The sequence below is a fragment of the Collinsella sp. CLA-AA-H302 genome, assembly GCF_040093305.1.
In the GTDB taxonomy this organism is placed as follows: Bacteria; Actinomycetota; Coriobacteriia; order Coriobacteriales; family Coriobacteriaceae; genus Collinsella.
Genome location: NZ_JBBNJW010000002.1, coordinates 172157 through 229827, shown reverse-complemented (window position 1 = coordinate 229827; position 57671 = coordinate 172157). Strand labels below are relative to the sequence as shown.

Annotated in this window: 51 protein-coding genes and 1 riboswitch (1 of these 52 cut by a window edge); of the genes, 23 read left to right on the top strand and 28 right to left on the bottom strand. The window is 59.4% G+C overall.

What is annotated here, in order from left to right:
• Positions 1 to 23: 23 nt before the first annotated feature.
• The 6 genes from AAAV21_RS02285 to AAAV21_RS02260 form a co-directional block, all read right to left on the bottom strand.
• The gene (locus AAAV21_RS02285; protein WP_349107175.1) at positions 24 to 1466 is read right to left on the bottom strand and encodes a PTS transporter subunit EIIC; all 1443 of its coding nucleotides are present in this window, start codon (positions 1464 to 1466) and stop codon (positions 24 to 26) included.
• A gap of 193 nt (positions 1467 to 1659) precedes the next feature.
• Positions 1660 to 2778 (bottom strand): neutral/alkaline non-lysosomal ceramidase N-terminal domain-containing protein, encoded by a 1119-nt coding sequence (locus tag AAAV21_RS02280; RefSeq protein ID WP_349107173.1) that lies wholly within the window; start codon positions 2776 to 2778, stop codon positions 1660 to 1662.
• Positions 2775 to 4043: a hypothetical protein gene (locus AAAV21_RS02275; RefSeq protein ID WP_349107171.1), complete on the bottom strand. Its 1269-nt coding sequence runs from the start codon at positions 4041 to 4043 to the stop codon at positions 2775 to 2777. Before AAAV21_RS02275 ends, AAAV21_RS02280 begins: the two co-directional genes overlap by 4 nt.
• A gap of 26 nt (positions 4044 to 4069) precedes the next feature.
• Positions 4070 to 5104 carry an amidohydrolase family protein gene (locus AAAV21_RS02270; RefSeq protein WP_117776051.1) on the bottom strand — a complete coding sequence of 345 codons (1035 nt, stop codon included), beginning with the start codon at positions 5102 to 5104 and terminating at the stop codon, positions 4070 to 4072.
• Between the two features lie 227 nt (positions 5105 to 5331).
• Positions 5332 to 6813, bottom strand: coding sequence for an aminotransferase class I/II-fold pyridoxal phosphate-dependent enzyme (locus tag AAAV21_RS02265; RefSeq protein WP_349107256.1), 1482 nt, complete (start codon positions 6811 to 6813; stop codon positions 5332 to 5334).
• A 201-nt stretch (positions 6814 to 7014) separates the two neighbouring features.
• On the bottom strand, positions 7015 to 7869 hold the full coding sequence (locus tag AAAV21_RS02260; RefSeq protein WP_349107169.1) for a LysR family transcriptional regulator: 855 nt from the start codon (positions 7867 to 7869) through the stop codon (positions 7015 to 7017).
• Between the two features lie 118 nt (positions 7870 to 7987).
• On the opposite strand from AAAV21_RS02260, the gene AAAV21_RS02255 reads away from it, so the two are divergent.
• A complete protein-coding gene (locus tag AAAV21_RS02255) occupies positions 7988 to 8899 on the top strand; it encodes a DMT family transporter (RefSeq protein WP_349107167.1) in 912 nt (303 codons plus the stop codon).
• A gap of 102 nt (positions 8900 to 9001) precedes the next feature.
• Here the strand turns inward: AAAV21_RS02255 and bsh are convergent, their stop codons facing one another.
• Both bsh and AAAV21_RS02245 read right to left on the bottom strand, forming a co-directional pair.
• Positions 9002 to 9967, bottom strand: a complete 966-nt coding sequence (bsh, locus tag AAAV21_RS02250) for a choloylglycine hydrolase (RefSeq protein WP_349107166.1) — start codon at positions 9965 to 9967, stop codon at positions 9002 to 9004.
• A gap of 131 nt (positions 9968 to 10098) precedes the next feature.
• Positions 10099 to 10518 carry a peptide deformylase gene (locus AAAV21_RS02245; protein WP_161194794.1) on the bottom strand — a complete coding sequence of 140 codons (420 nt, stop codon included), beginning with the start codon at positions 10516 to 10518 and terminating at the stop codon, positions 10099 to 10101.
• Positions 10519 to 10711: 193 nt separating this feature from the next.
• Here AAAV21_RS02245 and AAAV21_RS02240 point away from each other — a divergent pair, with 193 nt between their 5' ends.
• The 4 genes from AAAV21_RS02240 (at position 10712) to AAAV21_RS02225 (ending at position 16908) form a co-directional block, all read left to right on the top strand.
• The gene (locus tag AAAV21_RS02240) at positions 10712 to 12022 is read left to right on the top strand and encodes an NCS2 family permease (RefSeq protein WP_117655213.1); all 1311 of its coding nucleotides are present in this window, start codon (positions 10712 to 10714) and stop codon (positions 12020 to 12022) included.
• A gap of 207 nt (positions 12023 to 12229) precedes the next feature.
• Entirely contained in the window at positions 12230 to 13996 is a 1767-nt protein-coding gene (locus tag AAAV21_RS02235) for a carbohydrate-binding domain-containing protein (protein WP_349107164.1), read from the top strand.
• Between the two features lie 271 nt (positions 13997 to 14267).
• Positions 14268 to 16037 (top strand): hypothetical protein, encoded by a 1770-nt coding sequence (locus AAAV21_RS02230; RefSeq protein WP_349107163.1) that lies wholly within the window; start codon positions 14268 to 14270, stop codon positions 16035 to 16037.
• A gap of 205 nt (positions 16038 to 16242) precedes the next feature.
• Positions 16243 to 16908 (top strand): alpha/beta hydrolase-fold protein, encoded by a 666-nt coding sequence (locus tag AAAV21_RS02225; RefSeq protein ID WP_349107162.1) that lies wholly within the window; start codon positions 16243 to 16245, stop codon positions 16906 to 16908.
• Between the two features lie 60 nt (positions 16909 to 16968).
• On the opposite strand, the gene AAAV21_RS02220 is transcribed toward AAAV21_RS02225, so the two are convergent.
• The 4 genes from AAAV21_RS02220 to AAAV21_RS02205 all read right to left on the bottom strand — a co-directional run bounded on the left by AAAV21_RS02220 (position 16969) and on the right by AAAV21_RS02205 (position 21525).
• Positions 16969 to 18303, bottom strand: a complete 1335-nt coding sequence (locus tag AAAV21_RS02220; RefSeq protein ID WP_349107160.1) for a uracil-xanthine permease family protein — start codon at positions 18301 to 18303, stop codon at positions 16969 to 16971.
• A 121-nt stretch (positions 18304 to 18424) separates the two neighbouring features.
• Positions 18425 to 19558: a 5-methyltetrahydropteroyltriglutamate--homocysteine S-methyltransferase gene (locus tag AAAV21_RS02215; RefSeq protein WP_349107159.1), complete on the bottom strand. Its 1134-nt coding sequence runs from the start codon at positions 19556 to 19558 to the stop codon at positions 18425 to 18427.
• A 151-nt stretch (positions 19559 to 19709) separates the two neighbouring features.
• On the bottom strand, positions 19710 to 20606 hold the full coding sequence (locus AAAV21_RS02210) for a LysR family transcriptional regulator (protein WP_349107157.1): 897 nt from the start codon (positions 20604 to 20606) through the stop codon (positions 19710 to 19712).
• 10 nt (positions 20607 to 20616) lie between these two features.
• Positions 20617 to 21525, bottom strand: coding sequence for an HAD family hydrolase (locus AAAV21_RS02205; RefSeq protein WP_349107155.1), 909 nt, complete (start codon positions 21523 to 21525; stop codon positions 20617 to 20619).
• 61 nt (positions 21526 to 21586) lie between these two features.
• Positions 21587 to 21697, top strand: a riboswitch (TPP riboswitch).
• Between the two features lie 51 nt (positions 21698 to 21748).
• Here AAAV21_RS02205 and thiM point away from each other — a divergent pair.
• From thiM to AAAV21_RS02190, 3 genes are read left to right on the top strand one after another with little or no spacing between them, the layout of a single operon-like run.
• Positions 21749 to 22588, top strand: a complete 840-nt coding sequence (gene thiM / locus AAAV21_RS02200) for a hydroxyethylthiazole kinase (protein ID WP_349107153.1) — start codon at positions 21749 to 21751, stop codon at positions 22586 to 22588.
• 3 nt (positions 22589 to 22591) lie between these two features.
• Complete coding sequence (locus AAAV21_RS02195) at positions 22592 to 22933, top strand: thiamine-binding protein (protein WP_225093307.1); 342 nt, start codon at positions 22592 to 22594, stop codon at positions 22931 to 22933.
• Positions 22930 to 23625: a thiamine phosphate synthase gene (locus AAAV21_RS02190; protein WP_349107151.1), complete on the top strand. Its 696-nt coding sequence runs from the start codon at positions 22930 to 22932 to the stop codon at positions 23623 to 23625. Before AAAV21_RS02195 ends, AAAV21_RS02190 begins: the two co-directional genes overlap by 4 nt.
• Positions 23626 to 23726: 101 nt before the next feature.
• On the opposite strand, the gene AAAV21_RS02185 is transcribed toward AAAV21_RS02190, so the two are convergent.
• Positions 23727 to 24596: a patatin family protein gene (locus tag AAAV21_RS02185; protein WP_349107149.1), complete on the bottom strand. Its 870-nt coding sequence runs from the start codon at positions 24594 to 24596 to the stop codon at positions 23727 to 23729.
• Positions 24597 to 24920: 324 nt separating this feature from the next.
• On the opposite strand from AAAV21_RS02185, the gene AAAV21_RS02180 reads away from it, so the two are divergent.
• Both AAAV21_RS02180 and AAAV21_RS02175 read left to right on the top strand, forming a co-directional pair.
• On the top strand, positions 24921 to 27638 hold the full coding sequence (locus AAAV21_RS02180) for an EAL domain-containing protein (protein WP_349107147.1): 2718 nt from the start codon (positions 24921 to 24923) through the stop codon (positions 27636 to 27638).
• Between the two features lie 125 nt (positions 27639 to 27763).
• Positions 27764 to 29296: a diguanylate cyclase gene (locus tag AAAV21_RS02175; protein WP_349107144.1), complete on the top strand. Its 1533-nt coding sequence runs from the start codon at positions 27764 to 27766 to the stop codon at positions 29294 to 29296.
• 284 nt (positions 29297 to 29580) lie between these two features.
• On the opposite strand, the gene AAAV21_RS02170 is transcribed toward AAAV21_RS02175, so the two are convergent.
• Complete coding sequence (locus AAAV21_RS02170; RefSeq protein WP_117563547.1) at positions 29581 to 29901, bottom strand: hypothetical protein; 321 nt, start codon at positions 29899 to 29901, stop codon at positions 29581 to 29583.
• A gap of 334 nt (positions 29902 to 30235) precedes the next feature.
• Between AAAV21_RS02170 and AAAV21_RS02165 the strand changes: the two genes are divergently transcribed.
• The 4 genes from AAAV21_RS02165 to AAAV21_RS02150 all read left to right on the top strand — a co-directional run bounded on the left by AAAV21_RS02165 (position 30236) and on the right by AAAV21_RS02150 (position 33299).
• On the top strand, positions 30236 to 30859 hold the full coding sequence (locus tag AAAV21_RS02165) for a flavodoxin family protein (protein WP_349107142.1): 624 nt from the start codon (positions 30236 to 30238) through the stop codon (positions 30857 to 30859).
• Positions 30860 to 31045: 186 nt separating this feature from the next.
• Complete coding sequence (locus tag AAAV21_RS02160) at positions 31046 to 31387, top strand: ArsC/Spx/MgsR family protein (protein WP_022093957.1); 342 nt, start codon at positions 31046 to 31048, stop codon at positions 31385 to 31387.
• An 86-nt stretch (positions 31388 to 31473) separates the two neighbouring features.
• Positions 31474 to 32604, top strand: coding sequence for a GTP-binding protein (locus AAAV21_RS02155; RefSeq protein ID WP_349107140.1), 1131 nt, complete (start codon positions 31474 to 31476; stop codon positions 32602 to 32604).
• A 95-nt stretch (positions 32605 to 32699) separates the two neighbouring features.
• Positions 32700 to 33299 (top strand): tRNA (cytidine(34)-2'-O)-methyltransferase, encoded by a 600-nt coding sequence (locus AAAV21_RS02150; RefSeq protein ID WP_349107138.1) that lies wholly within the window; start codon positions 32700 to 32702, stop codon positions 33297 to 33299.
• A gap of 143 nt (positions 33300 to 33442) precedes the next feature.
• Here AAAV21_RS02150 and AAAV21_RS02145 read toward each other — a convergent pair whose 3' ends face one another.
• From AAAV21_RS02145 to AAAV21_RS02135, 3 genes are all read right to left on the bottom strand, one after another.
• Complete coding sequence (locus AAAV21_RS02145) at positions 33443 to 34090, bottom strand: DUF4230 domain-containing protein (RefSeq protein WP_118267933.1); 648 nt, start codon at positions 34088 to 34090, stop codon at positions 33443 to 33445.
• A gap of 248 nt (positions 34091 to 34338) precedes the next feature.
• Positions 34339 to 35223 (bottom strand): DUF6591 domain-containing protein, encoded by an 885-nt coding sequence (locus AAAV21_RS02140; RefSeq protein WP_349107136.1) that lies wholly within the window; start codon positions 35221 to 35223, stop codon positions 34339 to 34341.
• A 155-nt stretch (positions 35224 to 35378) separates the two neighbouring features.
• Positions 35379 to 36014 carry a recombinase family protein gene (locus AAAV21_RS02135; RefSeq protein ID WP_349107134.1) on the bottom strand — a complete coding sequence of 212 codons (636 nt, stop codon included), beginning with the start codon at positions 36012 to 36014 and terminating at the stop codon, positions 35379 to 35381.
• 237 nt (positions 36015 to 36251) lie between these two features.
• Between AAAV21_RS02135 and AAAV21_RS02130 the strand changes: the two genes are divergently transcribed.
• A complete protein-coding gene (locus tag AAAV21_RS02130; RefSeq protein ID WP_349107132.1) occupies positions 36252 to 37352 on the top strand; it encodes an AAA family ATPase in 1101 nt (366 codons plus the stop codon).
• A 39-nt stretch (positions 37353 to 37391) separates the two neighbouring features.
• Here AAAV21_RS02130 and AAAV21_RS02125 read toward each other — a convergent pair whose 3' ends face one another.
• From AAAV21_RS02125 to AAAV21_RS02110, 4 genes are all read right to left on the bottom strand, one after another.
• A complete protein-coding gene (locus AAAV21_RS02125; RefSeq protein ID WP_349107130.1) occupies positions 37392 to 39887 on the bottom strand; it encodes an excinuclease ABC subunit UvrA in 2496 nt (831 codons plus the stop codon).
• A 10-nt stretch (positions 39888 to 39897) separates the two neighbouring features.
• Positions 39898 to 41016 carry an ATP-binding protein gene (locus AAAV21_RS02120; RefSeq protein ID WP_349107128.1) on the bottom strand — a complete coding sequence of 373 codons (1119 nt, stop codon included), beginning with the start codon at positions 41014 to 41016 and terminating at the stop codon, positions 39898 to 39900.
• A 93-nt stretch (positions 41017 to 41109) separates the two neighbouring features.
• Entirely contained in the window at positions 41110 to 43113 is a 2004-nt protein-coding gene (locus AAAV21_RS02115; RefSeq protein ID WP_349107126.1) for a translation factor GTPase family protein, read from the bottom strand.
• 256 nt (positions 43114 to 43369) lie between these two features.
• Positions 43370 to 43858, bottom strand: coding sequence for an N-acetyltransferase (locus AAAV21_RS02110; protein ID WP_349107124.1), 489 nt, complete (start codon positions 43856 to 43858; stop codon positions 43370 to 43372).
• A 77-nt stretch (positions 43859 to 43935) separates the two neighbouring features.
• Between AAAV21_RS02110 and AAAV21_RS02105 the strand changes: the two genes are divergently transcribed.
• Complete coding sequence (locus AAAV21_RS02105; RefSeq protein WP_055310006.1) at positions 43936 to 44232, top strand: hypothetical protein; 297 nt, start codon at positions 43936 to 43938, stop codon at positions 44230 to 44232.
• Between the two features lie 48 nt (positions 44233 to 44280).
• Here AAAV21_RS02105 and AAAV21_RS02100 read toward each other — a convergent pair whose 3' ends face one another.
• On the bottom strand, positions 44281 to 44985 hold the full coding sequence (locus AAAV21_RS02100) for a class I SAM-dependent methyltransferase (protein ID WP_346971845.1): 705 nt from the start codon (positions 44983 to 44985) through the stop codon (positions 44281 to 44283).
• Positions 44986 to 45419: 434 nt separating this feature from the next.
• On the opposite strand from AAAV21_RS02100, the gene AAAV21_RS02095 reads away from it, so the two are divergent.
• Entirely contained in the window at positions 45420 to 45821 is a 402-nt protein-coding gene (locus tag AAAV21_RS02095) for a hypothetical protein (RefSeq protein ID WP_349107122.1), read from the top strand.
• Positions 45822 to 45945: 124 nt separating this feature from the next.
• Here the strand turns inward: AAAV21_RS02095 and AAAV21_RS02090 are convergent, their stop codons facing one another.
• On the bottom strand, positions 45946 to 46758 hold the full coding sequence (locus AAAV21_RS02090) for a putative RNA methyltransferase (RefSeq protein ID WP_349107120.1): 813 nt from the start codon (positions 46756 to 46758) through the stop codon (positions 45946 to 45948).
• 151 nt (positions 46759 to 46909) lie between these two features.
• Between AAAV21_RS02090 and AAAV21_RS02085 the strand changes: the two genes are divergently transcribed.
• Positions 46910 to 48292, top strand: coding sequence for an MATE family efflux transporter (locus AAAV21_RS02085; protein WP_349107117.1), 1383 nt, complete (start codon positions 46910 to 46912; stop codon positions 48290 to 48292).
• A 29-nt stretch (positions 48293 to 48321) separates the two neighbouring features.
• Here AAAV21_RS02085 and AAAV21_RS02080 read toward each other — a convergent pair whose 3' ends face one another.
• A complete protein-coding gene (locus AAAV21_RS02080; RefSeq protein WP_349107115.1) occupies positions 48322 to 49188 on the bottom strand; it encodes a LysR family transcriptional regulator in 867 nt (288 codons plus the stop codon).
• Between the two features lie 158 nt (positions 49189 to 49346).
• On the opposite strand from AAAV21_RS02080, the gene AAAV21_RS02075 reads away from it, so the two are divergent.
• Positions 49347 to 50249 (top strand): DMT family transporter, encoded by a 903-nt coding sequence (locus AAAV21_RS02075; RefSeq protein ID WP_349107114.1) that lies wholly within the window; start codon positions 49347 to 49349, stop codon positions 50247 to 50249.
• A gap of 88 nt (positions 50250 to 50337) precedes the next feature.
• A complete protein-coding gene (locus AAAV21_RS02070; protein WP_349107111.1) occupies positions 50338 to 51063 on the top strand; it encodes a uracil-DNA glycosylase in 726 nt (241 codons plus the stop codon).
• Positions 51064 to 51110: 47 nt separating this feature from the next.
• On the opposite strand, the gene AAAV21_RS02065 is transcribed toward AAAV21_RS02070, so the two are convergent.
• From AAAV21_RS02065 to AAAV21_RS02055, 3 genes are all read right to left on the bottom strand, one after another.
• Positions 51111 to 51791, bottom strand: a complete 681-nt coding sequence (locus tag AAAV21_RS02065) for an SDR family oxidoreductase (RefSeq protein WP_349107110.1) — start codon at positions 51789 to 51791, stop codon at positions 51111 to 51113.
• 9 nt (positions 51792 to 51800) lie between these two features.
• Entirely contained in the window at positions 51801 to 52523 is a 723-nt protein-coding gene (locus AAAV21_RS02060; protein ID WP_349107108.1) for a VUT family protein, read from the bottom strand.
• 156 nt (positions 52524 to 52679) lie between these two features.
• Positions 52680 to 54293: a peptide chain release factor 3 gene (locus AAAV21_RS02055; protein ID WP_349107107.1), complete on the bottom strand. Its 1614-nt coding sequence runs from the start codon at positions 54291 to 54293 to the stop codon at positions 52680 to 52682.
• A gap of 215 nt (positions 54294 to 54508) precedes the next feature.
• Here AAAV21_RS02055 and AAAV21_RS02050 point away from each other — a divergent pair, with 215 nt between their 5' ends.
• Genes AAAV21_RS02050 through AAAV21_RS02040 form a run of 3 tightly spaced genes read left to right on the top strand, consistent with a single transcriptional unit; the run spans position 54509 to position 56489 of the window.
• Positions 54509 to 54889, top strand: coding sequence for a GntR family transcriptional regulator (locus AAAV21_RS02050; protein ID WP_117640582.1), 381 nt, complete (start codon positions 54509 to 54511; stop codon positions 54887 to 54889).
• 23 nt (positions 54890 to 54912) lie between these two features.
• A complete protein-coding gene (locus AAAV21_RS02045; protein ID WP_118333974.1) occupies positions 54913 to 55794 on the top strand; it encodes an ABC transporter ATP-binding protein in 882 nt (293 codons plus the stop codon).
• A complete protein-coding gene (locus AAAV21_RS02040) occupies positions 55791 to 56489 on the top strand; it encodes an ABC-2 transporter permease (RefSeq protein ID WP_117805923.1) in 699 nt (232 codons plus the stop codon). The genes AAAV21_RS02045 and AAAV21_RS02040 overlap by 4 nt, the downstream gene beginning before the upstream one ends.
• Before the next feature lie 95 nt (positions 56490 to 56584).
• On the opposite strand, the gene AAAV21_RS02035 is transcribed toward AAAV21_RS02040, so the two are convergent.
• Positions 56585 to 57671, bottom strand: partial view of a chloride channel protein gene (locus AAAV21_RS02035; protein WP_349107106.1) — the 3' portion only. 203 nt of this gene lie beyond the right edge of the window; only the last 1087 of its 1290 coding nucleotides appear in the window; its start codon lies beyond the right edge, outside the window; it ends in the stop codon at positions 56585 to 56587.

Genomic DNA, 57671 nt, shown 5'->3' with positions numbered 1-57671 from the left:
TTTAGTTAAAGTGCGCAGACAGACTAGTCCACCGAGATGTTGAGCGCCTTACCGCCCTCGTCCTTCCTGGTACCGATCACCATAGCGGCGACAAGAGCCAGAACGAAAGCGACCACACCGGAGATGACAAGGCCGATAAAGCCCGTGTCGATGCCGGCAGGGTTAATAAAGCTCGGGAAACCGAGCGGGCCGGAGGCACCGAAGGCATAGAGTTTGGCACCCATGAGGCCGGCGATGGCGCCGCCTACACCAGCGGAAATAAAGGTTGCCCACATAAGGCGCTTACGCGGCAGCAAGATGGCGTAAAGCGCAGGCTCGTTGACACCGAAAATCGAAGAGACAAGGGCGGGAATGTTGACGGCAGCATTTTCCTCGGAATCCTTGGTTCGGATGACCATGCCAAGCACAGCACCGGCGATGGCACAACCGCCTGCATACACGAGCGGGTTAATGAGGTCATAGCCGTAGGTTGCGACATCGAGAAACCACAGCGGGATGATACCCCAGTGCAGGCCGAACATGACGAGCAGGCTCCAGAACGTGCCGATGACGAAGCCGGCGATGGCGGGCTGGAAGTTGATGAGCATCAAGATGATCTGGGCAACGATATTGGAGAGGACCGTCATGACCGGACCGACCACAAGCAGGCCAAGGATGCCGCAAATGAGGAGCGTCAGGATGTTGGAGAAGAACGAACTCACAAGCGCGGGCAGCGCGTTAGAAAGGGCCTTGTGCACCTTGGAGGCAATCCAGACGATAAAGATCGCAGGCAGAATCGTCGATGAGTAATTCTGCATGATCAGCGGGATGCCAAAAATATCACCATAGACATTGGACTCGAAGACCGTGCCGGCGCCGAGCGTGTAGAGCGGATCTCCGCCCATAAGGGCAACGAGCGTCGGGTAGACGAGGATACCACCGAGCGCCATTCCCATAACGGGCTTAAGTCCGAACTTCTTGGCCGACGTCCAGCCAATGATTAGCGGAAAGTAATAGAAGACCGAATCTCCGATTGCCGAGAGCGTCACATACGTATTGCTGTCCTTGGCAAGCCAACCGGCAACCGTGCAGAGCGCGAGCATCGACTTGATAAAGCCACCGGCCATAAGCACGCCAAGAACCGGCTGCAGAATCTCGGAAATGATGGCGAGCAGACGCGAGAATGGATCGCCCTTTTTGACGTCGTCGCCCTCATCGATATCGAGTGCGGGTTTGGAGTCGAACCCGCCAATCTGAACAAGGTCGTTGTAGACGGCCTCGACAGTGGCACCTATCACGACCTGATACTGTCCGCCGGCCTGGATGACGTCAACGACGCCCTTCGTCACCTTAAGTTCATTGGTCTGGGCGAGCGATTCATCCTTGAGGTGGAAGCGGAGACGCGTAATGCAGTGGCTCACGTCTAACACATTGTCTCGACCACCGACCTTTGTGATGATTTCATCGCAAAGCTTCTGGTATTTCATGGAATTCTCCTTTTTCTGAGCGGGGCATAGCGTAGATTTCAGGCCTCCGTAGTCGACGTGGGAGGGCAAGGAACCCGCTTCCCCCTTTTAAATCCGCGGACGCACGTACGCCCGGGATAGGAAACGGCAGAGAAGATGGAAGATGCCGATCACATGGCAGCGAGCCTCATTAGCCCATGTCACGCAATCAGGTCTACAGACGCGAATCTGCTGCGCCGAGAAGTCTCGTCGTCTGGCAGAACTTGTCACACAGACGTTCCGGTTCGCCCTGGGGAATCTGAGTACGCTCGGTCTCAAAGGAGAGGCCGTACTCGCGTGCCGGAAGGAAATACTCGAAATAGCCGTTGGTGTAACCGCAAACTATTCCCTCGACCGGGCATTCGCGCTTCATGCGAATACCCAGGTCGCTGCCGAGCTCACTCGGGAACACAAAGAGATGCAGGCCGCCCAAACTGATGACGGCACACTTAAGCGTGAGCGAAAAGTCGTCATGGGCAACGGTGTGATAGAACGTCTGAGGCTCGATGCGGTCAAGAACGACCTCGCGATCGAGCTTGATCTGGGAAATCGCCTCGGCAAGACCGGTCGAAACACGCTCAACCTCGGGAATGCCGCGTCCCTGGCGAAAATTGCGGTCGCTACAGTCGCCAGCAGCACCGACAACCATGGCCGGATAGTAACCAAGACTCTGAGCGAGCTTTTTGCCGGTAAGACCGGCGAGTTCGCTCGTGAGCTCCGTGCAGTCGGGTCCGACACAGGCAGAATGCACCGCCCAGTTCACAAAGCCCGCAAACGATTTGCCTTCGTCATCGAAGAACGACACCACGATAACCTCATTGTCGGCAAGCTCTCCGGGAATGATGCGGTTGTCGTAGAAACCGGTGATGACTTTTTTGCCCATGCGGCAGGTCGCAGGTCGCACGTTGGCGCGGCACTCTTCGAAGCATTGACAGATGGTATCGAGGAACCAGCGATAGTAGTCCTCGTTGAATTTTCCCGTCCACCAGCTGCGATGGTAGGCGACGATCGAAGTGTGGTCGTGCGTCGCGGAGAGCAGAACGCAATCACGGTCGATTCCGTAGCGCTCGGCGAGCATCGTCTTAACCTCCTCGGCCATGCTCTCCTCAAACTCGAGAACATCGGCGTTGAAGAGAAAAACTTCGCGGTCGTCCTGTTGGAAAAGAATCGCGTTGGCGAAGACGTCGTCATGGACGCCTGTCGCAGGCTCCAGACGGTTGGGGAGGTTACGGTATCCGATTAGATAGATGTCGCCTTGCGGGGTAATCTTGCGGCGTGCATGTCCGATATTCATGCAAGTTCTCCTTTTTGTCGCGCCGCGTTTAAAGCGGCAAGGATGGTTTGGAGGAGGCGCTCATGGGAACCGGCGGCAAAGCCGGAGTTCATGGCCTCATAGGTGATTTTCTCGTACGCATCGGGGGCCGGCAGATACTTCTGCCCTCCGTTGACAAGCGTGGCGAAGAGCACGGGGCAGAATCGGGCGGCGCGCACGGCGGCGCCAAACGAGCTCGAAACCTCGGGCTGGATACCAACGAACTCGGCATTTCCCAGCCGAAGTAAATAGACCCTCGTACGCTGTTCGCCCGCCGCATGAAACTCATAAGTTCGATGCGGGGCCAATGAGCAGAAGTCGGCGCGCGTCTGGGCGGGCAAAAGGACGTCGACCGTGCGAGCATCGACGCCGATGGCATCGTCCTCACGCGCCGCACGGACGGCCTCAATCAACGCATCGCTCAGAACGCGACCCTGTCGATGCAGCATGCGATATCCACTCTCGTGAGCATCTAACGTTTGCTTCGCCCCGGTCGAATCAAACGCAACGGTCACGGCGCGCTCCGCCGGACTCTGATCCCCCGCGGCACCGGGCAGCAGCAACACAACTCCGCCCAATTCGCGCTCGAGAGCCATGGCGGCAAAGCCAAAGAGGTCCCCGCTCACCACGCGCTTCCCTTGAGAATCGTGCGATCCGTCGAGCACGGAAGACTGGACATCAGCCGTCGCAAGCATGGCAACGAGCCCGCCCTCAGCATCCCTCGCGACAAGTACGGGCATCGCGTGGTCGGCAAACCCCTTGGGGTCTACTCCCAGCCACCAGCCGGCCGGCGTCTCAATGTCGCGGTTAACGTTCACAGGACAGTGGCCCTCCGACGAGGCGAGCGTGACAGAGCGAATGCCCGCAACCGCCTGCTCAACAGCCGCGCGTGTCGCGGCGATGAGCGCGGCACGATAGCGCTCATTTCGATCGCGGGCATCGGTGTCGGCCAGATGCCCAGGGGTGCGCACGTGAGGCGCAGAAAACGTGTGGGTCGGGACCACCCAAGAAAAGGCGCCGTCGCAATTGGAGACATCCTTGACAACCTCACGCAGATCGGCGAGTAGGGCCGGAGCGATCGAGGTAACCTCAAGTGAAAGGATGCAAGCGCGCCGCCCCATCCCTTCGACCACGAAGGCACGGACAAAGATTTCATGACGGAGTGCGTCGAAACCGTCGAACGGCAATACGTCCTCTAAGTTAATGGCCACCCGGGCGGCTCCGGCCTTCATCTCTCCCTTATCCATGGCGAACGCCCTCCTTTATCTGTCGCTCACTCGATGCCGTACAGGCGCCGTGCCGTGCCGCCAAGCATAAGGTCCTTGTCCGTATCACTTAAATCTGTAGCGCGGACGCAGGCGACACCCTCTGTTAGCCACTCGCGTTTAACGGGATAACTCGTACCAAAGACAATATGGTCTGCACCAAGGACTTCAACCGCACAGGCAAGAAGCGTCTCGCCCCAGGGCTGAGCATGGGACATGTCGAAATAAACGTTGTTCTCAAGACGCTTGGAGACCGTCTCGGTATCGGTCTGGAAGCGACCCGAGGCATCTGGACGCTTGGGACCGTGCGGCAGCAGCATCTCCTTAAACGCAAAATAAGCGCCACCGAGCATGGAGTGGACCATCTTGACGTTGGGATAACGCTCGAAGAAGTCGCTGAAGATTTCACGACCGATCACCGTGGTCTGGTCGACGCAACGGCCGTAGGAGCGACGCAGGTTGTCGTATGCGAGCAGCGACGTATGCTCGACCGGTACGGGCACATGGTGCACGTAAACGGTGACGCTGCGTTCGTTCAGTCGCTCAAAAAAGCCCGAAAAGATCGGATCGTCAAGATAGCGCTTGCCGTAGTGGGCGCAGAGTTGCACGCCCGCGAAACCCTCGTCGAGCCTGCGATCGAGTTCCTCAAGGTTCGCCTCGGTGCCAAAGGGAGGCACGGCGACAAGCGGTATCAAGCGACCGTTCGACGCTTTTGCGTCAGCGGCCATACCGTCGTTGAAGCGCCGGCACATCTCGAGTGACATCCACTCATGGCAGCCGGGGAGTTTGAGAATCGCTTTATCGACCCCCGCCTCGTCCATGTCTGCCAGACGCTTCTCAAGGGTGTAGTCTCCCTCGATATAGTTAAGGCCCGGGAAGCCAGCGGGCTTTTCGATCACAATCTGTCGCTTGCCCGTGGGGCTTACGGTCAGATAGCCCTCGGTGTCGTAAGCGCGGGGCACCTCGGCCAAAAACTGTTCACAGAGTGTCTCGTCATGGAAGATGCGCTCGTCAAACCAGTAGGAATTTGCATCGATAATCATTGGTGGGGACCGCCTTTCATCTTGTCGAGAACATTCTAAAAAAGCGGACACACGGACATCAATTCCAGTTGAAGCACACTGTATTCCATTTTGGAATACAGTTTTCCGTTCACACGCGAACCCCACTCACCCAAACGATCGAGACGCCGACAACGCGAGCTTTAACAGAAAACGGGCGACCCGAATCTGTTACGGGCCGCCCGTTAAATGACAGACTATCTCTGTCGTTATGATTGACGGTAGTGATCGAAGAAGTCGGCGAGGTCTTCGAGGGACTCCTTGAGCACTTCCATGCGCGGCAGGTACACGATGCGGAAGTGGTCGGGCTCACCCCAGTTAAAGCCGCCGCCGCGCGTGATGAGAATCTTCTTCTCGTGCAGCAGGTCAAGGGCAAACTGCTCGTCGTCGGTGATGTTGAACTTCTTCACATCCATCTTGGGGAAGATATAGAACGCCGCACGCGGCTTGACCACCGAGATACCATCGATCTTGCTGAGCGCCTCATACACAAAATTGCGCTGCTCGTAGACACGACCGCCCGGGCGGATATAGTTGTTAACAGACTGATGGCCGCCGAGCGCCGTCTGGACGATCGACTGAGCCGGCACGTTGGAGCACAGGCGCATGTTCGAGAGCATGTTGATGCCCATAATAAAGTCGCTCATGCAGCGCTGGTTACCCGAAAGCACCATCCAGCCAATACGATAGCCCGCGATCATGTGCGACTTGGAAAGGCCGCTAAAGGTGACGCAGGGCAGGTCGGGGGCGAGTGATGCAATGGAGACGTGCTCGTAGCCGTCCATGCACAGGCGGTCGTAGATCTCGTCGGCAAAAATCATGAGCTGGTGCCTGCGCGCGATCTCAACGATGCCCTCGAGCACCTCGCGCGGATAGACAGAGCCCGTGGGGTTGTTGGGGTTGATGATGACGAGGGCCTTGGTCGCGCTCGTGATCTTGGACTCCATATCCTCCAGGTCGGGATACCAATCCGCTTGCTCATCACACAGATAGTGAACGGGATGACCGCCGGCAAGGGTTGCGCACGCCGTCCAAAGCGGATAGTCGGGGCTGGGGATCAGAATCTCGTCGCCATTGTCGAGCAGCGCGTTCATCGAAAGCTGAATGAGTTCGGATACGCCGTTGCCCGTGTAGATGTGCTCCATCTGAACATTGGGCAGGCCCTTGATCTGCGAATACTGCATGATCGCCTTGCGTGCAGAGAACAGGCCGCGCGAGTTGGAATAGCCTTCGCAGTCGGGCAGCTGCTGGCGCATATCCTTAATGACCTCATCGGGCGTGCGGAAACCAAAGGGCGCGGGGTTGCCGATGTTGAGCTTGAGGATGCGCTCGCCCTCGTCCTCCATACGGGCGGCCTCGTCGACGACGGGACCGCGCACGTCATACAGGACGTTATCGAGCTTGGTGGATTTAGAAAAAGTACGCATGGTGGTGCTCCTTGGAATTTGAGCTGAGGGTTGGGGTTCGGGCTTGGGCACGTTGCGAGGCGATGACGTCTCGCCTTGATCGGCGTCACCGGCGATCAGCCAGGTAACATCGACCTCCAAAATACGGGCGAGCAGCTCTGCCACATCGCGCCGCGGGATCGTCTTGCCGCTCACATATTGGCTCATCTGACTCTTGCCGAGTTTTTTGCCGAGCATCTCCGATGCGCGGATTACGTCCGACTGGCGAACGTCGCGATCGGACATAGTCTGTCGCAGGCGATCGCTAAACGTCTCTTGGGCCACAGGAACCTCCTTGCTGGCAAAGTTCAATTTATAGAACACGAATTGAACCAAGGTTCAATTTAGCAAGCAGTATAGCGCCGCACCTCATTCGATAGTTCAATTTCATAAGAAAACGTACCGAACTCCGAGATTTGCCCAAAGCGGACAATGACGTGTACACGTTTAGAGGTATTCGAGGAAACGAGCGGCGGCAAGCGAAACATCGGCCGTTCGATATATCGCATTGATCTGCCGATGGGGATGCCCTTCGAGCGGACGCACGGCAACATCGAACTGACAGCGGCGCAAGATGAGCGCAGGAAGAACGCTCACGCCCAGGCCATCCTCCACCATGGCCATAATCGCATAGTCATCCCAGGTCGACAGCTTGGAGCGCACCGTGAGCCCCGCACGACGGAACAGCGGCGTAATCTCATCGTCGCTACCGCGTTCCAGCAGAATAAACTGCTCGTTGGCCAGATCGGCAAGGGAAACGACCTCCGCGGTGGCGAGCGAGGAGTCCGCTGGCACCACGGCCATCAGCTCGTCTTGCGCCAACGGCTGCGACGCCATGCCGCCGCGTGGCTCGCGCGGAATAAAGCCCAGGTCGCAGCGGCCTTCCGCCACCCATTGCTCAATCTCGGAGTAATCACCCATCAGCAGCTCGTAATCGACATCCGGGTGATCAGCGCGAAACCGCGCGATCACCGGCGGCAGTACATGGGTCGCCACACTCGAGAACGTACCGATACAGATCTTGCCACGCATGAGCCCCCGCATCTCGTCCACGCGTCGCTGCAGGCGGCCAAACTCTTCGCATAACGCCTCGACTGCCGGCATGATCTGCCGCCCGTCAGCAGAAAGCACCACGCCCTCGCGGCTGCGATCAAGCACCTTAAAACCCCAGTCTGCCTCAAGGTCGCCCACCATGCGGCTCACGCCCGACTGCGAATAGCTCAGCCGCTCTGCAGCACGCGTAAAGCTGCCGGCACGCACCGTCTCGAGCAGCACTTGCATCTTTTGGATATTGGTCTCCACGGCACGTCCCCACATTTGCATGAGTTTTTGTCATGTCATCCATGCATTATATTCGCTTTTCTTCTAAAGCCACCTCACCCATAGTGAAGATGCTCGGATATAGAGGGGATGTCAGCGCATGAACAACGGACTGTTTACGTACTTAGCAGCATTGCTATTGTTTGGCTCCAACGGCATCATTGCCGCTGCCATCGTGCTGCCGAGCTCCGACATCGTGCTACTACGTACTTTTTTGGGTGCGCTCTCACTCGTTGTCATCCTCGTCACTACGCAACGCCATAAGTTACAGGCGTCATCTCGCCCCCGCGAAGCCGCAGCCCTCCTCCTCTCGGGAGCCGCACTGGGCGCCAGCTGGATTTTTCTGTTCCGCGCCTACCAGACCATTGGCGTTGGCATCTCCTCGCTGCTGTACTACTGCGGCCCCATCATTGTCATGGCGCTCTCCCCGCTCATTTTTGGCGAAAAGCTGACCGGTGGCAAAATCGCCGGCTTTATCGCCGTTGCTTGCGGTGCTTTTCTCATTGCAGCGCAAGGTCTAGGCGGCAATATGCCCATTGCGGGTATTGCCTGCGACATCGCCTCGGCATTTTGCTATGCGCTGATGGTCATCGCTAGCAAGGGTGCGCCACACATCGAAGGCCTCGAGAACTCCACGCTCCAGGTGAGCGCGGCCTTTGTGACCGCGCTGGTCCTCACGCTCATCACGCAGGGCGCTCCCTCATTCCTGTCCGCCGCCGTCGCCGCCAGTATTGATTGGCGCGCCGTCGTCATGCTCGGCGTCGTCAACACCGGCATCGGTTGCCTGCTTTACTTTAGTGCCGTCGCCAAGCTGCCCGTCCAGACTGTCGCGGTCGTAGGCTACCTCGAGCCGCTTTCGGCCGTCGTGTTCTCCGCCGTCCTTTTAGGCGAAGCCATAACACCGGTCCGCCTGATGGGCGCCGCGCTTATCATCGGCGGCGCGATTTTTTGCGAACTCGCCGGCAAGCGCGCAAGCACCAAGGCCGGTGTCGCCCAGGCGGCACGCGCTTAAGGGACATTTTCTCGGGGCGCATGCGGGATAAAGCCCAGGTCGCAGCGGCCCTGCACCTCACAGGAGATGCAGGGCCGCTTTGCATTGCAGTGAAGCTATCGGCTACGAGCGACGCGGCTCGGGAACCACGAGCCTATCGGGGCTCGCACCCTCGGCATCCATCAAGCTCACGTAGCGAATCGACGGGTCGTCGTAGGTCGCATAGTAATAATTGCCCGTGCGAGCGCTAAAGCATCCCGTGTAGATGGTCTTCTCGAAGCTGCCATCGCCCATCTTGGACGCTCCCTCGATCATCGCTACGCCTTCGAGCGAGCGGAACATGCGGACGACATTTTCGGCCTCGCTCTCCTTTTGCGGGTAATTGGCATTGAGGTAGGCCGCCTTTACAAAACGGCTCGGCGAATAGCAGTCACCCGGAATACCGCGCATGCCGGCACCCGCACCATAAGGCTTAAGCTCGGCGGTGCGCCATGTCGCCGTCTGCGGAAAATCGCTGGTGGCGGTGATATAGGTGCGCAGGTTTTCCATATGCCACGGGAAGGTCGGCTGATTGGCAAGGGTATCGACCGGATCGTCGTACACATGCAGGCCGTCGGCCATCATCTCGACCACGATGCTGCGCTCGCCGTCGCCGATAATCCAATGGAGCAGCGACACGCCCAGCCCCTCACCGGCAGACTTGGCAACAATCACCGTGTCGCGCAGCGCGGCCTCGACCTCGTCGACCGTCGAGAACGTCGCCGCCACCCACAGGGGAAACTCGTAGGCCGCGATATTGGCTTTGCCATCGACCGGGCCCTCGGCATACTCGGCATAACCGGGAAAGTTGAGCCCCGCCACAGCCAGGCCCGCATCGTTACCACAGTCGAAAAACATGGGATAGTTCTTGTAATCGATGCACATGCCGATCACCGCGTGCGCTGCCGTCGCATCGTCGATATACGAATACGGGATATGGAACCCGCGGGGCACCACGCGAACCTGCTCGCCGTATCCAAAGCTCCAGTCGAGATTGCGGCCCAGATACATATGGCCGGAATTATCGGTAAATCGAATGCTCGTGCACATAGCGCCTCCTAGCTCAATGTTTTTGCTAGGCTTATTGTCACCAAACAAAGGAGCGCTAAACAAAAAAGTCCGGACATGACAACAATGTCATACCCGGACTAAAAACGACGAGGTGCGGTGCTTTGGTCCCCTTAGACCAACTTTCCAAGACAGTGATCAATCATGTGCTGGATCATTTGCGCCTCAAAGCCTGCGTAATCGCGGCGGCACTCCTTCATCTTGCCGTCGACGATCTGGTCAAAGGCAACCTTGCACTTGATATAGCGCGTGGACTTGGTGACCTCCTCGTGCGTCAGGCAGCTCTCCTCCATCTTGCTGGCGCCCAGGCCAAACACCAGACGGGGGTTGTAGAGCACGTGGGGCTCGCCGGCGTCGTCCAGGTAGACGCAGATCTTCTTGGTAACGCCAATCTGGTTAGCGGCAAGGCAGCCGGCATCGTCGAGCGACTTGATGGTATCGATCAGGTCCTGAGCAACCGACTCGTCCTCGACGGTCGCAACCTCGCAACGCTGGGACAGGATAGCCTCGTCGTGGCAAAGCTCTTTAATCATACGTTCCTCCATAGGGGTCGTTGTAACCGCTTAAGTATACGGTACCCACACATTTTCATGCGAAAAATACCGTCCGTCTGCTACAAAGCGCCGAACATCAACATGCGAGGAGCATCAACCTTACAAAGGCGATATAGTAAGGAAGTTCGTGTCAATCGGCCTAAACTCGGGGCCGAACAAGGAAAGGGTATGCATGGACGAACTTTTTCACGTCAGTGAGCGCAAGTCCACAATCGGGACCGAACTTCGCGCTGGACTGACAACATTCCTGGCAATGGCCTACATCATCGCCGTCAACCCCGCGGTGCTCTCGGGCGCCGGCATCGATGCGGGAGCGCTCGCCTGCGCCACCTGCCTGGGCGCCGGCATCATGACCATCTGCATGGGCATCTTCGCTAACCGCCCGCTCGCCTGTGCGTCGGGCCTCGGCGTCAACGCGATGATCGCCGGCATCACCACCACCGTCTGCGGCGGCGACTGGCACGTGGCCATGAGCGTCATCTTCCTCGAGGGCGTCGTCATCCTGCTGCTCGTCCTTTGTGGCCTGCGCGAGGCCATCATGGACGCCATCCCCGTGGTCCTGCGCCACGCCATCTCGGTGGGCCTGGGCCTGTTCATCGCCATGATCGGCCTTGCCGACGCCGGCATCATCACCGCCGGTAACGGCACGCTTGTCGGCCTGGGCGACATCACCTCGCCCACCTTCATCGTCGGCATCATCTCCATCCTGGTGACGGTCGCCCTCGCCTGCCGCAACGTCCCCGGCTCGCTGCTCATCGGCATCGTCGTAGCCGTCATCGCCGGTATCCCCCTAGGCGTAACCCAGGCTCCGACCGGTATCATCGCCCCGCTCGACTTCTCGAGCATCGGTGGCCCCATCGCCGACGCCGGCGGCGTGCCCGCCATCGTCAAGGTCCTTACCGACCCCACGCTCCTTGTCATCTCGTTCTCGCTGCTCATGAGCGACTTCTTTGACACCATGGGTACCGCGATGGCCGTGGCCAAGCAAGGCGAGTTCCTCACCGACGACGGCAACGTCGAGAACATCAAGGAGATCCTGGTCGTCGACTCCGCCGCCGCTGCCGTGGGCGGCTTCATGGGCGTCTCCTCCATCACCACCTTCGTCGAGTCCACCTCTGGCGCCGCCGACGGTGGCCGCACGGGCCTCACCTCCGTCACCACCGGCGTGCTGTTTATCCTCGCCGCGTTCTTCTCCCCCGTCGTCTCCATCGTTTCCAGCGCCGCCACCTGCGGTGCCCTGGTCTACGTCGGCTACCTCATGATGAGCGAGGCCACCGAGATCGACTGGTTCGATGTCTCCGAGGGTTTCCCGGCGTTTATGATCGCCGCGGGCGTGCCCTTCACCTACTCCATCTCTGCCGGCATTGGCCTGGGCTTTATCGCCTACGTGGTCGTCGCGCTCTTTAAGGGCGAGGCTTCCAAGATCAAGCCGCTCATGTGGGTCGCATCCCTTGCCTTCCTCGTCTACTTCTTCGTAGCGTAAGCACAAAGCTGCCAAAGCAAAACACCAAAGCGCGGAGTCGCATCGAGCGGCTCCGCGCTTTTCTTTTAAAGCCAGGCACCGCGCGGGCGCGCGATGCATTACTTCCCAAGTTTTGGACATTTTGCCCTCCAAACGGCACTACCGCCGGCTACATCCTGCAGATATGCTGGGCGTAATCGCATAGGCCCTATGAGGATGGGAGTAACCATGGTCGCCTTGTTCACGACCCCCAAGCGCAATGACAAAGCCTCTGGAGCCCATTTTATCGAGCCCGACGTGCGCCGTCGCACGTTGCTCGCACACGGCAGCTGGCGCCGCGTGACGCGCCGCATCGTCGCGGGCGCCGTGTGCGCGCTCACGGTGAGCTCGCTGCTCATGCCGAGCGTCTCGCTCGCGGCGGAGTGGGTCAACGTCGGCGGCACTCAGTACAACACTGCAGCAGGCGACGAGGCCGGCACCTGGGCCTGGAACGGCGCCGACGACATGAAGCTCAACGGCTATAACGGCGGCGCGATCGAGGCAGCGGGCAAGCTCAACGTGAGCTACGAGGGCAACAACACCGTCACTAACGACAACGGCCGCGGCATCAAGGCTAAGGATGGCGCGAACGAGAACGCCGAGCTTAATATTCAGGGCGACGCGTCCAGCACGCTCAACGTGACATCTTCTCGTGACGCCATCACTTCCGTCGGCAACATCAACATCGACGGCGCTGGCACTGTCAACGCCACGAGCACCGAGCACGATGCCATCGATGCCGGGGGCGATGTCACCATCAAGGGCTCGGGAAACGTTAATGCCACGGGCGATTCGGATGGCGTCAGGGCCGACGGCAACATCACGATCGACAACAGTGGAACCGTCACCGCCAAGGCCACCGACGATCAGGGTATCGATGCTAACGAGAACCTCATCATAAAGGGCGGCGGCAAGGTAGAGGCAAGCTCTATCAAAGACAATGCGATTTGGGCCGACGGCAACATCGAGATCTCGGGTGGCAGCCAGGTCAAGGCAAGCTCCGAGGAAGACGCCGCCATCGACGGTAAAAACAGCCTCACGGTCACGAACGCTTCCCTCAACGCAAGTGGCGTTGGGTATGGCATCTATGTCTACAAGGGCATCACGCTCGATGGCGCGACCGTGACGGTCCGCGCAAGCTCAGATGGCGGGGAAGCCAGCGCACTCTTCACCGATGAGGACGACATCGTCATCAAGAACGGCTCAACTGTGGATGCGCTCGCAGAAGGCAGGTTCTCGGTTGCAATCTCCACCAGTAATTTCTACTCCGACGAAGCGGGTGGCCATATCTACATCAGCGACTCCGTTGTCAAGGCCATAGCCCGCTATGCCGAGACCGGCGGCGACGGCCCCGACCACTACAGTGGAGACCAAAACGACGAAATCATCCCTGAGTCCGAGGGCCTGAACATCGGCATCTTCGCGCAGACCGAGAAGGGCATCACGCCCGCGACCATCTCGATTGTCCGCAGTAAGGTCACAGCTGAGGGAGACACGGCGGCAATCTTCGCCCTTGCCACGAGCGCGGACGGCGAGACAATCGGCACCATCGAGATCGAAGGCGCTCCCATCCAGACGCCCACAGGCGGCAAGATCATTGGCTATCGCAACAAGGAAGAACGCGACGACGGCATCTTCTACGAGGTGGGTCAAACCATCGGCACGGGCGACGACGTGATCGACTCCCCCTATAACGAAGCTGTCGCCAAGAGCACGGTCATCGCGCCTCCCGAGGAGATCAAACCCGAGGAGAAGCCAGGCGAGACCAAGCCCGAGGGTTCCAAGTCCGAGGGCACGAAGACGACCAAGACCGTTGCAGTTGCAGCCACGGGAGCCAAAACCACCGGCATCCTCGCGGCAACCGGCGACGCCTCGAGCGCAGCCATCGTGGCAGCCGCCCTTGCGGGAACAGCCGCCATCGCCGCGGGCGCCGTGGTGAGCCGCAAGCGCTCGTAAACACTTTTTCGCACAGGACGGGTGGATCGCGGCCCTTGCCTTCCTCGTCTACTTCTTCGTAGCGTAAGGGCAAGGCTGCAAAAACTGAACAATAAAGCGCGGAGTCGCCATGCGGCCCCGCGCTTTTCTTTTAGCGCCGGTCCCTGCGCCGGCGTGCGGCCTATTTCTCCCCCATTTTGGCCATTTTGCCCTCCAAACGGCACTACCGCCGGCAACATCCAGCAGATACGCTGAATCTAGTCGTATAGGCCCTATGAGAACGGGAGCAACCATGGCAGCCTTGTTCACGACCCCCAAACGCAACGACACTACCGCCGGAACCCATGTTGCCGAACCCGACGTTCGCCGTCGCATAGGACTCGCGCACGGCAGCTGGCGCCGCGTGACGCGCCGCATCGTCGCGGGCGCCGTGTGCGCGCTCACGGTGAGCTCGCTGCTCATGCCGAGCGTCTCGCTCGCAGCGGAATGGGTCAAGGTCGGCGGCAACAAGTACAACACCGCGGCGAGCGGCGAGGCCGGTACCTGGTCGTGGGACGGCGCCGACGACCTGAAGCTCAACAACTATAACGGCGGCGAGATCCAGGCCGCAGGCAAGCTCAACGTGAATTACTCGGGAACCAACATCGTCACTGCCGAATGGATCGAAAGCATCAACGTTTCTCATGGCACTAGCGAGAATGCCGAGCTCAATATCCAAGGCGACGAGGGCGGCACGCTCAGCGTGACATCTACTGAGGACGCTATCCTCTCCACGGGTAATATCAACATCGACGGAGCCGGATCCGTCAACGCCACGAGCACTGGGTTTGATGCCATCAATGCCGGGGGTGATCTCGCTATCAAAGGTTCGGGCAACGTCAACGCCACGGGTGCATCGGATGGCATCAGGGCAAACGGCAATATCACGATTGACGACAGCGGAGCCGTCACCGCCAGGGCTACCAAGGACAAGGGTATTGGAACCGACAAGAACCTCACCATCAAGGGTGACGGGACGGTCGAGGCAAGCTCAGCCGATGGTGAGGCCCTTTGGAGCGGCGGCAATATCAACATCTCGGACGGCAGCCAGGTCAAGGCAAGCTCCGAGAAAGACGCTGCCGTCGAGGCCAAGGGCAGCCTCGCAGCCACAAACGCCTCCCTCAACGTAAACGGTGTTGAATATGGCGTCTATGCCCACAAGGGCATCACCCTCGATCATGCAAACGTGACGGTCCGTGCAGGTAAAGGCAGATACGGTGGCGCCATCGCCCTCTTCACCTACCAGGACGACATCGTCGTCAAGAACGGCTCCACCGTGGACGCGTTTGCGGAAGGCGAGGTTTCGGCTGCATTCTCCACCAGAAACGATCGACCCAACGAGAAGGGCGGCCACATCTACATCAGCGACTCCGTTGTCAAGGCCATAGCCCGCTATGTCGAGAACGGCGACGGCCCCACCCCCTACAGCGAAAACCAAGATGGCGAGACGAGCCCCGAGCCCCAAGGCGAGAACATCGGCATCATCGCCCAGACCAGCGAGGGCATTATGCCCGCGACCATCTCCATTGTCCGCAGCAAGGTCACGGCCGAAGGAGACACGGCGGCGATCTTCGCCCTTGCCATGAGCGCGGACGGCAAGGCAATCGGCACCATCGAAATCGAAGGCTCCACCATCCTGACGCCTGAAGGCGCCAAGGTCATTGACTATCGCAAGCTCCGTGACGGCATCTACGAGGCAGGCCAAACCATCGGCACGGGCGACACCACGGTCGACTCCCTCTATATCAAAGCGGTCGCCAAGAGCACGACCATCGCACCTCCCGAGGTAGCCAAGCCGGAGGGGCCCAAGCCCGACGAGACCAAGCCCGCGGAGTCCAAGCAGGACCCCAAGCCCGAGGGCGCAAAGACGACCAAGACCGTTGCGGTTGCAACCACGAAGGCCAAGACCACCGGTACCCTCGCGGCGACCGGCGACGCCTCGGGCGCAGCCATCGTGGCGGCCGCCCTTGCGGGAACAGCCGCCATCGCCGCGGGCGCCGTGGTGATCCGCAAGCGCTCGTAGACTCCCTTGCGCGCATGACGTCGCCCGCAAAGGCCCCTAGCGCGAACACCGTCTAACAACGCCACCGCCGAGCTCCCCTCCGGCGGTGGCGTTTCTCATTTGCGTCCTCAGGGCGCGCACGATTGTTTTTGATGCGGCCCAACCAGCATAAGCCGGCGTGCGACAATGGTGGCCGTCGATATCACAACGCCGAGAGAAGCCCGTCATGGAAGCGCGACAAAAGCAGATAACCGTTCATTCAAAGCATGTCGAAAGCGCGCCCGTCATTTACCTCCCCGTGGTTATGGGCGACGGTAATGAAGTCTACGAGCGCTGCCGAGAGCTCGACTGCCCGCCGTTCACCCTTGTCGCCATTGGAGGGCTCGATTGGAATCGAGAGCTGAGCCCCTGGGAATGCGACGGAACTATACGAGATGCCGAGCCCTTTGGCGGACAGGCCGCTGGTTTTCTTGACGAGTTGTTGAAGCAGATAATCCCCCAGGCCGAATCATCGCTCCCGCAACCGCCCGCCTGGCGCGGCGTTGCCGGCTACTCGTTGGCGGGTCTTTTTGCACTGTGGGCACTTTGGCAAACAGATGTCTTTGAGCGCGCGGCAAGTGCGTCGGGGTCGCTGTGGTTCCCCGGCTTTATCGACTACGCGCGCGAGCGCACGATGACAGCTACGCCCGACGCCGCCTATCTTTCGCTCGGTAAAAAGGAAACCAAGACGCCCAACCGCATGATGCGGCACGTGCTCGACGATACGCGCGCGATGGAAGAGCTGTTCATCGAGCGTGACGTTCCAACAACGTTGGAGCTCAACCCCGGCAATCACTTTGCCCAGACCGATCTGCGCATGGCGCGCGGCATCCACTGGATACTGACGCATTAAAAATGACGTCCACGCGTACATACGCATGGACGCCATTTTTAATTTGGCTGAACGCAGCTACTATTCAGCAGTCTCCTCAAGCTCGGAAGTATCGAACTCAAAGTCATTACCGGGCAGGATGGCGTTGAGCACAATGCCCACCAGCGAGCCCACGGCAAGGCCCGAAAGTGAAATCGTCACGCCGCCCAGCTCCAACACGATAGCTCCGGCAGTGCTGTACGCAATGCCGAGTGAAAGCACCAGCACCAGAGCCGCCACCAGCACATTGCGGTTGTTCTGGAAATCAACCTGATTCTCGATAAGGTTGCGAACGCCCACGGCGCTGATCATGCCATAGAGCACGAGCGACACACCGCCGATTACACACGCCGGCATGGCCGCAATGACAGCCGCGAACTTGGGGCAGAACGAAAGCACGATGGCGCAGCACGCGGCAATGCGAATCACGCGCGGGTCAAACACACGCGTCAGGGCAAGCACGCCGGTGTTCTCACCATACGTGGTGTTGGCCGGAGCGCCAAAGAGCGAAGCCAGGATCGTGGCAAGGCCGTCGCCGAGCAGCGTGCGATGCAGGCCAGGATCGGCGATGTAGTTACGCTCGCAAGTGGAGCCGATAGCCGAGATGTCACCGATATGCTCGATCATGGTCGCAAAGGCCAGCGGCATAATGGTGATGATGGCCGTGGTGGCAAGACCGCTATCGAACCGAGGCCCAAAGAGCGCAAACACGGTGTTGTCCCACACGATGGGCAAGCCAACCCAGGGAGCGGCTGCGACGCCAGAGAAGTCGACCTCGCCCAGCGCAGCCGCAACGGCATAGCTCACCACAACGCCCAGCAAAATCGGCACGATCTTGACCATACCGCGACCCCAAATGTTGCAAATCACGATAACGGCAACGGCGACAACGGCAACAAGCCAGTTGGTCTGGCAATTAGCGATGGCAGAGCTTGCCAAGATCAGGCCGATGGAAATGACGATGGGGCCGGTCACCACCGGCGGAAAGAAGCGCATAACGCGCTTGGCGCCAAAAGCGCGGAACAGTGCCGCCAGCACCGGATAGAGCAGACCGGCGCAAGCTACGCCCAGGCAGGCGTAGGGCAAAAGCTCGGCCTCGCCGTTGGGCGCGATGGCGGCATAACCCGCAATAAAGGCAAACGATGATCCCAAAAACGCAGGCACCTTGCCACGCGACAGGAAGTGGAAGAGCAGCGTGCCCAAGCCGGCAAACAAAAGCGTTGCCGAAACCGAGAGACCGGTGAGCACGGGCACCAACACCGTGGCGCCAAACATGGCAAACAGGTGCTGCAGACCGAGCAAAAACATGCGCGGGCGACCGAGCGACGACGCATCGTAGATGGCATCGGCGGCGGCGGGCGTCGAGGATTGGGACATGGATGTCCTTTCGAATGGAAGGGCGATCGGGCATATTGGATAACCTGCCCGAACGATACGATCCGAACCATTGTACGCGATACGCAATGCCTCGCACGCGCCGTCCCCGCAAACGGTACTGCTACTTCCAAACGCGCTCGGCAACGCGCCTAACCAGAGCAACCTTGGCCCACTGCTCGTCCTCGGTCAGCTTGTTGCCAATCTCGCAGCTGGCAAAGCCACACTGGGGCGACAGATACAGGTTCTCGAGCGGCACGTACTTTGCTGCCTCGCGGATACGCTCGACGATAACATCCTCGTTCTCGAGCTCTGCCGCCTTGGTGGTCACCAGGCCCAACACGACCTTCTTGCCGGGTGCAACGTAGCTGAGCGGCTCAAAACCGCCGGCGCGCGGCGTGTCGAACTCCAGGTAGAATGCGTCAACGTCCTCATGTGCAAACAGATACGGAGCAACAGGGTCGTAGCCGCCTTCAATAGCATAGGTAGAGTGGTAGTTGCCGCGGCAAACGTGCGTGTTGATGACCAGATCGTCGGGCTTGCCCGCGATGGCGGCATTGTTGAGCGCCACGCCCAGCTCGCTCACCTTTTGCAGATCGACCGGGCTCATGCCGGTCTTAGCAACAAAGTCGGCATCGCAGTAAATGCCCCAGGTGCAGTCATCAAACTGGATATTGCGGCAACCGGCAGCGTAGAGATCGGCAATCACCGTGCGGTAGGCTGCCGCGATGGCGTCGGCGAGCTCCTCATCGGTCTTATAGACGGCGCGCAGGCTCTCCTGCTGACCATCGCAACGATCGAGCGTGACCTCAGAGAACGTCTGGATCGGCGCCGGGATGGTTTGGCGCGCAACCTGCCCCTCGCCCTCGAGCGCCTTGACAAACTTAAAATGCTCGACGAACGGATGATTCTCGCCGCTGATGGGACCGGTCACCACCGCGGTATCGGCCGTGGTCTCCTCATCGTGGAACATATAGCCCGTACGCGAGGTACGGCGCTCAATGCCGTTGAGGCCCCACATAAAATCGAGGTGCCAGTAGCTGCGGCGGAATTCGCCGTCGGTGATCACCTGCAGGCCAGCAGCCTTTTGCTTGGCCACCAAGTTGCGAATGGCCTCATCCTCGACGGACTTTAGGCCGGCAGCATCGAGCGTGCCCGCGGCGTAGGCGGCGCGTGCGTCCTTTACGGCCTGCGGACGAAGAAAGCTGCCGACGATATCGGCACGAAACGGCGCTTTGAGCTGGGCGGAATTAGTCATACTGATCTCCTTTTTGCGTGGATGCTTTAACGAGACAAAGTATGAGGGCTTAAATAGCCATCGTAAAATATGAGTTATTTTCTGTTTGCCATAGGGAATGACTATACCAATACGCGCCGCTAAGCATCATGCGTACGGCAAACATAACAAACTAGATATGCTGACGGATCGCTTCGATATAGGCCTGCCCGTAGCGCGTAAGTGCCGTGTTCTTGCGCGTGATGATGCCGATCTCCATGTATTCGTCCACATCGAGCGGAATCGAGATAATACCGGGGCCATTGAGTTCATGGCTGATCACGCCCGAACACACCGTATAGCCGTTGAGTCCCATGACAAGGTTGAACAGCGTCGCACGGTCGCGCACACGGATATTCTTGCGGCGCTCAAACGTCGAGGTCAGTTCCTCGGAATAGTAAAACGAGTTGTAGCTGCCCTGCTCGTAGGACAGGAACGGGTAGTCTTCCAAGTCCTCGAGCGTCACACTGGAGCGGGCCGCCAGCGGATGGTCGGCGCATACAAAGACGTGCGGCGCGGCGCAAAAGAGCCCCTCAAACACCAGCTCATTGGCAGTGAGCATACGCTCGATGACCTCACGGTTGTGCTCGGATAAGTACAAGATGCCCAGCTCGCTTTTCATGTGCGCGACATCCTCGATAATCTCGTGGGTCTGCTCCTCGCGCAGGGTAAAGTCGTAGCGTGCGGCATCGAATTCGCGGATCACATCGACAAATGCGTTGACGGCAAAGGAATAGTGCTGGCAGCTCACGCTAAAATGCGGCACCTGCTCGGATGCTCCTTTGTACTTGTCCTCGAGCAGGTCGGCCTGATCGAGCACCTGGCGCGCGTAGCCCAAGAAGGTCTCGCCCTCCTCGGACACAATGACGCCCTTGTTGGTGCGCTCAAAGATGTGCACACCCATCTCGTTTTCGAGATCGCGGATCGACGCGGTAATCGAAGGCTGCGACACAAAGAGCCGGCGCGAGGCCTCGGTGATGCTGCCACATTCGGCAACTTTTACCACGTACCTGAGCTGCTGGAGTTTCATGGCTTTCTCCCTAGACGTTCGTGACGTCGAGACCCGTCGCGTCCACCTGACGCATAAACGACGGCATCTCCCCCGTCGCGGCGCAGGCGGCAATCTGATGCAGAGCCCCGGCAACCGCATCATCTGCCGCAGCGCCGATATGCCAGCGCGCGGCAGCCGTGACGGCCTCGTTGGCATTGGCGACTGCAACGGAATTGGGAACGGCATCGATCATGGGCAAATCGTTATCGGAATCGCCGAATACCGCCACCTCGTCGGGCGTCAGGCCCAAGGCGCGCGCCAACTCCAGTGCAGCGCAGCCCTTGTCCCAACCAGCCGGAAGGATGTCGAACAGGCGCACACGGTTGTTGGGAAACACAAGCGAGAGCTCCGGCACCTCAACGGCAACGCGCTCGCGTAGCTCCACGAGCTCCTCGCGCGAACGGGCACTCCAGATATTCGCTTTGAACACCGGCGTGTCATCGACGACAGGGCGGCACGGGGCCTCTTCGCCTTTGAGCCACGCATTGCCGCCCGACTCCATAGCGCGGCGTACGCGCTCGGAATCGCGCGTCACGCAATAGGCATCGTTGCCCCAAAAGTCATCGCCTAAGCTATAGACCTTCAGATACGTATCGTCGGTTTCTTCTTCCAGATAGGCGGCAAGACGCATGAGCGCATCGTTATCGGTCGCGCGCGAGGCAACCACTTCGCCATCGACAAACATAACCTGGCCGTTGCAGAATGCGCCGGTCGAAAAACACTCGGTACGATTATTGAACATCCAGCCCATCGCGGACGGCTGACGGCCCGAAACCGGGCCAAAGTGCAGACCCGCCGCCTGCATGGCATGAATGCCCTCGATGGCATAGTCGCTGGCGCCGTCATGCCCAGCTGGAATCAGCGTATCGTCCATATCGGTCAGCACAAGCTTGATCATAGACTCCCCCATTCGTCTCAGCCCCATCTATTGTACCGATGCGCTAGTATAGGGAACAACAGATTCGATGCGGGAGTGCCGGCGGTGCAAACCACAAGGCTGAGAGGGCATGGGGCCCAATCCTTTGAACCTGTCAGTTAATGCTGGCGTAGGGAGCATGCCGCCTTTTGAGGGGCGCTGTCTATGCACAGCGCCCCTTTTCTGTGCCAAGGAGGCATGTGCAGTGATCGATTCGGAACAACTCAAGCAAAACGTGGTCAAGGCCGTGGAGGAGATTCGCGCCACCAACCCGATGGCAGGCTCCATCACCAATACGGTGACGATTGACTTTGTCGCCAACGCGCAGCTCGCCGTGGGCGGTTCGGCCGCTATGGTCTATCTTCCCGACGAGGGCGAGGCACTTGTTGCCGGCGGCGGCGCCATTTATCTGAACATGGGAACGCTCTTCCCCATCTACGAGCAGACGATCCCCCGCGCGGCCAAGGCAGCACACGACGCCGGCAAGCCCTGGGTGCTCGATCCGGTGGGCCTGGGCATCGGAAGCCTGCGCACCCAACTGGTAAGCGAACTCAAGCAGTACAAGCCCGCCATCGTGCGCGGCAACGCCTCCGAGATCATTGCGCTCGCCGGCCTGTGGGGTCTTGAGGGCGAGGCGGCCGACCTGAGCCGCGTGCGCGGTGTCGATACCACCGACACGGTCGACGCCGCCCGCGATGCCGCCGTGGCGCTCGCTCGCTACACTGGCGGCGCCGTCGTGGTCTCGGGCGAGGTCGACCTGATTACCGACGGCACGACCGTGGCCAAGTCCCACGGCGGCAGCCCGCTCATGTCCAAGATCACCGGCTGCGGTTGCTCGCAGGGCGGCGTGCTAGCCGTGTACGCCTGCGCTGCCGATCCGTTTACGGCAGCCGTCTGCGGCACCGCCGTCTACAACGTAGCCGGCACGCGTGCCGCCGCTGTCGCCGATGCCCCGGCAAGCTTTAAGGTCGCCTTTATCGACGAGCTCTACCGCGCAACCGCCCAGGACATCGCCGATAACCGACTCGAGCTCGAGGAGGCATAAGCCATGTCCGAGCCCGCAACCAACGCCGGCATGAACACGCTCGTCGCCGTGGCCATCGCCCCGTGTGGCACCGGCGATGAACTGTCCGCCGAGGTCGCTGAGGTCGTGCGCGTCATTCGCGAGAGCGGCCTTCCCAACCGCACCACCTCGATGTTCACCGAGATCGAGGGCGACTGGGACGAGGTCATGCAGGTCGTGCGCGACGCAACCTTTGTGTTAGCGAGCAAGGGCATCCGCACCGAAGTCGTGCTCAAAGCCGATATTCGACCCGGATTTACCGACACCATGACCGGCAAACTCGAGCGCATGGAAGCACAGATCAAGAAACAGGAGGAAGCACGATGAGCATCCGCGACAACCTTGATATCTCGGCCTATCTGGTACTCGGCCCCGAAAACACGCTCGGGCGCCCCGTGGGCGATGTAGTGGCCCAGGCACTCGACGCCGGCTTTACCTGCATCCAGGTGCGCTCCAAGGTGGCAAGTGCCCGCGAGATCATCGCGCTGACCGACGACGCCGCACAGGCTATCGCTCAGGCCGGCAAGACCGGTCAGGTCGCCTTGCTGATTGACGACCGCCTTGACTGCGTGCTCGCCGTGCGCGAGCAGGGCATCGCTGTCGACGGCGTGCACGTGGGTCAGAGCGACATCCCCGTCGAGGTCTGTCGCAAGCTGCTGGGCCCCGATGCCATCGTGGGTCTTTCGGCCCGTTGCGAGGAGATGCTCGAGTACGTCAAGACCGCCGACATGAGCCTGGTCGACTACCTGGGCATCGGCCCGCTCCACGAGACCGAGACCAAGCGCGACTGCGGACGCGCGGCCGACGGCTCCATCATCACCAAAAGCTTTAAGGACCTGGCAGCCCTCCATGCGGCAAGCCCCGTGCCCATCGTGGTGGGCGGCGGCGTTAAGACAGCCGACTTGCCGCAGCTCAAGGCCACCGGCGTCGACGGCTTTTTCGTGGTGAGCGCCGTCTGCAGTGCCGACGACCCCCACGCCGCAGCCAAGGAGCTCGTCGACACCTGGCAGCAGGCATAGACATAGGCCGAGCAGCTGCTCCGCGGCCTCATATCTTCAGCAACGGAAAGCGCATCCCAGTTTGGACGTCCATTCTGGGATGCGCTTTCCGCATGCGGCCCTTACCCCGCTAGGTAGGCCTCCAGCGCGGGCAACGTCGCCTCCGCATCGTGGCGACCGATCTGGTAGATGCGCTCGAGCTCATCCGGTTCGCGACACAGCGACGGCACCTTCACCGATTCGCTCGGCCGCACCACAAAGATCTCGCCGGCAGCCTCGCGACGTGCCAGGTCATCGAGCGTGGCATTGTAGACCTCATGCCGATGCTCAAGCGCCGCAACAAACGCCGGGTAGTGACGAAACACGCGACGCAGCATGGGCATCACGCTATTGGGCTGCTTTACAAAGCCCGCCGGCTGCGTCAGCACCACCACGTTGCGGTCATACCCCTGTGCAAACAGCCAAGCGCTGGGAATGGAATCAGCCACGCCGCCATCCAGGTACTTACGCCCCTCAATGGCGACGGGACGCGTCGCCACAGGAATCGCCGACGACGCCCGGATCCACTCGATATCGCGCTCGTCGCCATACGGCAGATCGTGATAGACGGCCTTGCCCGTCTCGATATCGGTACACACGCACGTAAACCGCATGGGGCAGGCACGATATGTCTCCAGGTCGATGGGATCGCGCTCGACGGGCACCTCGTGATAGGCAAAATCGGCATTGAACATGTCCCCTGTTCGCAACCAGCTCGTTACACTCGCATAGCGCTTGTCGGCGCAATAGGCCTTGTTGTAGCGAATGGCACGGCCGATCTGGCGCGATTTAAAGTTGTAGCCAAATGCCGCGCCCGCCGAGACACCCACCATATGGTCGCAAGTTAAGCCGCGCTCCATCCATACGTCGAGCACGCCCGCCGTATACATCCCGCGGTAGCCGCCTCCCTCGAGCGCGAGCCCCACCGTGCGCGTCGTATCTGGCTGCGTCATGCGATCATCCCCGTTTCTGCGTTTTTAAACGGGACAAGTATACCCGTCAACATATATCGTCTCAGTCGCATTTTCATCGAACATCGCATCGTCGTGTTACCGCTTGGCAAATAATTGTCACCCATAGTATGGGCACCCCTATATAGTTTTGTACTGTTGTTTATACTACTCAGCAGTTATCAACAGCGAACATTAGCCGGCAAAGTAACCCAACAACGCAGCAAGGCGGAGGCCTGGATACACGCAATACGCTGAGCAACGACGCGTGTACACAACGAGCTCGCCCGACGCAATCCGCCCCGACCTCAGAAAGCCGCTTAGAACATGGATACTGTCAGCAATTACACCGAAACGCTCGAAAAGACCATCCGTGACCTTCTCGAGCGTCAGGATGATCTGATTAGGACCGCCTTTACCGACCAGCTTACCGGACTTGGCAACCGCGGCGGCTTTGCCCGTTCCCTCGAGGAGCTCTGGGAGCAGGACATCCCCGTTACCATGGCGTTCATCGATATCGACAATCTCAAGCACTGCAACGACGTCTTTGGGCATGACGAGGGCAACCGCTACATCTTGCAGGTAAGCCTTTATCTCAAACTGTATATGAAAGTGGACGAGGCGGCGTTTCGCATAGGCGGCGACGAGTTTGCCATCCTATCTACGATTGCGACCGAGGACGACCTCGCCGAACGTCTGGAACACTGCCGAACGGTCCTGCTCAAGAACAACGATTCCGAGATGCCTCATTCGTTTAGCTACGGAGTGGCACACGCCGACCCCGCCCTGGGCGAAGCCTCCAATCGCATGACACTCGATGCCGACCATCGCATGTACGACTACAAGCTGCGCCATGCCATGCACCTTGATCGACGCAATATCGTGCAAGTCCACGCCGACGACTTCGAAATAAGCGACCGCGTTTTCGATGCCTTTTCGATGCTCAACGAAGGCCGTTATTGCTTTATCGAGAACTTGGACAAGCATCGCACCCTTTGGTCACAAGGCGCCTTGCGCGATCTCGGTCTTCCTTCCGAGCATATCGACAACTGCCACGATTACTGGAAAACGCGTGTCCATCCCGATGACCTTGAGGCCTATACCAGCGATATCGACCAAATCTACAACGGCTCCAAACACCGCCGCGTCATGCAGTACCGCATGCGCAATGCCGCGGGCGACTACGTCCTTTGCCGCGCTCGCGGGTTTCGTATCGACGGCGACGGAAATACCCCCTCGCTCTATGTCGGCGAGCTCGTCAACCATTCGCTTGCCGAAACCGTCGACGCCGCTACGGGCCTCGGAACGCAGCGTATGCTGATCAACGCTATCGATGCCTGCCGTCGCGACCGTTGCGAGACGGGGCTTATAGCGGTCCGCGTTCGCGGCACGGCAAAGCTCAACGAGCTCTATGGTGCCGAGGCTGTCGACAACATGCTCGCCGAATACGCAGGCCGCATGTTGTCGATCACCCGCGGCAGGAGTCGCGTCTTCCGCTCACGAAACGCCCAGTTCGTCGTGCTTAGCAACGAGTTGGGCCACGAGGCATTCGAGCAACTGACCCATCATCTTAAAGAAGCCGTTTTCGCTCCTGTTCAAATCGCGGGCGATACCATTACCCCCGTCTGCCTCGTCGTTCCGGCCTTTTACGAGCGCTTAATCAATCAAGCGACCGCCGTTTTAGGCGAGCTCGACCGTCGTCTTCGTGCGGCCGGCGGGCTTGTTCCCAACGACAGCCTCCCCATACCTGAGATTGAGCGCAAAAGCGCCGTCGCCGAACGCATCGATACGCTCACGGGCCTCTATCGACCCAGCGAGTTTATGCGGCGTGCCAACGCATTTCTGAGGACAGGGCGCGACGGCGCTTGGTGTATCACTACCGTCGACATGGGACACATGCGGCTGTTCAACGAATGGCACGGACAGGCCGAGGGCGACCGCATGCTCGCCGATGTGGGCACGGTCCTCAAGGACATCGAGAATGCCGACATGGGCGTCGCAGGGTACTGGGGCCAAGATGACTTTTGCGTACTCATCCCCTTTGAGCACGACACCGTCCATAAAATCTATAACCGCGTTCGCGAGGCCGTGGCCAAGCATGATAACGGCGTAGGTTTCTGGCCGTCCATGGGTGTCTACCCCATCGACTCCAACGAGGAAATCACCATCGATGCACAGGCCAAGGCCATGTTTACCAATCGGCGCGCGAAAAACGACTTTAAGGATCGCATTGCCGTCTTTCGCCCCGAGGAATACAAGCGCGAGGTTGCGTTTCACCGCACCCTCACCGAGTTCCAGTATGCGCTCTCAAACGACCGCATCACCTACTACCTGCAGCCACTGGTTGATATGGAAACCGGCGAGATCATTGGCGCCGAGGCGCTCACACGCTGGATCGACAAAGATGGATCGTTAATTCCGCCCGCGTCCTTTATCCCGGCGCTCGAGGAAAGCGGCTTTGTGGTGACGCTCGACAAGTACATTTGGCAGGGTGTCGCCTCGTGGCTGCGCAAGCGCATCGATCGAGGACTTCGCGTGGTTCCGGTCTCGCTTAATGTGTCGCGCGTGGATATCCTTGCCTGCGACGTTGCCGAACATATGGGGGCGCTCGCCGCCCAATACAACCTACCGCCCGAGCTCATGCGTATCGAGATCACCGAGACGGCTTATACGGGGGAGTCCGAAGCCGTGGACAAACTGACAGCCGACCTGCACACCCGCGGCTTCTCGACCTATATGGACGATTTTGGCACCGGCCAGTCCACGCTCGCGATGCTCAAGAACGTCAACGTCGACGTCATCAAGCTCGATCGCACGTTTGTGCCCGATAACGGCGATGAGGGCCGCAGCGTGCAAATCATCTCATCAATGCTCGAGATGGCGCAGTCACTCCATCTGCCCGTTGTGATCGAAGGCGTCGAGACGGACAAGCAGGCAAACATGCTGCGCCACATGGGCGCCCGCTACGCTCAGGGCTTCCTCTACTACCGTCCCATGCCGGCGGAGGATTTTGAGGCATTGCTCGATGGTGGCAACGACAACTGATACGCTCGCGCGCAAAACGCCACCGCCGAGGGAGCGTTTGTTCCCATGAGCTAACTAATACCCCAATCTAAACCGAATTGGGAGTAAGATACAAACCATTGTTCCATCCAAGGAGGTCATCCATCATGAACGAGTCGTATCGCCTGGGCGAGCAATTAATCATCGCTCATCTTCAGCGACTTGCAAACGGGGCCTCAACCGCCGAGCTCGATGTTGCCGCGCTGCCCCCGGAGTTGCGTGCCATCGGCGAGCAACTGCAAAAAACGCTCGCCATCCTGCAACAAGAACGCGAGCTGCTTGAGCACGGCGCCTATATCGACTCGCTCACCAATCTTGGCAACCGTGGCGGACTCGACCGCCATGTCGATCAGCTCTGGCGCAAAGGCACCCCCTTCACCTGTGCCTATATCGATATCGACCGCCTTAAGCATTGCAACGATAAGTTTGGCCACGCCGAGGGCAATCGCTACATTCTGAGCATCTGCCGCGCACTCACCGAGACAATGGAGCCCGATGAGTTGCTGTTCCGTATCGGTGGAGACGAATTTGTACTTATATCCCCCACGACAGACGAAGCCGAGCTCGAGCAGCGCCTGGAGCGGACGCGTGCCAATCTTATCGAGGCAACATCAGGCGACAAGGCACCCATGATCGCCAGCTTTAGCTTTGGCTGCTCGCGCGTCGACCCGCTTGCGGGCGATACGCGTCGCCAGATGACAAAGGACGCCGACCGCAAAATGTATCGCTACAAGCTCATGTACCGTGTGCAACAACCGGAAGAAGGCGATGCGCCGCAACGCCCGATCACCGAACAACCCCCCCCCTGCAACGACCGAGTGTTCCAAGCGATCTCCATGAGCTCCGAGACACGCTATCCGTTCATCATTAACCTCGACACCGGCGAATCGCAATGGTCGGTTAATGCCGTGCGCGATTTTGACCTACCCTCCCAGCATCCCTACAACTCGCTCGATATATGGCTTGCCCGTGTTCACCCCGAGGACCGCGACAACGTACGTGCCGAGCTCGATATGGTGGTAAACGGCACGTGGCACTTCCACTGCATGCAGTATCGCGTCATGAATACCGCCGGAAAATACGCGCTTTGCGACTGCACGGGTTACCGCCTGGACGGCACCGATACCGAGCCCAACATGTATGTGGGCATTGTCACCAACCGAAGCTTGGCAGATACGACCGATTCCGTGACCGGTCTGGGCGATATCCACGCCCTGGTCAACGCAATTGGCGAGATGCGTCGCGTGGCACGAAACGCGGGCTTGGTCGCCATTAAAATCGACGACATCGCCAAGGTCAATGCCCGCTTTGGTTTTGATGCAGGCGACCGCGTTTTGGCAGAAAGCGCCGCCTGCCTCATGGATTGCTCGCGCGGCAAGGGTCGTCTGTTCCGCTCGACCGGGCCGATGTTCGTGGCGCTCTTTGACGAGCTCGATCCCGAAGAGACCGATGCGGTCGCAGACGAAATCGAGCGGTTCTTGGGATCGCCCGTGCTCTTGGGCTCATTTGAATATCAGCCGCCCCTTCGCGTGGCCACGCTTCATCTGAACACCGTCGACCGACAGCCTGTTTCCATTCTGAACGAGCTCAATGCGCTGATTAGAGAGGCGCCACAGGTACCGGGCACCAAGCTGGACTAGCGTTATGGGGCGCATGATGGTTAATTTCCGATCTCAACCGAACACATTGGGCAAATAGGTCGTACCCGCAGTTAGCCGAACGTCCCCGCAGTCCCTCCCGGGGCCCGGGGGCACCGTTTCGATACTCTTGGTTTACTTTGCCTGATGCAAATAAGTGCTCAACAAGATAGAACCTATCCCCCGCCACGGATATTCCCTCGAGTAAATCTGTTAAGCCAAGCCTATCAAATTCTATTGACAATTGGCTGCATTGGTCCATTTTGTCGTCCAGCCACTTCCGCTGGCTATCGCCTCATAAACACAAACCTAACGAGCCGCACGAACGACAAAGAGGCCAAGCTGAACAGAAGTAGAACCAAAACTTCAAAAACGCTGGTATTCCAATCGCGTACCCAGCCCTCTACCGCCCACAAGAAAAACAGCAGCCCCATCCATAACGTCACAGAAGAAATCAGCTTTGCGTAAGGGCGTATATCAATGTCGCTCTCCCTTTTTGTGACATCATATCCAGCAATTGAGCAGAGCCATCTTCCTCTTCGGTATTGGATTGAAAGGACAATCAAGGCAATCGAAGTCATCAAGCAAACAGCATCCTCTGTTTCCATAGAGTTTCCTTTGCTTTCCATCCCAGTTACGCATTCACAATCGAATCAAACCAAGTATGAATTACTCGATAGCAACCGCCTTAGTATAAACCATAGCCGCCGCAGCAGCCCGCCTTCCAAGGCCTCAAGGCTCGCCATCGAGGGCGACCCGCCCAGACCCCTTACAATCTGCTCGCACGAGGCCCCGCACTCCAACATCCTCTGGACCGTATCCCGCTCGTACCTGGTGAGCGAGCCTGCCGTGGGCCCTCGGGGCCGGCATCGCGCCCCACGCCATCTGCCCGCTCGTGCGATAATCCTCCGCAGAAGTCACCGACAACAGAGGGAGTTTGTGATGAAGGTTCTTTTGGTCAATGGCAGCCCCAAGGCAAACGGCAACACCGCCACGGCACTCGCCGAGGTCGCCGAGCAACTCAACGCCGAGGGCATCGATACCGAGGTGTTCCAACTGGGCGCCAAGCCCGTTCGCGATTGCATCGGTTGCGGCCAGTGCGGCAAGTTCGATTGCCGTTGCACCTTTGACGACGACGTGGCGAACGAGCTGATTGCCGCCGCCGAGCAGGCAGACGGCTTTGTCTTTGGCTCGCCCGTCTACTATGCGCACCCCAGCGGACGCATCCTCTCGGCCCTCGACCGCGCATTCTATGCCGGCAGCAAGGCCTTTGCGCACAAGCCGGGCGCCGCTGTGGCCGTTGCCCGCCGCGGCGGCACGTCGACCACCTTCGACGTGCTCAACAAGTACTTCACCATCAACCAGATGCCCGTCGTTGCATCTACCTACTGGAACAACGTCTTTGGCGCCATGCCGGGTGAGGCCGCCCAGGACGCCGAGGGTCTGGCCACCATGCGCAACATCGGCAAGAACATGGCCTGGCTTCTGCATTGTATCGAAGCAGGCCAGGCCGCCGGCATCGAAGCCCCCGAGGCCGATCGCGCCAGGACCAACTTTATTCGATAAGTCCAGCGGTGGTCACCTCGATGTTCTATCAATGTCAGCGAAAAGCCAGCTGATGAGGCAAGGTGCCTTGAAAGAGGAGGGCGCTGGGCTTTTGCCCGCGCCCGACGATTGAAAGGCAGATTGCCCATCAGATGGCTTTGCAGCGTCGAGGTGACCGCCGTTCGTTAGAACGGCGGAACAAATAATATGAATATTCAGATCTTTGGCACCAAAAAGTCTTTCGATACCAAGAAGGCCCAGCGTTATTTTAAGGAGCGTCGCATTAAGGTGCAGTTTATTGACCTTAAGGAAAAGGAGATGAGCAAAGGCGAGCTCACGAGCGTAATGCAGGCGGTCGGCGGCATCGACAAGCTGCTCAACCCCAAGGCCAAGGACGAGGAGACGCTCGCGCTCATCCAGCACCTCACCCCTAGCCAGCGCTTCGACAAGTTGCTCGAAAACCAGCAGGTTCTGGCCGAGCCCATCGTGCGCAACGGCAAAAAGGCCACCGTCGGTTATTGCCCCGATGTATGGGGAGCCTGGGAGTAGCCTGTGTTATTTGCCGGCGCGTGGGTATAAGAGCAGGCGTTTGGCATAAGATTCAACTGTAAGCCATGTCTAACAAAGGAGGGCACATGCCCAACAAACCCGTGAAGATCATCATGCTTACCGGATACCTCGGTGCCGGCAAGACCACGCTGCTCAACCACATCCTCGCTAACGACGGCGGCATCCGCGCCGCTGTGATCGTCAACGATATCGGCGAGATCAACGTCGACGCCAGCCTCATCGCCGACGGCGGCCTTTCCGAGACCGACGACCTCATCCCGCTCACCAACGGCTGCATCTGCTGCACGCTTTCGGACGATCTTGCCAACCAGCTGCAGGGCATCGCCGATTCGGGCAACTTCGATTACATCATCATCGAGGCCTCGGGTATCTGCGAGCCTATCCCCATCGCCTACACCATCTCGAGCTTCTGCGACGAGGCCAAGGTGGGCGGCGAGCCCAAGCTCGCGCTCGACAACATCGTGGCCGTGGTCGACTGCGCCCGCATGTACGACGAGTTCAACGGCGGTCGCGACCTGCTGGCTGAGGATATCGACGAGGACGACATCGAGAGTCTGCTCATCCAGCAGATCGAGTTCTGCTCCACGCTGATCCTCAACAAGACCGACACCGTGACGCCTGAGCAGATCGCCGAGCTGAAGGCCATCGTACGCAGCCTGCAGAAGGACGCCGTGATCGTCGAGGCCCAAAACGGCGAGGTCCCCATGGAGGAACTGCTCGATACCGACCGCTTCGACTTTATGCGCGCCTACAACTCCGCCGCTTGGATCGAGGCCATGGAGCATCCCGAGGAGCACGACGACCCCGAGGTGCTCGAATACGACATCGAGACCTTTGTGTACTCGCGCCGCAAGCCGTTCGACCTGCAGAAGTTCACCGATTTTGTTGAGCAGGAGTGGCCCGACGAGGTCATCCGCGTCAAGGGCCCGCTGTGGCAGACCGGTGATCCGGACATGTGCTACATGTTTGAGCAGGCCGGCCACCAGATGCGCCTGATGGAGAACGGTCTGTTCGTCGATTCCGCACCCGAGGGCGAGAAGCAGAAGATCATCAACGAGAACCCCGAGATCATGCAGATTTGGGACGACGAGACGGGCGACCGTATGACGAGCCTGTGCATCATCGGCCGTCACATGGACAAGGATGCGCTCATCGCCTCCCTCGATGCCTGCCTGACCGACTGGCACCGCGCCTAGGTTTATCCAAGCGGGCATTTTTTCGCCCACGTAACCGCCAAACCACCACGAAGGTGCCCTTCGTGGTGGTTTTTCGTTCTGAGCCAAGGAGATTCATGTTCAACATTGTGCTGTATGCGCCCGAGATCCCGGCCAATACGGGCAATATCGGCCGCACCTGCGTGGTTACCGGCACCCGCCTGCATCTGGTGGAGCCGCTGGGCTTTTCGCTCGACGACAAGACGGTGCGTCGCGCCGGCCTGGGCTATTGGCAAAACTTGGACGTAACGACCTATGCCGGCTGGGAGGATTTTCTTGCGCGCAACGGCCTCTCCCCCGCCGACGAGCGCCTGCATCTGCTGACCAAAAAGGCACGCCGCACCTATGCGCAAAGCACCTACCGCGATGGCGACTACTTGGTCTTTGGCAGCGAGAGCTCGGGCATTCCCGAGCCACTGCTTGCCGCGGCGCCCGAGCGCTGCGAGCGCATCCCCATGCTGCGCGATTGCGACTCACTCGATAACGCCGAGGATTGGGAAGCCCACGAGGAATCGCTGGGGCATACCGAGGACAGCCACGAAGCCATCCTTCAGCAGGATATCTGCGGCAACTTCGTCGACCCGGACGACTACCGCATCAGCGCACTCAACCTCTCCAACAGCGCCGCCATCGTCCTCTACGAGGCTCTGCGCCGAACAGGCTTTCCGGGAATGTGACAAAGGGACACTCTCGTTGTCATATCGGACAATTGTCACATTGACACCCTTCAAACGAAATCAGAGATGCCCGCTATCGCAACGTAAGGCATCGCGATAGCGGGCATTCAGCTGAATCAGCAATTTGATTTCAAAGGTAGATATTAATCTTCGAATTCGACATTGACCCTTACGTCTGGACCACAGAACGTCGACACCTGCTTTTTCACCAGTTTTACTGCACGTTCATCAGATTTTTCCAGCATGCCACTTTCTTGAACCTTTTGCCTCTGGTCCTTATCAGCCTGCTGAAGCAATTTATTTAAATCGTCCGTACTGACCTGATTCCAATTAAGAAAACCATTGTCCTCAACGTACTTTTTAAGCGAGTTCGGATCCGTTGACAACGTCACGATCTCAGAATGCGGAAGCGTAACATTAACAGATTTTATTACCGACTCGTTGTTTTTCGAACGATGGACTTTGACCTTCAGGTTCTCATCGTCTACGTTCAGGCCGATATCCGCCTTGCCATCGATGGTCGCTACATATCGCTTAGTAGTAAATGGGTTGTTAAAACCAAACGGATTCCCTGCATCGTCAATATATAGAACCTGAGTAAAATCGTATTCGTAGGTAAGCAACTTCGTTACCGGCTTAATTTCTTCCCGAATCGAATCATCGCTTATAACGGTCTGATCGCGCGTCAACCACAGGTACACGCAGCCGCCGCAAGCTGCAATCAAGCCTAACGCCAATAGGGCGACAATTATCTTCTGGCCAATTGTTTTAAACGGATTGGAAACGCTCATTTAGTCCTTGTCCTCCAGTTGTCCTCAGGGTAATTACGAACTCAATTCATTTATATTGGGTTTTGATGTCAACCAATTCAGAAAGGGAGGACTTAAATCCAACATAATATAAATACACATTCATACGTTAATTTAATACCTATTCTGCTGCACGTAACTTTAGAAAGATTGGGGCACAGACCATAGGCCGGCACCCCAATCCATACATAGGCATCATAACGCGTTGATCATTCGATCATATGCCCACGTTAATCAACTGAAACGCTGACGTCCATCCGCTGATCTCGGTCGCTATATCCGATCATCAGTTCCCGTCCCTTTTTATCCTTTGCGCAAAAACTGCTGTCATACGAGTATTCGATGTCCTTGTATCCCTTTTTCTTGCAAGCTTTGATGTATTTGTCGTACCCATCATGATCGATGCCAAATGCGACAAACGAAAGGCAGTCTTTTTCGTCTAACGACGTATAAACGATAGGGCAGTCAGGCTTCGGCAAGGATTTTGCAAGGGCTTTTGTTGGCCAGTCATACGCCTTGACACCGCCCTTTGATGAAGTCGTATAGGTTTTCGACTTGAAACTATAGTACTCGAGATATATCTTTCCATCGCCGCCTAGATAGGCAATAGTCGCCACTGAAGGCTCCATCAGGTCATATTGATTCTGCTGGGCATTGGCGACATAGTCGCCATGGGTAATGCACGGAACGCTATCAACCGATTCTCGCTTCTCGACGATTCGCTGGCTATCCGCCGTCATTTTCAGCGTTGAATAATCGTGCGCAGCCTCTTCCTCATCAAAAACGTCAGTAAACAGAAGTTTCTGTTCGTCAGTCAACTCCCCTTCCGGCTCAAACTGAATAGTGAACTGAGCAATATCGAAGCTCGATTTATTGTCATATTCAAATGTCATCATCTCGACGCCATCAACAACGCCTTCTGAGACACTCCAGTTTAGTTGATCGATTTTTACTGAATCCTTCTTACCTGGCTTTGGCTTCTTTCCACTTTTCTTAGTCGCTGCAAATGCGCATGTCGGACTCCAGCCGCGACCCGTAATTCCGAGTGGTAGAGAAATGCCGATTAGCGCCGCCGCGCTAAAAGCCAGAACTGCCGTAAATAACTTTTTCTTCATTACATATCCCTTGGTAGTCGTTTAACCTCCCCCTCGTCAAATAGCAGACGAATTGGCGACGCGGTGGCACTATTTGATTCAAGGGCGTGAACTGGATAAACATCGAGGGAAGGAGTGGGCCCTGTGCAATAAACTCCCCTCGTCAAAATGTCTAGCTAAAGAGGACGGGCAGACGGCGAACGGTCATATCCGTTCGCGTCCGCCCGTCTCCAACGATCAAACGTCGATGCGCTAACGTTCAAAAGCATTGCGGCCTCTTGCCTCGTAACCTCACCTCCTTCGAATGATTTGATGACATCGCGGTAGCTATCCGGACGTTCGAGCGTCGGTCTCCCAAATCTCACACCCCGCAGACGCGCCGACGCGATACCCTCCGCCTGGCGCTGCTTTATGTTTTCGCGCTCCACCTGAGCCACGTAGCTCAAAACCTGAAGCACTAGATCGGCAATAAAAGTCCCCGTAATTCCATTGGGTTGTTCGCGTGTATCAAGCAATGGCATATCGAGCACCACGATGGCAACGCGTTTGTCCGTCGTTAGGCGACGCCATTCATCGAGAACTTCACGGTAGTCACGACCCAATCGATCGATACTCTTAATCACCAGAACGTCCCCCTCGCGCAGACGACGAAGAAGACGCCGGTACTGAGGACGCCTGAAGTCCTTTCCACTCGCTTTGTCAGCATAGATCAAATTCGTTTGGACCGGAAACCGCTCCAGCGCGTCCAGTTGGCGATCCAGGTTCTGATCTGCTGACGAAACTCGAGCATACCCATAGATTCTGTTTTTCATGATTGCCCCTATCAGCCGCACGATGGCAGCTTCAGCTCATCTGAGAGCCCACTCACAATAGGGCGTGCAAATTTCGCGAATGGGTTGAACCCATTTTCGGGCTCCAACGTAAGCTATTCAAGCGCCGCTTCGATAACGCACGACGCCAACCTTATGCTTTGAAAAGAAATTAATCGTTTTTAATTAAGATTAACTATAATAAAATGAAATTAACCCAAGACGCTAAAGGAGGGCATTGTGGAATATCTCGAGAACCCGTTTACCCCTAGCTTTGGCGAGGTTCCTGCCCATCTCGCTGGCAGACAACAAATTATTCGGGATTTGGACCGTGCCTTCTTGAGCCAGCGCAGACGCCCAGAATTGACCTCGATCTTCTCAGGCGCGCGTGGAACCGGCAAAACTGCTCTCATGTCGTCGCTCGCGACAAGGGCGGAATCCCACGGCTGGATAGCCGTAAAGACGACCGCGCTCCCGGGAATGCTTGAGGAAATCGAGTTCGGGACGAAACGCGCCGCAGCTCATCTCATCGACTCGTCCAGCCACTTCGAAGTCACCGGTCTCGGAATTGCACCGCTCGGCAGCATCGAGGTCGATCACGTTCACGATGCCTCAACCTGGCGTTATCGCATGAGTGACATCATCGACCAGCTCAACGAGGCGGGCACCGGTCTGCTCGTCACGGTTGACGAGGTGGACCCGACACTCGACGAGATGATTCAGCTCGCAGCGACGTATCAGCACTTTGTGACCGATGGGAAACGCGTCGCGCTGCTCATGGCGGGACTTCCCAACAACGTATCGACGCTACTGAACCACAAGACGGTCTCGTTCCTTCGTCGCGCCCAACAATATCATCTGGGTCGCATTGCCGACTATGACGTACGCGAGGCCTTGATTCGCACAATCCAGGAAAACGATCGCCTGGCAGATGTTGAGGGAATCGATAGGGCCGTTCGCTCGATCTCTGGTTTTCCCTTCCTATTGCAACTCGTAGGCTACCGTGCTTGGGATCTCACAAGCGATTCGAAGGAAATCTCGTCACGCGACTTTGACCTGGGAATCAAAATCGCGCGCGACGAGATGGACGACCGAATCCTCGCGGCAACCTATCGGGAACTCACCGCAGAGGACAAGCGATTCCTTATCGCCATGCTCGATGACGAGGAAGAGTCCACCACCGCTGACCTTGTCGAGCGCCTTAAGCGTTCGCCGCAGCAGGTCTCCCGCTACCGACGCCGCATGATAGATGCCGGCATCATCGGGGAACGAGGACGAGGGCTCGTCGCATTTGAATTGCCATTCTTCCGCGACTATCTCGCGGCTCAATGCGTGAAATAGAAGTCGATGCGACAAAGGGGTGCCCCTTTGTCGCATCGCCTATAGATAACAACCGGTAATGCTCTTGGAGCAAGCAGCGATATCCGCCGGCGTGCCGGCGCAGACGATTTGCCCGCCCGCGTCGCCACCGCCCGGGCCCATGTCGATCACATAATCGGCGTTACGGATAAGGTCGAGATCGTGCTCGATCACGATAACCGTGGCGCCCTTGGCAACAAGGCCGTCAAACACGTTCAACAGCACCTGAACATCGAGCGGATGCAGGCCGATCGTGGGTTCGTCGAACACGAATACAGCATCATCCTGCACGCGGCCCATCTCGCTCGCAAGCTTAAGACGCTGTGCCTCGCCGCCCGAAAGCGCCGGCGTGGGCTCACCAAGTGTGAGATAACCCAGACCCAGGTCATGCAAGGTCTGCAAGCGCGCCTGAACCTTCTTGAGTCCCACCGTGGCATCGAGGGCCTCGTCTACACTCATGTCCATAAGCTGCGGCAACGTAAGCAGACTGCCATCCTTGCCCTCGCGATGGATATGCGAGGCGGCCTCGGCGTAGCGCGAACCACGGCATGCCGGGCAGACAATCTCGACATCAGGCAAAAACTGCACGTCGAGCGATATGGAACCCGTGCCATCGCATGTGGGGCAGCGAAGGGCACCAGTGTTGTAGCTAAATGCGCCCGCTTTGTAGCCGGCTGCCTTGGCCTCGGGCGTGCGGGCGAAGGCGCGACGCAGCTCATCATGGATGTCGGCATAAGTCGCCACCGTCGAGCGCACGTTGGCGCCGATGGGCGTGGCGTCAATCAGGTTGGCGCGGGCAATGCCTTCGGCATCGACCCAACGCACGTGGCTTGGCAGGCGCTCGCCGGCTGCCTGAACCTTGAGTGCCGGAATGAGCGTCTCGAGCACCAACGTCGTCTTACCCGAACCCGAAACGCCCGTCACCGCGACAAGGCGGCCGCGCGGGATATCGACTTCGAGCGGTTTGACGGTATGGATGGCATCGGTCGCCATGCGGATATGGCCCTGGTCGAACATTTCCTCGTCAGTCACCTGCGGACGCAAGCGCTTGGACTCCGAGCGCAAAAACGGCGCGATGCGGCTGCCCTGCGCTTGCTCGACCTCATCCACCGTACCAGCTGCGATCACATTGCCGCCGCCCGCTCCCGCAACGGGGCCCATCTCGACCAGATAATCGGCTTCCGCCAGCACGCGCGTGTCGTGATCGACGACAACCACGGTGTTGCCGTCATCCACCAGATCGCGCATCACACCTACCAGGCCGTCAACGTTCGCGGGATGCAAGCCAATCGAGGGCTCGTCCAGCACATAGAGCACGCCCGTCGATCGGTTGCGCACCACGCGGGCGAGTTGCACGCGCTGGCGCTCACCCGTGGAGAGCGTAGCGCCTGCGCGATCGAGCGAAAGGTAATCGAGACCCAGGTCGACCAGACGACGGGCCGTGCTTAAAAATGATTCGCAGATATCCGTCGCCATAGGCTGCATCTCGGTCGGCAAGGATGCGGGCACCCCGCGCACCCACTCAATCGCCTCGCCCAATGTCATGGCCGCCGCCTGTGCCAGATTGATACCGCGCACCTGGGGCTGGCGCGCAGCCTCGGAGAGACGCGTGCCGCCACAGTCACGGCATGACCCCTCGCGCAAAAAGCGCGCAACGCGTTTGAGGCCCTTGTCGTCCTTAACCTTGGCGAGCGCATTCTCGACGGTATAGAAGGCGTTGTAATAGGTAAAGTCGAGCGGCGTGGCGCCCTCGCCGTTTTTGGGAACGTAGAGAATGTGCTTCTTAACCGCCGGGCCATGGAACACGATATCGCGCTCGGCGGGCGTGAGCTGGTTAAACGGCACATCGGTGCGCACACCCATCTCGCCGGCCACCTGCTTCATTAAGTCCCACATGAGCGTGCCCCAGGGAAGCACCGCGCCTTCGTTGATGGTCTTTGACTCGTCGGGCACCAGGCTCGCCTCGTCCACCTCGCGCACGACACCGGTGCCGCCGCAGGTAGGGCACGCACCACCGCTGTTAAAGGCAAGGTCCTCGGCACTCGGCGCGTAGAACTCGCGGCCGCATGCGGGGCACGTGAGCGACAGGCCTGCGGCCACGTTAAGGCTCGGCTCCACGCGCGCACCGCAACGTGGGCACACGTGATGGGCGCAACGGCTAAAGAGCAGACGCAGGCTATTGTTGAGCTCGGTCATGGTACCAAAGGTCGAGCGCACGCCTGGCACACTGGGACGCTGATGCAACGCGAGTGCCGCCGGTACGTGCAATACCTCGTCCACCTGGGCGTGCTCGGCCTGCGTCAGGCGACGTCGAGTATAGGTGCTGAGCGCCTCCAGGTAACGGCGCGAGCCCTCGGCATAAAGAACTCCCAGCGCCAGCGAACTCTTGCCCGAGCCCGACACGCCGGCAATACCCACGAGCTTTCCCAGCGGAATATCGATATCGATGTCCTTGAGGTTGTGTACACGCGCGCCACGCACCTCGATAGCCTGCGGGCTCATCTTCTGTTCCGTCACTTTTATCACCCTACTCATGCCATAAAATGCGTTCGCGGATGTACTCGCCCAGCATGGGCACGGCAAACCGGACGAGGCCGTATCCGGCGGCCTCGATGACGCGCTCGCGAATCAGGCTTGCGCGATATTTACTCGCCCAGCTCTGAGTGCGATCGCAGCGCTCAATGATATCCGCCATGCGCGTCAGTTTGCCCTCGTCAGTAGCCATGGCCTCGATAAAAAGGCGCTGTGGACTGCGCAGCCCGTAATACAGGGGCGCATCGACCGCTTCGTAGAACTCGGAGACGGCATCCGCATGGCCATCCTCGACATCGCGCCTTTCAATGACCTGCGAGTTGCGCCGGACAGCAGAGCGCCACATGTAATATCCCACCAGCTGAACCATATAGGGATGCCCCATACTCTTGCGCGCCACAAGGTCCGCCGTTTCCGCGTCAACGTAAAGACCAGCGTCTTTAACCGTCTGGATATATGAATCGCGCACCTTGGGCAAAGATATTGCCCCCAGCGTACGCTGCTGGGCACGCCGCAAAAACGTCACGCTCGGCTCTTCGAGCAGGTCGTCAACCATACTGGGCAAGCCAGCGAACACCAGCGCAAGACCGCGCTGGTCGCTATCGGACAAGCCCGTGGCATCCTGATCTCCGAGCACCTGCTGATAGAGAACGGCAAGAGCCGCCAGCTCCTCGATAGACGCAGATTGCGCCTCGTCAATCGCAAACAGTATGCCCTTTCCCGGCTCGAGCCTCTTGAGGCGCTCGTTGACCAGCCCTCGCAACGTCTCGCCCTTTGCTCGCGCCGCCTCGACCGACATCCGGCCAAACGACGGACCGAATTCCATTGACGTCACAACGGGTTTATTCGAGCGAAGCGCGTCGGCCAGGCGGTCGCATAAGCCAAGCGAAGCGGAATCGGAGACAACCGCCCATCCGCGCTCATTGGCTAAACGCTGCAGCTCCCGCAGGAGAACCGTTTTGCCACAGCCGCGGTTTCCCGTAATGAGCATGAGCCTGCCCGGCGCTCCGGCGCCGTTGTCGAGCCCTTCCTCAAAATCTTCGATGACCGACTCGCGACCGATGAGCATCGGAGGGCGCTTGCCAGCCGTTGGCTTAAAGGGATTTGGATTCATGTCGGCCTCCTCGGATTGGCAAACGCTGGTAATAGTTATACCAACTTGTACCGAGTTATACCAACTGAATGTGACAAAGGGGCTATCCCTATGTCACATGTGGGCGAAAAACTCGGCGTCTGCTGCTCGCCAGGGGCGGAAGGTGGCGGGATCGACCTTTACGTGCGCCGCGGTGGGTACGTCGTACCATTTGACCGTGTAGCCGGCGCCGTGAGCGCAAAAGACCGAATCGGGCGTGTTGGGCAGATCGGCCTCGGGCTCGTAGGCGGCCGCCTCGATGACACGCTCGGCATCATGGCAAGCCGCATAACCGGCGAACTCCAGGTACAGATGTCCGCGGCCGCTCGTGTAGGCAGCCACCTCCAGCGCATAATCCTGCACCTCGGATGCCGGCACGCGACCCACGAGTTTTGCCCGGTCGCCCGCCATTGCCGGCGGCTCGTACTCGGCGCCCATGCGCGTGGCATCCGAGAGAGCCCTGCCCACGCACTCCCCCGGCACCTCGAGCTCAAAGTGGTACCACGGCTCCAACAGCACGGCTGCGCCGGCCTCGCGCGCCTGCATCAAACCCTGGCGAATCGCGCGGTACGTGGCCTGGCGAAAATCGCCGCCCTCGGTGTGTTTGGCATGCGCGCGGCCGCCCGTGAGCGTAATGCGCACATCGGTGATAGGCGAGCCGGTCAGCACGCCCAGGTGGTCGCGCTCCATGGCGTTGGTGAGTGCCAGACGCTGCCAGTTAAGATCGAGCTCGTCGGTCGAGGTCACGGTGCCAAACTGCACGCCCGAACCTGCTGGCAACGGCTCCAGGCGCAGATGCACCTCGGCATAGTGGCGCAGCGGCTCAAAGTGGCCCACGCCCTCGACCGGCTGCGAGATAGTCTCCTTATAGAGAATGCCGCCGGGCTCAAACTCGACCGCAAGGCCAAAACGATCGGCCAGCACGCGCTGCACGACCTCGAGCTGCACGGCGCCCATCAACTGCAGGTGAATCTGCTCAAGATGCGTATTCCAGCTTACGCCGAGCATGGGATCTTCGTCCGCCAACTCAGTCAATGCTTTGAACACCGAATGGACGTCGTGTTCGCCCGGCAGCACCGTATAGGTGAGGACCGGCGCAATGACGGGCGCATCGCACGCGGGCTCCGCGCCCAAGGCATCCCCCGGGCGAACGTGCGCAAGACCCGTCACGGCACAAATACCGCCCGCGGCAACTTCTTGGGCAAGCTCGTACTTCTCGCCGTTATAGATGCGCACCTGGTCGACTTTCTGCCCCCACACCTCGGCACCGGAGCGTCCGTCGATCATCTGCTTTGCATGCAGCGTGCCGCCGGTCACTTTAACCCAAGTCAAGCGCTCGCCGCGAACACCTCGGCTGATACGATAGACACGCGCGGCGAACTCCGGGGGCCACGCCCGCTCACGCATCAGCGCGCATATGCCATCCAGCAGCTCGTCAACGCCTTGGTCCTTGAGTGCCGAGCCAGCAAAGCAGGGAAAGAGCTTGCGCTCGGCAACCATGCGCGACAGCGTTGCGGCGGAAAGCCCGCCCGCCTCAAGAAACTCCTCGAGCGCCGCTTCGTCCAACGCAGCAGCGTCCTCCTGAACAGCACCGCCCGCCAGCAGTTCGTTAGCATCCAGGCAGCCCTCGGAAAGACGCTGCCCAAGCTGCGCCAGCAAAGCATCGAGACCGGGATGCTCCAAATCGATCTTGTTGATAAAGATGAACGTCGGAATGTCATAGCGTGCAAGCAGGCGCCACAGGGTTTCGGTGTGCCCCTGCACGCCGTCGTTGGCGCCTACAACCAAAATCGCGTAGTCGAGCGCGCGCAACGTGCGCTCCGCCTCGGCCGAAAAATCCACGTGACCGGGGGCATCAACGAGCATAACGTGGGTTTCGCCGTGGTCGAGCACAGCCTGCGACGAGAAGATCGTGATGCCGCGCTCGCGCTCAATCGCGTCGGTGTCCAGGTGCGAGTCGCCATCGTCCACATGGCCGCGCTTGCGAATGCGGCCCGCACAGAACAGCATGGCCTCGGCCAGCGTGGTCTTGCCGGCATCGACGTGTGCCAAGATTCCAACGACCGCTTGCTTCGACATGGCTCTCCTCTTATTGCTGTCCCATCGCACGCGGCAACGGACATTCTCGTTCCACACTGGATGATACAATTAACGAGCCGGTGGGCGAAGCGGGCCCTATCCCCCGACCAAGCTCATCGCCCCGCGTTGCCGCGCGGCGATTTTCGTAGGTTCGCGCCTTGCGAAAGCCGGCACCTCCCCTAACAGCCCGGCAATCAACAATGGCCCCACCCGGGGCCATTTTCATGTACATGGAGCGCTGATACACGCCCCGCTCTTATGCCTCGCGCAGCCAGTCGAACGCAACGCGCGGCGTGCCGTCCGACACATACACGACGCCGGCGCGCTCGAACCCCGCCTTCATGCTCGCACCCTGCATGGGCAAATTGTCCTGATGCGTGTCGATGCGCAGGTGATCGGCGCGCTCCTTGGCAAAGGCAAACATCGCAGCCGCGATACCGTGCACGGTGCCGTCGGACGCCACTCGGTGCAGTACGGCATACGGAGTGTCGCTACGCCATCGCCCGTCCTCAATGACGTCATAGCACTCGTCCGGACCCGGCAGAAAGGCAAACGTCGCCACCACGCGACCGTCGACTTCGCACACATAGCTGCCACCGGCGGCGATATCGGCAGCCACCTGCTCGACCGAAGGCGTGCCCTCGGGCCACTGCGTGGCGTTGCCATGCGCGCGCATAAAGGCGCGGGCCGCGTCATAGATAGCCATGACAGCGGGAATGTCGGTATCAAGGGTTTTTCTGATCATCACGCGACGACCTCACGTTTATTGGTATCACTTTGATTGAGCAATGATACCAGCGTTTAGAGAGGGGCGCGAAGCAGATGGGGAGCAAAAAGCGAGCCGCTTGGTCAAAGGCCAAAAGCGAGTTTTTGGGCGCTGCCACCGGCGGCGATATGAGCGACTTGTTTGCGCGCGAGGACGAGCGCCGCGACGCCCTGGACGCCGAGCGCGATGAAGCCTGGCGCTACAAGTCGTGCGAGCGCAAAAACCGTTACGACACGCGCGCCGAGGCCGAGGCCGTTATGGCCGACTGCGAAAACCGCGGGCGGCGCGGTTTGGCCTGCTACAAATGCGAATACTGCGGCGGGTGGCACCTGACGTCGCACCCTTGGAAATAGACCCCACATCGACACGGCGCTGACGGAGCACCAGCCATCGCACGCAAGCTACGGGCGCGGCGGCACCAAAACATCGTAACGAACGGCCTTGCCCGCAAGCTGATAGCTCGGCTTGACGCCGGCAAGCAGCGGCCCCTTCACCGGCCGTTTGATAACGACCTTGCGCGGCCGCACCGCAAGCGCAGCTTCGACCAGCGTCTCCTCATCGGCACACGGCTGTTCCAGATGGTGCAAGAGTTGGAACTTCTTTTTCACCGCCGCGCTCTTGGTGCGCCCGGGAAACATGGGGTCCAGATACACCACGTCGGGAGCGGTGAGCTCGCCCTGCCCGATCAGCTCAGCTGTATGGCGAAGGCCGGCAATGCTGTCCTCGCCCGCATGTAAGCGCATGCGCGCCACAGCTGTCGCAAGCGCCGGATCATCTGCCGCGCGATCCAAAGCATCCTTGAGGAGCGCCGCGATCACGCAATCCTGCTCATACAAATCGACCGCAAAACCCGCGGCAGCCAGCAGCAGCGAATCCTCGCCAAAGCCTGCCGTGGCGTCAATCGCCCATGGGCGCTCGACGCCCTTTGTGCGCGCAGCCTTCACCAGCAGCTCTTGCTGCAGACGACCCTGCTTGAGCCGCGGAAGCATGCGGCCAAAATCGGCACGCAGCTCCATCGTGCCATCGGTGAGCGTGAGGCCCTCGGACGTCCGCACGAGCTCGAGCCCAGCAGCCCGAGCAACAGAAAAGGGATCGACGACGCCCATGGACACTCCTTAGCAAGCAAAACGAATACGTGAGCGCCACCTCAGTTGGCACCCAACCGTCCGCTATTGTCCCACACGCGACATGGTCCACAGCATCCCAATGCAAAGCACCGCCATCAATCCCGTGCACACGGCAGCGATCACGGAATCGCCCATACGCCTTCCTAACGAACGCGGCTCACGCACTTGCTTGGCTCCGTACATCACGGCTCCTCCTTCGGTCCAGCTCTTACCATGGCCCCATCATCGCAGCGCCGCGCATACGCTGCCATCGATTTGACTTACGCCCAGCTTTCCTTTTTGAAAGGTTGGACCGTACAGGCAAGAGACGCTTTCAAACGCATGCATCGCCGCGTTGAACTACAATGTGCTTCACCATATGTGCAGCACATAGGGTGCGCCAGGTTGGCGTACTCGTATCGAAAGGACCAGCCATGAGCTTCACTCGCAAGACACTCAAAATCCTTGCCCTGATTTATTATGTTCTGGGCATCGCCAGTCTCGTCATTGGAATCGCCGGCATCGCGACCGGCAAGTTCGAGTCCACCTACGGACCGAACGCCATGCTCGCCACGGTCGTGCTTGTCGCCAAGGGCCTCATCGATCTCGCCGCAGGTGTTGCGGGCATCAAGGGCGCCAACAAGCCCTCGCAGGTGGATGGCGCGTTTAAGCTCGGCATCGTTGCCGCACTCGCCACGATTGCGCAGGCCGTGCTCACGCTTCCCGCGTTTGGCGGCGACGCCATCAACTATGGCGCCTTTGTCATCGTGGTGTACGACCTGTTCTTTATTCAGCAGGCACACGACATTAAGGCCGAAAACAAGGACCGCCTGTAGGCACCTGTCTCCCATAACCCCTGCTATCAAGCAACTAAAAGGGCCGATCGTGCATCCCCGCGGTCGGTCCTTTACGTTTGCCCAGATAAAACCTGCCAAAATAAACCTGTCCCTTTTTGGTAGGTTAGTGGCGGTACTCGGCGATGATGAAGTCGATGTCGGTCTGAAGAGTGTCCAAGTTTGCCAGGCGCTCTTTGTCGACGGGGCGCGTGCGGTAGTAGTACGGTGTCATCTGGAACACCGCCTCGATGTCAGCCTGGGTCTGGAGCGTAATGTTCGCAGACACCCGCTGCGTTCCGACCAACTCGAGCTCGGTAGTCTTCGGCAGCTTCTCGTCGTTAAGGTACGGTGTGTCGTAGAGCACCTCCTTGAGCCCAAACAGATGACGGGCACCCGGCACCACGGTGTAGAGCGAGCCCTCGGGCGCCAGCACGCGAGAAAACTCACGCTCGTTAAAGGGAGCAAAGAGTTCGGTCACCATATCAAAGGCGTCATCAGCCACGGGGATGTCCTTCATGTTGGCCACAAAGTAGGTCGCATCGCCGCGCTTGGCGGCCAGGCGCACCATCTCTTTGCCCAGGTCGAAACCGTAAGCATCCACGCCCGGCACCGCACCCATGGCGCTGGTGTAGTAGCCCTCGCCGCAGCAAATATCGAGCAAGGTCATGGGGCCGTTCGTAGACGCGGCACGTTCAGACACCCGCTCGCGCACCAGCTCGACCATCGCATCGCGCAACGGCGCATAGTATCCGCGGTTCAGAAAGTCACGACGGCTGCGCGCCTGCGACTTGGGATCGCCCATAGAGTCGCCGCTCTTGGACGAGCGCAGCAGATACAGATAGCCCTCGCGCGCACGGTCAAACCGGTGTCCGCCCGCACATGCAGCACCGCGCTCGTCGTCCACCAACGGCTCATGGCAAACGGGACACAACAACATGGCAACTCCTTAGCGCGGACAACACAACGCCCACCATTGTCGCACGCCTTCCCCACCTAGTCATTGGGGACGTTCTTAAATGACTAGTCGATTAGGAGTATCATCGTCTGCGCAAATAAGCATGGAAAAGCATATTAGAGATTGAGAGCGTATGGCTGATACCGCATCTAAGCACATTGACATGACCACCGGCTCGTTGTGGCGCAATATTCCCTTGTTCGCCTTCCCCGTGGCTGCCACGAGCATCTTGGAACAGTTGTCGAACCTCATCGCCACGGTCATCATCGGTAACTTCTCGGGCGACCAGGGAACCCTCGCCATGGCGGCGGTCGGCTCCAACGTGCCGCTCACCAGCCTTATGATCAACCTGTTTATTGGTCTGTCGCTTGGCTCCAACGTGGTCATCGCCAACGCCATCGGCCGCAACGACCAGAACATGGTCAAGCGCGCCGTCCATACCTCGATTCTGATGGCACTCGTGGGCTTTGTCGTTATCGCGCTGGGCGAGATCTTTGCCGAGCCCATGCTCGCCGCGCTCAACGTCCCCGCCGAAACCATGCCGCTCGCATCGCTCTACCTGCGCGTCTTTTTGCTCAGTATGCCCTCGATCTTGCTCTACAACTTTGAGGCCGCAATCTTCCGCTCCGTCGGCATCACCCGTATGCCGCTGCAGGCGCTTGCCGTGTCCACCGTCCTCAACATTGGCCTGGACCTCATCTTTGTCCCCGTGCTCCACTGGGGTGTCGCGGGCGTCGCCATCGCCACCGCCATCGCCTACACCGTCAGCGCCGCCACACTCTTTGTCCACCTGCTCAAGACCGACTCCGTCGTCCGCGTCACCCCACGCGACTTAGGCTTAGACCCCGTCGCCCTCAAGCGCATCGTCAAGATTGGCCTGCCCGCCGGCATCCAAAGCGCCGTCTTTGCCGTCGCCAACATCATTATCCAGTCCGCCATCAACAGCCTGGGCACCGAGGTCATGGCGGCATCCAGCGCCGCCATGAGCCTAGAGTATGTGTGCTACAACCTGCTCAACAGCTTTAGCCAGGCCTGCACCACCTTTGTGGGACAAAACCACGGCGCGCGACAGATCGACCGCTGCACCAAGACGCTCAAGGTCTGCCTGGTCGAAGGCGGCATCGTTGCACTCACCACGATTATCGTCATCGTCGGCTTGGGACGCGAGATCCTGGCGCTCTTCAACAGCGATCCCAATATCGTCTCGATCGGCTATATCCGCGTGTGCTCGATCTTCCCGGCGTACGCCTTTAGCATGTTCTACGAGAACATGTCCGGCTACCTGCGTGGCTTTGGCATCTCGCTCATGCCCGCCCTCATCACCATGATCTGTGTCTGCGGCATCCGCTTCTACTGGGTGTTCTGTGTCTTCCCGCACTTCCGCACCTTTGCGAACATCATGATGGTCTATCCCATCAGCCTGGGCACCACGGCGTTCTTTATGGTCGTGGCGGTATTGCTCTGCCACCCGGCACGCACCTACCGTCTGGCGCAAGCCAAGACTGCGGCGTGCTAGACACACTCACCAAGGCGGCACATCGGCAGCTAATTGACGATATGCGAGCTCATATAATCGATAAAGCGCCTCGTGGCGATAGGCATGGTGTCCCAGCTGCGCCAAGCCGCCACCACATCACGCGAGGGAGCGTGCACGATGGGGCGCACGCAGATATCGGCCTTCATGCCCTCGACCGTACGACGGTAGAGCATGCTCACGCCAAGGCCTTCCTCCACCATCGCCATAATGGTGTAGTCGTCGGTGACCTCACTCGTCACGTGCGGCGACAGCCCGTGCGCGGCAAAGGCATCGAGCACCAGACTCTGTTCGCCCTCATCCAGCAGCACAAACGGCTCGGACGCCAGGTCGGCGAGCGTCACCTTTTCCTTTGCCGTCAGCGGATGCGTGGCAGGCAACAGCGCCACCAACTCATCGTGATAGACCACGCGCTTCTGGAGCCCCGCGGTAAATCCGCGCGCCGTAAAGCAAAAGTCAACCACGCCATCGTGCACCCACTGGGCGTTGCGCGTGTAATCGCCCTGCTTGAGGGTAAAGCGCACACCTGGATGCAGGGCTCCAAAGTCTCGAATCACGCGCGGCAACACGGTACGACTCACGTTGGTAAACGTCGCGATGCGAATGTCAGTCGACGAAAGCCCCAGCAACTCCTGACGCTTGCCCTCGAGCTCGGCCTCGGCCGTTACGATCTGGCGCAGATACGGCAGATACTGCTTGCCGTCACGCGTAAGCGAGACGCCCTGCTTGCCGCGCTCGATAATCGTGGTGCCCAGCTCGCGCTCGAGCGCCTTGACAGCTTGGCTCACCGCGCTTTGCGTATAGCCCAGCTCGTCGGCCGCACGTTTCAGGCTGCCGCAATCGACCACCATACATACAATCTGATACCGCGATGCCATCGTGCCTCCACATCGATGTAGCCGTAAAACGTTTTGCCAGGGCTTTTTCTACTTGCATTAGTATTTCTTAATCATACTGAAGATACATTCGCTTTACTACATCCATCTCTGGGAGCAGAATCCTTTTTGCGAAACCGTTCTGTAACAAAAGGAGTCCCATGGATCGCAAAAAAGCAATCGCGCTCTCATTTTCCGTTCCCGTCGCATGGGGCTTTTCGTACCCCCTCATGAAGATCGGCATGGACAGCATGAACGCCACGAGCATTGTTGCGCTGCGCTGCATCATCGCCTTTGCGGCCTGTCTGCTGCTCTTCCACAAGCACGCGTTTCGCATCAACCGTGACGTGATGGTTCGCTCCGCCATCATCGGCGCCATCATGGCAACCGAGCTCACCTGCATGTGCTTGGGCTCCAGCCTTACCTCTGCCTCCACCGCTGGCTTTTTGCAGAGCCTGACAGTCGTGATCGTGCCGTTTGCCAACGCAGCCCTGCTGCGTCGCGCCCCCGAGCGCAAGGTGCTCATCGGCACCGCCATCGTCACCTGCGGCATGCTGCTGCTCTCGGGCGCCGACTTTACCAGCCTGAATCCCGGTGCGATGGTCATGCTGCTCTCGGCCTTTATCTATGCCGGACACATCATTGTCGCCAAGCGCTTTGTCGAAGAAGTCGATCCGCTGGCTCTAGGCGTTTGGCAGCTGGGCTTTGGTGGTCTGTTCTCGGGCATCGCCGCATGCACCTTTGGCGGTTTCACGCTCCCCAGCACGCCCAACGAGATCGTCGTTGTCGTTGCGCTCGCACTCATCTGCTCTGCCTACGGCTTTATCACCCAGACGCTCGTCCAGCCCCACGTGCCCGCCGAGACCACCGGCTTCGCCTTCTCGCTCGAGCCGGTCTGCTCTGCCGTCTTCTCGTTCTTCCTGGTCGGCGAGGTCCTGAGCCCCATCGCCTTCTTTGGCGCCGCCCTTATCCTCACTGGCGTTATGGTGGCAACCGTCGAGCTTCCGCGCCTTCGCGCACATGGACAGGCTCGCATGGCAGGAGCGCCCGAGCACGTCTCGTAGGCCCCACTCCTTGTGCAGCCGCGGCATACAGGTAACCGGTGCACCTTTACAATAGATGCCGACATAGCATCTGGCATAAAGGAGCTCCATGGACACCGCAACGCGCGACCGCAACATAGCAACTTGGTTGGGCGATGCGCCGCAGCCGGTACGTGACACGACGAACCAGCTGCTCAAGCGCATCGCCCTTCTGCGTGCCGAGCAGACCATCTACCCGGCACAAGACGACATCCTCAATGCCCTCGCCTACACGCCGGCCGACCTGGTCAAGGTAGTCATCTTGGGCCAGGACCCCTATCACGAACCCAACCAGGCCATGGGGCTGTCGTTTTCGGTCCCCGCGACGCAAACCAAACTACCGCCGAGCCTGCGCAACATCTATAAGGAACTCAACGCCGATCTGGGCTGCCCCGTTCCCGCCACGGGAGACCTAACCCCTTGGGCGCAACAAGGCGTGCTGCTCCTCAACACGACGCTCACCGTGCGCGAGCATGCCGCGAACTCGCATGCCAAGCTGGGCTGGAGCACGCTTACCGACTACGTTATCGAGCGCTGCTGTCAGCTGCCCCAGGCGGTCGTCTTTTTGGCATGGGGCCGCTTTGCCCAGCAGATGGTCGAGGGCAAGCTCGCCGCGACCGGCGCGGACAAGGCAGGCGGCAAGTTCTGCCTAGCCTCTACGCACCCCTCGCCGCTTTCGGCAAACCGAGCCACGGCGGAACTCCCCGCTTTTATGGGGTCGCGCCCCTTCTCCGCTGCCAACGAGTTGCTCAAGCAAAACGGCAGCAGCCCCATCGACTGGGGCTGCCTCGGCTAGAAACAAAAATAAAAACGCGCCCGACGGCTTCCATCGGGCGCGTTTTGTTACTCGGGCCAGATAAACTGGGTGCGGCCGGCCTCGCCGCCATCGATGAGCAGACTCTGCCCGGTCATAAATCGGTTGGTCACGCCCACAAAGTAGATCCACTCGGCGATTTCTTGGGCGGTAGCCCAGCGCTTAAGCGGCGTGAGTTCCATGATCTGGCTCCACAGGCGCTCGTCTTCCATCACGCAACGGTTGAGCGGCGTGATGACGCCACCCGGGTCCACGCTGTTGGCGATGGCCTGCGGCGCCAAGCGGTTTGCAAGGTTTTTGGTGTAGGCGATAACGCCGCCCTTGCTGGCGGCATAGGCGGGAAACTCCGATCCCGTATGTCCGCTCGCCGACCCCACATTGACCACGGATTTGATAGCCGGTGCGGGCTTGGCGGCAAGCCCCTCCCCCACAAAGGCGTAGCGTTCGGTCACGTTGATGGTGCCGCATAGATTGGCGGCAATGTCGTCGGCCGAATCCTGCGTGCCGGCGACGTTCACGATCACCTGAGGCTCAAGGCCGCCCGGAAACGAATCCGGCTCGCGGACATCAACGATCAGATGGCGATAGCACTCGTGCTCGACGGCTGCCGGCAGCAGGTCAAAGCCCACGACCTCGTGGCCCTCGTCCAAAAAGCGTTGCACGCACGCGGCTCCGATACCGCCCGAAGCGCCCGTGATCAAAACCCGCATACTTGCTCCTTAGGCGGTTGCGTGGCGCTCGAGGTACTCGGCGCCCACATTCTCGCGCTCCCAGCCGCGCACGACCTTGTAGCCCACGGGGCTCAGGAAGACCTCGCACAGCAGCTCGGCGACGGCGCCGGTCAGCGAGCACATAAGAACCTGCACCCAGGTCCAACCAAAGAACGTATGGCTCACCACAATGGCAAAGACCAGATTGTCGACAAACTGACCGATGCCCGTGGACACATAGGAGCGGAAGGCAAAGCTCGCAAAGTTATTCTTTTTGAGCATACGGCCGAGCGACTGGTTGAGCGTGGAGTTAACCACGGCAGAAACGAGCATTGCCAGCGAAGAGCCCAGCACCACGTACCAGGTGCCGCCGATGGTGGCGTTAAGGGCCGTGTTGACCTCGATCATACCCGTGTCGTAGTAGGCGCCCCACATGCCGGGCGTGAGCGAGCATGCCCAAAAGCACAGGCTCACGGCCAGGTTGACCAGCAGCGCGAGGATAGAGATTTTGATGGATGCCTTGGCGCCAAAGCGCTTGCAGATCATGTCCTGGCACAAAAACGAAACCCAGCTCACCACAAAGCCGCAATCGAGTGCCAGATACGGCAGGCTGATAAGCTCTTTGTTGGCCAGCAGGTTCATCATGATGACGCTCACGAAAAACAGCGAAACCGTTGCCGCGGGAATGCTCCGCAACAGGACCTTGTAGTCCTCCATGACCTTCTTGATCATTATGTACTCCTTTGGTTTTAGGTTTAACGAGCAGGATATCGGACCCGAACTGCTCGGACGTCACGGTCTTGAGACGACGGTGGGTATGATAGCCGCTCACACGGCATCAGGCAAGCAAACGGCGCGGCAGCCCCGCAGGGCCACCGCGCCGATGCGCTAAAAGGCTACGTTGCCAAACTCCGACAGGATGAGGTCGGGGTTGTGGTCGGTCGCCCAGTCCACGTTCCACGGGCTCGTGAACAGCAGCAGCTTACCGCCGCGCATGTCCTCGACGCGCAGGGTGTCGCGCGTGAGCGAAAGGCCCGGGATATCGATGGTGTCGGGGTCGTTCTGGATCCAGCGGATGTCCGTATAGGGCAGCGGTTGGCGACGAACCTCGACACGGTACTCGGCCTTCAGGCGGCGCTCGAGTACCTCAAACTGCAGCACGCCGACCACGCCCACAATGACGCTCTCCATGCCGGCACCCAGCTCGCGGAAGATCTGGATGGCACCCTCCTGGGCAAGCTCCTCCATACCCTTGACGAACTGCTTGCGCTTGAGCGTATCGACCTGCGTAATGCGAGCGAACATCTCGGGGGCAAACGTCGGGATCTGCGGATACTGCACGCGGCGCTTACCAGAGCACACGGTGTCGCCGATGCTAAAGATACCCGGGTCGAACAGGCCCACGATATCGCCCGCGTACGCCTCGTCCACGATGGCGCGGTCATCGGCCATCATCGACGTGCCCGTGGCAAGCTTTAGCTTGCGGTTACCCTGCACGTGGAAGGCGTCCATGCCGCGCTCGAACTTGCCCGAGCAAATGCGCACAAAGGCGATGCGGTCACGGTGGTTCTTGTCCATGTTGGCCTGGATCTTAAACACAAAGCCGCTAAAGTCGTCGCGGCAGGGATCGACCGGTTCGCTGGTAAGCGTATCGGTATAGGCGCGCGGCGTCGGGGCCAGGCGCAGGAACTCCTTGAGGAAGGGCTCCACGCCAAAGTTGGTGAGCGCCGAGCCAAAGAACGCCGGGCTCAGCTTGCCGCAGGCCACGGCATCCAAGTCGAGCACGTCGCCGGCGCCATCGAGCAGCTCGATGTCGTCCATCAGGTTCTTATGGTTCTCCTCGCCGATGAGCTCGTCCATGGAAGGATCGCCCAGCTCGGCCTCGACCTCGGCGACCTTCTTGGTGGCGTTGGCATGACCGTCGCCCTCAAAGGCGATAACGCGACGGGTCTGACGGTCGAACACGCCGCGGAAGTTGCGGCCGCTGCCGATCGGCCAGTTCATGGGATACGTATTGATACCCAGGACGTTCTCGATCTCTTCCATGAGCTCAAACGGATCACGAGCCTCGTGGTCGAGCTTGTTCACAAAGGTGAAGATGGGAATGTGGCGCAGCGTACAGACCTTAAAGAGCTTTTTGGTCTGGGCCTCGACGCCCTTAGCGCCGTCGATGACCATAACCGCGGCGTCGGCGGCCATAAGGGTACGGTAGGTATCCTCCGAGAAGTCCTGGTGGCCGGGGGTATCGAGGATGTTGACGCAGGCGCCATTATAGGTGAACTGCAGCACCGAGGAGGTAACGGAAATGCCGCGCTCCTTCTCGATGTCCATCCAGTCCGAGACGGCGTGCTTGGCCGAGCTCTTGCCCTTGACCGAACCGGCAGTCTGGATGCTGCCGGTATAGAGCAGCAGCTTCTCGGTAAGCGTGGTCTTACCGGCGTCCGGGTGGCTGATGATCGCGAATGTGCGGCGCGACGAGATTTCATCCGACAGGCTTGCCATGCGGATCCTTTCTTGCATTGAGTGCATTACGTCGATGTAACCGCACCATTGTAGCCGCGAAATCCCGCCATAGGGCACCTATCAGGACAAATTCATCAGTTGGGGCCTGGGTAGCCGGCCCAATCCGAATTTGTCTCTTGCGTAACTGTACATAGTGTATATATACTGTGCTTACCGGTTATATACACGTGTAGCCCAACAGCTAAGGAGCCGCTGTGGACATCATCCTATCCAATTCGAGCGACAAGCCCATCTACGAGCAAATAGCCTCGCAAGTCAAAGCTCAGATCCTTTCGGGCGCGCTCGCTGCGGGAGCCAAACTCCCCAGCATCCGTGCACTCGCGAGCGATCTTGGCGTGAGTGTCATCACCACCAAGCGCGCCTACGCCGACCTGGAGCAACTCGGCTTTATCTGCACCGTGCAGGGCAAGGGCTGTTTTGTCGCCGAGGGCAACCAAGAACTCTTGCGCGAAAATCAGCTCTGCCATATCGAAGAGCTGCTTGCGAAAGCGGCGAGCCAAGCCGAAGCCTTGGGCGTCACGCGCGACAAGCTGCACGAGATGCTCGACCTCGTAGCCCCCGAAACCATGCAGTAGCCATCTGCAAGAAAGGCTATACCATGCAAAAGTTGCTAGAACTCAAAGGTGTATCGCGCCGCGTGAGCGACCGCTTTTCACTGCGCGACGTCACGCTTGCCGTGGAGCCCGGCCAGATCGTTGGCTTTGTGGGCGCAAATGGCGCCGGCAAGACGACGACCATTCGCGCCGCGCTTGGGCTTATAAAGCCCGATGCCGGCGAGGTGCATCTGCTTGGACAGCGCTGCGACGCCAACGCGCCCGACGAGACGCAGCGCCACCTGCGCTCCCGCATCGGGCTTGTCCTGGACACGTGTCCCTTCCCCTCCACGCTCAAGGTGGGCCAGGTCGAGAAGCTCGTAGGCCCGGCATACCCCACGTGGAGCTGCGAAACGTTCGCCGGATTCATCGACCGATTTGGCCTCGATCCCAAGACGAAGGTCAAGGACCTCTCCCGCGGCATGGGCATGAAGCTGCAGCTCGCCTGTGCGCTCAGCCACAATGCCAAGCTGCTCGTTTTGGACGAAGCCACCGCGGGCCTCGATCCCATGGCGCGCGAGGAACTGCTCGACGAGTTGCTTGCCTTTGTCGCCGACGGCCAGCACAGCGTGCTGCTCTCGAGCCACATTACATCCGACCTCGATCGCACTGCCGACCGCGTCATCTGCATCGATAACGGCTCGATTGTGTTTGACCTGCCGCGCGAGGACATTACCGACCGAGCCGGCATCGCCCACTGCACCCAAGCACAGGCCGCAGAGCTTATGGCTTGCGTCGAAGGCGCCCGTGCCGCCCACCACGCCTATAGCGTGGACGTGCTCGTACCCAACCGTCGCGAGGCGCTCGAGGCCTTCCCCGAGATTCCCTGCGACCGGGCAACCATTGATGACTATCTTCGCCTCATACTGAAAGGGGCTTCGAAATGAAACGCGCCTTTATGTCTGAGCTCGCCATCGTCCGCACGCTTGTCCCGAGCATCGCGGGCGTCGGCCTGTTCATCTTCGTCGTACTGACCCTCGCCAACGCATCGGATGGCGATGCCAGTATGAGCGCCGGCGCCTGCGCGGTCAGTGCCATGTCGCCCATCGTGGTCATGAACTCGCTGGCCGGCTACGACAATCAAAACGGATGGGAGCGCTATCGGGCAACGCTGCCCCTCTCGCGCAAAGACATCATCTGCGCACGTTACCTCTGCATTGTTGCCTTCTCGGCCATCATGGCGTGCGCGACCGTGCTTTTGAGCACCATCACTCTTCCGTTCTTCGATCACACGGGCATGCCCTCGACGGGACAGATCGTCTTTGAGACCACAATAGCCTCCGCCGCATCGATGCTCATCTCCCTCATGATGGTGTTTCTGGCACAGCCGCTGTTCTTTCGATTTGGACACATGGAGGCGCTGCGCCTTTCCGTCGGCCTGTTTGCCCTGCTCGGATGCCTTGCCATGGCCACGCTGAGCTCCTCCAACCCCATCAGCAACTGGCTCATGTCGATTGCTGGGGCGAATCCCAATCCTGCCGTCCTCGGCTGCCTGTGCGCAGGAATTGCCGTACTGGCCCTCGCGCTATGTGCAATCAGCTGCACCGTCAGCACCAAGGTCTATCGAGCACGCGATTTGTAGCCACACGAAACTTGACCCACGTAGGCCACAATCGGTCGCAATCGCCCATCCGCAAATCCATGACAAACGGCATGTCCCCGGCGTGCGCCACCGTACTACTTGCGCAGCGGCTTGGGCAGCGGAATGCCGGCGGCGATGGCTGCAGCGATAATCATGCAGACAATGCCCTTGAGCGGGAAACACATGAGCAGTAGGCCCACGACCATGATCGGCTGACGCATGACCGCACCCATCGTTGATGCCGTGCAGACGGCGACACAAAAGACCGGATCGGCGCCAGTGAGGATGGCAAGGCCGTAGCCCAGGCTCACACCCGAGAAGATAACCGGGAAGAAGTGGCCGCCACGCCAGCCCATATTGATGAGGGCGGGGGTCAGCATGGCCTTAACAAGACCGGTCGCGATGAGCACACCGGCGGGGATGGTAAGATAGGTTTCCATAAGCACGTCGGCCTGGGTCTCACCGGCAAACATGGTATAAGGCAGAACTGTGCCGCAGATGGCGAGCGCCAGGCCAGCCAGCATGGCCTTGACGACGGGGCGCTCCCCTATTGCATGGGACAGCGCCTCACTTGCATGCTCGGAGACAAAGTACAGCCAACCGCATACGGTGCCGACCAACGCCAGCGGAATGAGCCAGACAAGTTCCAGGTTGCCCACCTCGGCAGCCTCGAACCTCGGCATGCCCATGCCGCCACCCATAAGCTGTCCGAGCAGCAGGTAGGTGCCCAGACCGCCGGCAATCGCAATGCCGTAGACCACAGTCTTTTGCGCCTTGGGGAGCTTGATGGTGATCTCATCGGATGCGGGGTCCTCGTCGCCGTCGGCGCTACCGGCGAGCGGCGCCACAAAGCCAAACACGGGCGCGGTAAAGAGCGCCGTCAGGGCAGCCTGGGTACCCAGCAGCGTAAGCTCCCTAAACTCGGCGCCAAAGCGGCGCATGCGGTCGCCGACCCAGCTGCACAGACCCGCGATAACGCCGGTCAGGCCGGCCTCCGGTCCAATGCTTCCGCCAAACAGCAGCGGCAGCAATGCCGCGAGCGAAAGCTTGCCCAGGTTGTCGTACGGGTAGCGACCGTCTTGTTTAACCTTGGCCATCACCTGGTTGAGGTCATCGGTCTTGGTGCCCGTCATCTTTTCGTACAGACCGATCAGCAGGCCGCCCAGCAAGCAGACGAAAAAC

Coding starts and splice junctions, on each gene's coding strand:
- AAAV21_RS02285 (WP_349107175.1), bottom strand. CDS start 1,466: ATGAAATACCAGAAGCTTTGCGATGAAATCATCACAAAGGTCGGTGGT.
- AAAV21_RS02280 (WP_349107173.1), bottom strand. CDS start 2,778: ATGAATATCGGACATGCACGCCGCAAGATTACCCCGCAAGGCGACATC.
- AAAV21_RS02275 (WP_349107171.1), bottom strand. CDS start 4,043: ATGGATAAGGGAGAGATGAAGGCCGGAGCCGCCCGGGTGGCCATTAAC.
- AAAV21_RS02270 (WP_117776051.1), bottom strand. CDS start 5,104: ATGATTATCGATGCAAATTCCTACTGGTTTGACGAGCGCATCTTCCAT.
- AAAV21_RS02265 (WP_349107256.1), bottom strand. CDS start 6,813: ATGTCCGATCGCGACGTTCGCCAGTCGGACGTAATCCGCGCATCGGAG.
- AAAV21_RS02255 (WP_349107167.1), top strand. CDS start 7,988: ATGAACAACGGACTGTTTACGTACTTAGCAGCATTGCTATTGTTTGGC.
- bsh (WP_349107166.1), bottom strand. CDS start 9,967: ATGTGCACGAGCATTCGATTTACCGATAATTCCGGCCATATGTATCTG.
- AAAV21_RS02245 (WP_161194794.1), bottom strand. CDS start 10,518: ATGATTAAAGAGCTTTGCCACGACGAGGCTATCCTGTCCCAGCGTTGC.
- AAAV21_RS02240 (WP_117655213.1), top strand. CDS start 10,712: ATGGACGAACTTTTTCACGTCAGTGAGCGCAAGTCCACAATCGGGACC.
- AAAV21_RS02235 (WP_349107164.1), top strand. CDS start 12,230: ATGGTCGCCTTGTTCACGACCCCCAAGCGCAATGACAAAGCCTCTGGA.
- AAAV21_RS02230 (WP_349107163.1), top strand. CDS start 14,268: ATGGCAGCCTTGTTCACGACCCCCAAACGCAACGACACTACCGCCGGA.
- AAAV21_RS02225 (WP_349107162.1), top strand. CDS start 16,243: ATGGAAGCGCGACAAAAGCAGATAACCGTTCATTCAAAGCATGTCGAA.
- AAAV21_RS02220 (WP_349107160.1), bottom strand. CDS start 18,303: ATGTCCCAATCCTCGACGCCCGCCGCCGCCGATGCCATCTACGATGCG.
- AAAV21_RS02215 (WP_349107159.1), bottom strand. CDS start 19,558: ATGACTAATTCCGCCCAGCTCAAAGCGCCGTTTCGTGCCGATATCGTC.
- AAAV21_RS02210 (WP_349107157.1), bottom strand. CDS start 20,606: ATGAAACTCCAGCAGCTCAGGTACGTGGTAAAAGTTGCCGAATGTGGC.
- AAAV21_RS02205 (WP_349107155.1), bottom strand. CDS start 21,525: ATGATCAAGCTTGTGCTGACCGATATGGACGATACGCTGATTCCAGCT.
- AAAV21_RS02195 (WP_225093307.1), top strand. CDS start 22,592: ATGTCCGAGCCCGCAACCAACGCCGGCATGAACACGCTCGTCGCCGTG.
- AAAV21_RS02190 (WP_349107151.1), top strand. CDS start 22,930: ATGAGCATCCGCGACAACCTTGATATCTCGGCCTATCTGGTACTCGGC.
- AAAV21_RS02185 (WP_349107149.1), bottom strand. CDS start 24,596: ATGACGCAGCCAGATACGACGCGCACGGTGGGGCTCGCGCTCGAGGGA.
- AAAV21_RS02180 (WP_349107147.1), top strand. CDS start 24,921: ATGGATACTGTCAGCAATTACACCGAAACGCTCGAAAAGACCATCCGT.
- AAAV21_RS02175 (WP_349107144.1), top strand. CDS start 27,764: ATGAACGAGTCGTATCGCCTGGGCGAGCAATTAATCATCGCTCATCTT.
- AAAV21_RS02170 (WP_117563547.1), bottom strand. CDS start 29,901: ATGGAAACAGAGGATGCTGTTTGCTTGATGACTTCGATTGCCTTGATT.
- AAAV21_RS02165 (WP_349107142.1), top strand. CDS start 30,236: ATGAAGGTTCTTTTGGTCAATGGCAGCCCCAAGGCAAACGGCAACACC.
- AAAV21_RS02160 (WP_022093957.1), top strand. CDS start 31,046: ATGAATATTCAGATCTTTGGCACCAAAAAGTCTTTCGATACCAAGAAG.
- AAAV21_RS02155 (WP_349107140.1), top strand. CDS start 31,474: ATGCCCAACAAACCCGTGAAGATCATCATGCTTACCGGATACCTCGGT.
- AAAV21_RS02150 (WP_349107138.1), top strand. CDS start 32,700: ATGTTCAACATTGTGCTGTATGCGCCCGAGATCCCGGCCAATACGGGC.
- AAAV21_RS02145 (WP_118267933.1), bottom strand. CDS start 34,090: ATGAGCGTTTCCAATCCGTTTAAAACAATTGGCCAGAAGATAATTGTC.
- AAAV21_RS02140 (WP_349107136.1), bottom strand. CDS start 35,223: ATGAAGAAAAAGTTATTTACGGCAGTTCTGGCTTTTAGCGCGGCGGCG.
- AAAV21_RS02135 (WP_349107134.1), bottom strand. CDS start 36,014: ATGAAAAACAGAATCTATGGGTATGCTCGAGTTTCGTCAGCAGATCAG.
- AAAV21_RS02120 (WP_349107128.1), bottom strand. CDS start 41,016: ATGAATCCAAATCCCTTTAAGCCAACGGCTGGCAAGCGCCCTCCGATG.
- AAAV21_RS02115 (WP_349107126.1), bottom strand. CDS start 43,113: ATGTCGAAGCAAGCGGTCGTTGGAATCTTGGCACACGTCGATGCCGGC.
- AAAV21_RS02110 (WP_349107124.1), bottom strand. CDS start 43,858: ATGATCAGAAAAACCCTTGATACCGACATTCCCGCTGTCATGGCTATC.
- AAAV21_RS02105 (WP_055310006.1), top strand. CDS start 43,936: ATGGGGAGCAAAAAGCGAGCCGCTTGGTCAAAGGCCAAAAGCGAGTTT.
- AAAV21_RS02100 (WP_346971845.1), bottom strand. CDS start 44,985: ATGGGCGTCGTCGATCCCTTTTCTGTTGCTCGGGCTGCTGGGCTCGAG.
- AAAV21_RS02095 (WP_349107122.1), top strand. CDS start 45,420: ATGAGCTTCACTCGCAAGACACTCAAAATCCTTGCCCTGATTTATTAT.
- AAAV21_RS02090 (WP_349107120.1), bottom strand. CDS start 46,758: ATGTTGTTGTGTCCCGTTTGCCATGAGCCGTTGGTGGACGACGAGCGC.
- AAAV21_RS02085 (WP_349107117.1), top strand. CDS start 46,910: ATGGCTGATACCGCATCTAAGCACATTGACATGACCACCGGCTCGTTG.
- AAAV21_RS02080 (WP_349107115.1), bottom strand. CDS start 49,188: ATGGCATCGCGGTATCAGATTGTATGTATGGTGGTCGATTGCGGCAGC.
- AAAV21_RS02075 (WP_349107114.1), top strand. CDS start 49,347: ATGGATCGCAAAAAAGCAATCGCGCTCTCATTTTCCGTTCCCGTCGCA.
- AAAV21_RS02070 (WP_349107111.1), top strand. CDS start 50,338: ATGGACACCGCAACGCGCGACCGCAACATAGCAACTTGGTTGGGCGAT.
- AAAV21_RS02065 (WP_349107110.1), bottom strand. CDS start 51,791: ATGCGGGTTTTGATCACGGGCGCTTCGGGCGGTATCGGAGCCGCGTGC.
- AAAV21_RS02060 (WP_349107108.1), bottom strand. CDS start 52,523: ATGATCAAGAAGGTCATGGAGGACTACAAGGTCCTGTTGCGGAGCATT.
- AAAV21_RS02055 (WP_349107107.1), bottom strand. CDS start 54,293: ATGGCAAGCCTGTCGGATGAAATCTCGTCGCGCCGCACATTCGCGATC.
- AAAV21_RS02045 (WP_118333974.1), top strand. CDS start 54,913: ATGCAAAAGTTGCTAGAACTCAAAGGTGTATCGCGCCGCGTGAGCGAC.
- AAAV21_RS02040 (WP_117805923.1), top strand. CDS start 55,791: ATGAAACGCGCCTTTATGTCTGAGCTCGCCATCGTCCGCACGCTTGTC.